The sequence below is a fragment of the Chryseobacterium salviniae genome (genome assembly GCF_035819015.1).
GTDB lineage: Bacteria > Bacteroidota > Bacteroidia > Flavobacteriales > Weeksellaceae > Chryseobacterium > Chryseobacterium salviniae.
In genome coordinates this window covers 1-57,671 of record NZ_JAYLAA010000001.1, presented here as the reverse complement: position 1 = coordinate 57,671, position 57,671 = coordinate 1, and the positions used below count along the sequence as shown (strand labels likewise).

The 57,671-nt window shown below is 36.9% G+C and carries 52 protein-coding genes (1 of these 52 running past the window's edge); 28 read left to right on the top strand and 24 right to left on the bottom strand.

The features are described 5' to 3' along the window. The 4 genes from SOP96_RS00260 to porW form a co-directional block, all read left to right on the top strand. Window positions 1-557 carry the 3' portion of a Rossmann-like and DUF2520 domain-containing protein gene (locus tag SOP96_RS00260; protein WP_326319244.1) on the top strand. Its footprint begins 193 nt before the window's first position, so only the last 557 of its 750 coding nucleotides appear in the window; its start codon lies beyond the left edge, outside the window; its stop codon occupies window positions 555-557. Beyond that, entirely contained in the window at window positions 547-1,065 is a 519-nt protein-coding gene (locus tag SOP96_RS00255) for a KdsC family phosphatase (protein ID WP_326319243.1), read from the top strand. Before SOP96_RS00260 ends, SOP96_RS00255 begins: the two co-directional genes overlap by 11 nt. Before the next feature lie 9 nt (window positions 1,066-1,074). Next, window positions 1,075-1,629, top strand: coding sequence for a Maf family protein (locus SOP96_RS00250; protein WP_326319242.1), 555 nt, complete (start codon window positions 1,075-1,077; stop codon window positions 1,627-1,629). 87 nt (window positions 1,630-1,716) lie between these two features. Continuing rightward, window positions 1,717-4,320, top strand: a complete 2,604-nt coding sequence (gene porW, locus SOP96_RS00245; RefSeq protein ID WP_326319241.1) for a type IX secretion system periplasmic lipoprotein PorW/SprE — start codon at window positions 1,717-1,719, stop codon at window positions 4,318-4,320. Window positions 4,321-4,334: 14 nt separating this feature from the next. On the opposite strand, the gene tsaB is transcribed toward porW, so the two are convergent. The 9 genes from tsaB to rpiB all read right to left on the bottom strand — a co-directional run bounded on the left by tsaB (window position 4,335) and on the right by rpiB (window position 12,095). Further along, window positions 4,335-5,018, bottom strand: coding sequence for a tRNA (adenosine(37)-N6)-threonylcarbamoyltransferase complex dimerization subunit type 1 TsaB (tsaB, locus tag SOP96_RS00240; RefSeq protein WP_326319240.1), 684 nt, complete (start codon window positions 5,016-5,018; stop codon window positions 4,335-4,337). Between the two features lie 34 nt (window positions 5,019-5,052). Next, the gene (locus SOP96_RS00235; RefSeq protein WP_326319239.1) at window positions 5,053-5,373 is read right to left on the bottom strand and encodes a nuclear transport factor 2 family protein; all 321 of its coding nucleotides are present in this window, start codon (window positions 5,371-5,373) and stop codon (window positions 5,053-5,055) included. A gap of 120 nt (window positions 5,374-5,493) precedes the next feature. Beyond that, window positions 5,494-6,246 carry an SDR family NAD(P)-dependent oxidoreductase gene (locus SOP96_RS00230; protein ID WP_326319238.1) on the bottom strand — a complete coding sequence of 251 codons (753 nt, stop codon included), beginning with the start codon at window positions 6,244-6,246 and terminating at the stop codon, window positions 5,494-5,496. Between the two features lie 84 nt (window positions 6,247-6,330). Beyond that, the gene (locus SOP96_RS00225; protein WP_326319237.1) at window positions 6,331-6,702 is read right to left on the bottom strand and encodes a YraN family protein; all 372 of its coding nucleotides are present in this window, start codon (window positions 6,700-6,702) and stop codon (window positions 6,331-6,333) included. Between the two features lie 78 nt (window positions 6,703-6,780). Continuing rightward, complete coding sequence (locus tag SOP96_RS00220; RefSeq protein ID WP_326319236.1) at window positions 6,781-7,716, bottom strand: S66 peptidase family protein; 936 nt, start codon at window positions 7,714-7,716, stop codon at window positions 6,781-6,783. After that, entirely contained in the window at window positions 7,713-8,399 is a 687-nt protein-coding gene (locus SOP96_RS00215) for a LysE family translocator (protein ID WP_326319235.1), read from the bottom strand. The genes SOP96_RS00220 and SOP96_RS00215 overlap by 4 nt, the downstream gene beginning before the upstream one ends. Window positions 8,400-8,609: 210 nt before the next feature. Continuing rightward, a complete protein-coding gene (locus tag SOP96_RS00210) occupies window positions 8,610-9,134 on the bottom strand; it encodes a hypothetical protein (protein ID WP_326319234.1) in 525 nt (174 codons plus the stop codon). Beyond that, entirely contained in the window at window positions 9,134-11,287 is a 2,154-nt protein-coding gene (gene rnr, locus SOP96_RS00205) for a ribonuclease R (protein ID WP_326319233.1), read from the bottom strand. The genes SOP96_RS00210 and rnr overlap by 1 nt, the downstream gene beginning before the upstream one ends. A gap of 373 nt (window positions 11,288-11,660) precedes the next feature. After that, the gene (rpiB, locus tag SOP96_RS00200; RefSeq protein WP_326319232.1) at window positions 11,661-12,095 is read right to left on the bottom strand and encodes a ribose 5-phosphate isomerase B; all 435 of its coding nucleotides are present in this window, start codon (window positions 12,093-12,095) and stop codon (window positions 11,661-11,663) included. 637 nt (window positions 12,096-12,732) lie between these two features. Between rpiB and SOP96_RS00195 the strand changes: the two genes are divergently transcribed. After that, window positions 12,733-13,923, top strand: coding sequence for a phosphoglycerate kinase (locus tag SOP96_RS00195; RefSeq protein ID WP_326319231.1), 1,191 nt, complete (start codon window positions 12,733-12,735; stop codon window positions 13,921-13,923). 214 nt (window positions 13,924-14,137) lie between these two features. Here the strand turns inward: SOP96_RS00195 and SOP96_RS00190 are convergent, their stop codons facing one another. The 6 genes from SOP96_RS00190 to SOP96_RS00165 form a co-directional block, all read right to left on the bottom strand. Next, window positions 14,138-14,959 carry a class I SAM-dependent methyltransferase gene (locus tag SOP96_RS00190; RefSeq protein ID WP_326319230.1) on the bottom strand — a complete coding sequence of 274 codons (822 nt, stop codon included), beginning with the start codon at window positions 14,957-14,959 and terminating at the stop codon, window positions 14,138-14,140. Window positions 14,960-15,069: 110 nt separating this feature from the next. Beyond that, window positions 15,070-16,932 carry a tRNA uridine-5-carboxymethylaminomethyl(34) synthesis enzyme MnmG gene (gene mnmG, locus SOP96_RS00185; protein ID WP_326319229.1) on the bottom strand — a complete coding sequence of 621 codons (1,863 nt, stop codon included), beginning with the start codon at window positions 16,930-16,932 and terminating at the stop codon, window positions 15,070-15,072. A 222-nt stretch (window positions 16,933-17,154) separates the two neighbouring features. Continuing rightward, window positions 17,155-17,565, bottom strand: a complete 411-nt coding sequence (gene ybeY / locus SOP96_RS00180; RefSeq protein WP_326319228.1) for an rRNA maturation RNase YbeY — start codon at window positions 17,563-17,565, stop codon at window positions 17,155-17,157. A 4-nt stretch (window positions 17,566-17,569) separates the two neighbouring features. Further along, window positions 17,570-19,729: a patatin-like phospholipase family protein gene (locus tag SOP96_RS00175; RefSeq protein ID WP_326319227.1), complete on the bottom strand. Its 2,160-nt coding sequence runs from the start codon at window positions 19,727-19,729 to the stop codon at window positions 17,570-17,572. A 4-nt stretch (window positions 19,730-19,733) separates the two neighbouring features. After that, window positions 19,734-22,181 carry a bifunctional UDP-N-acetylmuramoyl-tripeptide:D-alanyl-D-alanine ligase/alanine racemase gene (locus SOP96_RS00170; protein ID WP_326319226.1) on the bottom strand — a complete coding sequence of 816 codons (2,448 nt, stop codon included), beginning with the start codon at window positions 22,179-22,181 and terminating at the stop codon, window positions 19,734-19,736. A gap of 85 nt (window positions 22,182-22,266) precedes the next feature. Further along, a complete protein-coding gene (locus SOP96_RS00165) occupies window positions 22,267-22,866 on the bottom strand; it encodes a thymidine kinase (protein WP_326319225.1) in 600 nt (199 codons plus the stop codon). Between the two features lie 62 nt (window positions 22,867-22,928). On the opposite strand from SOP96_RS00165, the gene SOP96_RS00160 reads away from it, so the two are divergent. From SOP96_RS00160 to fabG, 4 genes are all read left to right on the top strand, one after another. Continuing rightward, complete coding sequence (locus tag SOP96_RS00160; RefSeq protein WP_326319224.1) at window positions 22,929-24,434, top strand: hypothetical protein; 1,506 nt, start codon at window positions 22,929-22,931, stop codon at window positions 24,432-24,434. Between the two features lie 7 nt (window positions 24,435-24,441). Next, window positions 24,442-25,116, top strand: coding sequence for a 16S rRNA (cytidine(1402)-2'-O)-methyltransferase (gene rsmI, locus SOP96_RS00155; RefSeq protein ID WP_326319223.1), 675 nt, complete (start codon window positions 24,442-24,444; stop codon window positions 25,114-25,116). Further along, window positions 25,117-26,592 (top strand): WG repeat-containing protein, encoded by a 1,476-nt coding sequence (locus tag SOP96_RS00150; RefSeq protein ID WP_326319222.1) that lies wholly within the window; start codon window positions 25,117-25,119, stop codon window positions 26,590-26,592. 168 nt (window positions 26,593-26,760) lie between these two features. Then, window positions 26,761-27,504, top strand: coding sequence for a 3-oxoacyl-[acyl-carrier-protein] reductase (gene fabG, locus SOP96_RS00145; RefSeq protein WP_326319221.1), 744 nt, complete (start codon window positions 26,761-26,763; stop codon window positions 27,502-27,504). 79 nt (window positions 27,505-27,583) lie between these two features. Here the strand turns inward: fabG and SOP96_RS00140 are convergent, their stop codons facing one another. Continuing rightward, on the bottom strand, window positions 27,584-28,624 hold the full coding sequence (locus SOP96_RS00140; RefSeq protein WP_326319220.1) for a GMP reductase: 1,041 nt from the start codon (window positions 28,622-28,624) through the stop codon (window positions 27,584-27,586). A 105-nt stretch (window positions 28,625-28,729) separates the two neighbouring features. Here SOP96_RS00140 and SOP96_RS00135 point away from each other — a divergent pair, with 105 nt between their 5' ends. The 3 genes from SOP96_RS00135 to SOP96_RS00125 all read left to right on the top strand — a co-directional run bounded on the left by SOP96_RS00135 (window position 28,730) and on the right by SOP96_RS00125 (window position 31,365). After that, a complete protein-coding gene (locus tag SOP96_RS00135; RefSeq protein WP_326319219.1) occupies window positions 28,730-29,479 on the top strand; it encodes a prolipoprotein diacylglyceryl transferase in 750 nt (249 codons plus the stop codon). Between the two features lie 9 nt (window positions 29,480-29,488). Then, window positions 29,489-29,728 (top strand): hypothetical protein, encoded by a 240-nt coding sequence (locus SOP96_RS00130; RefSeq protein ID WP_326319218.1) that lies wholly within the window; start codon window positions 29,489-29,491, stop codon window positions 29,726-29,728. Window positions 29,729-29,961: 233 nt separating this feature from the next. Continuing rightward, the gene (locus SOP96_RS00125; protein WP_326319217.1) at window positions 29,962-31,365 is read left to right on the top strand and encodes a radical SAM protein; all 1,404 of its coding nucleotides are present in this window, start codon (window positions 29,962-29,964) and stop codon (window positions 31,363-31,365) included. Between the two features lie 333 nt (window positions 31,366-31,698). Here SOP96_RS00125 and surE read toward each other — a convergent pair whose 3' ends face one another. Beyond that, complete coding sequence (gene surE / locus SOP96_RS00120) at window positions 31,699-32,469, bottom strand: 5'/3'-nucleotidase SurE (RefSeq protein WP_326319216.1); 771 nt, start codon at window positions 32,467-32,469, stop codon at window positions 31,699-31,701. A gap of 148 nt (window positions 32,470-32,617) precedes the next feature. On the opposite strand from surE, the gene SOP96_RS00115 reads away from it, so the two are divergent. Then, the gene (locus tag SOP96_RS00115; RefSeq protein WP_326319215.1) at window positions 32,618-34,747 is read left to right on the top strand and encodes a carboxy terminal-processing peptidase; all 2,130 of its coding nucleotides are present in this window, start codon (window positions 32,618-32,620) and stop codon (window positions 34,745-34,747) included. Window positions 34,748-34,858: 111 nt separating this feature from the next. On the opposite strand, the gene SOP96_RS00110 is transcribed toward SOP96_RS00115, so the two are convergent. From SOP96_RS00110 to hutI, 4 genes are all read right to left on the bottom strand, one after another. Then, the gene (locus tag SOP96_RS00110) at window positions 34,859-36,151 is read right to left on the bottom strand and encodes an NAD-dependent succinate-semialdehyde dehydrogenase (protein ID WP_326319214.1); all 1,293 of its coding nucleotides are present in this window, start codon (window positions 36,149-36,151) and stop codon (window positions 34,859-34,861) included. A 119-nt stretch (window positions 36,152-36,270) separates the two neighbouring features. Continuing rightward, window positions 36,271-37,185: a formimidoylglutamase gene (hutG, locus tag SOP96_RS00105; RefSeq protein WP_326319213.1), complete on the bottom strand. Its 915-nt coding sequence runs from the start codon at window positions 37,183-37,185 to the stop codon at window positions 36,271-36,273. An 18-nt stretch (window positions 37,186-37,203) separates the two neighbouring features. After that, on the bottom strand, window positions 37,204-37,596 hold the full coding sequence (locus tag SOP96_RS00100; protein ID WP_326319212.1) for a hypothetical protein: 393 nt from the start codon (window positions 37,594-37,596) through the stop codon (window positions 37,204-37,206). A 19-nt stretch (window positions 37,597-37,615) separates the two neighbouring features. Next, a complete protein-coding gene (hutI, locus tag SOP96_RS00095; protein WP_326319211.1) occupies window positions 37,616-38,839 on the bottom strand; it encodes an imidazolonepropionase in 1,224 nt (407 codons plus the stop codon). Between the two features lie 295 nt (window positions 38,840-39,134). Here hutI and ruvB point away from each other — a divergent pair, with 295 nt between their 5' ends. The 11 genes from ruvB (at window position 39,135) to SOP96_RS00040 (ending at window position 49,213) form a co-directional block, all read left to right on the top strand. After that, on the top strand, window positions 39,135-40,157 hold the full coding sequence (ruvB, locus tag SOP96_RS00090) for a Holliday junction branch migration DNA helicase RuvB (protein ID WP_326319210.1): 1,023 nt from the start codon (window positions 39,135-39,137) through the stop codon (window positions 40,155-40,157). 112 nt (window positions 40,158-40,269) lie between these two features. Beyond that, window positions 40,270-41,136, top strand: a complete 867-nt coding sequence (locus SOP96_RS00085; RefSeq protein ID WP_326319209.1) for an MBL fold metallo-hydrolase — start codon at window positions 40,270-40,272, stop codon at window positions 41,134-41,136. 8 nt (window positions 41,137-41,144) lie between these two features. After that, the gene (coaE, locus tag SOP96_RS00080) at window positions 41,145-41,780 is read left to right on the top strand and encodes a dephospho-CoA kinase (protein ID WP_326319208.1); all 636 of its coding nucleotides are present in this window, start codon (window positions 41,145-41,147) and stop codon (window positions 41,778-41,780) included. Between the two features lie 377 nt (window positions 41,781-42,157). Further along, window positions 42,158-44,398 (top strand): TonB-dependent receptor, encoded by a 2,241-nt coding sequence (locus tag SOP96_RS00075; RefSeq protein WP_326319207.1) that lies wholly within the window; start codon window positions 42,158-42,160, stop codon window positions 44,396-44,398. Window positions 44,399-44,484: 86 nt separating this feature from the next. Beyond that, window positions 44,485-45,135, top strand: coding sequence for a hypothetical protein (locus SOP96_RS00070; RefSeq protein ID WP_326319206.1), 651 nt, complete (start codon window positions 44,485-44,487; stop codon window positions 45,133-45,135). Window positions 45,136-45,261: 126 nt separating this feature from the next. Beyond that, window positions 45,262-46,581 (top strand): 2TM domain-containing protein, encoded by a 1,320-nt coding sequence (locus SOP96_RS00065; protein WP_326319205.1) that lies wholly within the window; start codon window positions 45,262-45,264, stop codon window positions 46,579-46,581. 8 nt (window positions 46,582-46,589) lie between these two features. After that, window positions 46,590-46,904: a 2TM domain-containing protein gene (locus SOP96_RS00060; RefSeq protein WP_326319204.1), complete on the top strand. Its 315-nt coding sequence runs from the start codon at window positions 46,590-46,592 to the stop codon at window positions 46,902-46,904. 11 nt (window positions 46,905-46,915) lie between these two features. Then, window positions 46,916-47,485 carry a methyltransferase family protein gene (locus SOP96_RS00055; RefSeq protein WP_326319203.1) on the top strand — a complete coding sequence of 190 codons (570 nt, stop codon included), beginning with the start codon at window positions 46,916-46,918 and terminating at the stop codon, window positions 47,483-47,485. A gap of 210 nt (window positions 47,486-47,695) precedes the next feature. After that, window positions 47,696-47,989 (top strand): 2TM domain-containing protein, encoded by a 294-nt coding sequence (locus SOP96_RS00050; RefSeq protein ID WP_326319202.1) that lies wholly within the window; start codon window positions 47,696-47,698, stop codon window positions 47,987-47,989. Between the two features lie 149 nt (window positions 47,990-48,138). Continuing rightward, window positions 48,139-48,414 (top strand): 2TM domain-containing protein, encoded by a 276-nt coding sequence (locus SOP96_RS00045; protein ID WP_326319201.1) that lies wholly within the window; start codon window positions 48,139-48,141, stop codon window positions 48,412-48,414. Between the two features lie 55 nt (window positions 48,415-48,469). Beyond that, entirely contained in the window at window positions 48,470-49,213 is a 744-nt protein-coding gene (locus tag SOP96_RS00040; protein WP_326319200.1) for a LytR/AlgR family response regulator transcription factor, read from the top strand. 73 nt (window positions 49,214-49,286) lie between these two features. Here the strand turns inward: SOP96_RS00040 and SOP96_RS00035 are convergent, their stop codons facing one another. Then, on the bottom strand, window positions 49,287-50,183 hold the full coding sequence (locus SOP96_RS00035; protein ID WP_326319199.1) for a hypothetical protein: 897 nt from the start codon (window positions 50,181-50,183) through the stop codon (window positions 49,287-49,289). A gap of 113 nt (window positions 50,184-50,296) precedes the next feature. Between SOP96_RS00035 and SOP96_RS00030 the strand changes: the two genes are divergently transcribed. Further along, a complete protein-coding gene (locus tag SOP96_RS00030) occupies window positions 50,297-51,046 on the top strand; it encodes a glycine-rich domain-containing protein (protein WP_326319198.1) in 750 nt (249 codons plus the stop codon). Window positions 51,047-51,485: 439 nt separating this feature from the next. On the opposite strand, the gene mnmA is transcribed toward SOP96_RS00030, so the two are convergent. Continuing rightward, the gene (mnmA, locus tag SOP96_RS00025; RefSeq protein WP_326319197.1) at window positions 51,486-52,673 is read right to left on the bottom strand and encodes a tRNA 2-thiouridine(34) synthase MnmA; all 1,188 of its coding nucleotides are present in this window, start codon (window positions 52,671-52,673) and stop codon (window positions 51,486-51,488) included. 114 nt (window positions 52,674-52,787) lie between these two features. Here mnmA and SOP96_RS00020 point away from each other — a divergent pair, with 114 nt between their 5' ends. After that, entirely contained in the window at window positions 52,788-53,315 is a 528-nt protein-coding gene (locus tag SOP96_RS00020; RefSeq protein ID WP_326319196.1) for a hypothetical protein, read from the top strand. A gap of 236 nt (window positions 53,316-53,551) precedes the next feature. Here SOP96_RS00020 and SOP96_RS00015 read toward each other — a convergent pair whose 3' ends face one another. Beyond that, the gene (locus SOP96_RS00015) at window positions 53,552-56,086 is read right to left on the bottom strand and encodes an ATP-dependent Clp protease ATP-binding subunit (protein ID WP_326319195.1); all 2,535 of its coding nucleotides are present in this window, start codon (window positions 56,084-56,086) and stop codon (window positions 53,552-53,554) included. Between the two features lie 152 nt (window positions 56,087-56,238). On the opposite strand from SOP96_RS00015, the gene SOP96_RS00010 reads away from it, so the two are divergent. After that, window positions 56,239-56,466 carry a uroporphyrinogen decarboxylase gene (locus SOP96_RS00010; RefSeq protein WP_326319194.1) on the top strand — a complete coding sequence of 76 codons (228 nt, stop codon included), beginning with the start codon at window positions 56,239-56,241 and terminating at the stop codon, window positions 56,464-56,466. Next, window positions 56,463-57,560 (top strand): glycosyltransferase family 4 protein, encoded by a 1,098-nt coding sequence (locus SOP96_RS00005; RefSeq protein ID WP_326319193.1) that lies wholly within the window; start codon window positions 56,463-56,465, stop codon window positions 57,558-57,560. Before SOP96_RS00010 ends, SOP96_RS00005 begins: the two co-directional genes overlap by 4 nt. Window positions 57,561-57,671: the final 111 nt, after the last annotated feature.

Below are 57,671 nucleotides of genomic sequence, written 5' to 3'. Positions count from 1 at the left end.
ATAATGCTGTGGAAGATGTCTCAAAGAATATTATTATAAACGACTGTCTGGTAGCCCATACTTCCGGATCGCTTCCTAAAGAAATTCTGGTGGGAAATTACCGGAAAGCAAGCCTTTATCCTTTGCAGACTTTTTCAAAATCCAAAAATCTGGATTATTCTAAAATCCCTTTTTTTATAGAAGCTGAAAATAATGAAGATTACAAAATCATCTTCGATATCGCTTCAAAAATTTCGGATAATGTAATGGAAAGTACCCATGAAAAAAGAAAATATATTCATCTTACTGCTGTTTTTGCCTGTAATTTTGTAAATCATCTTTTTGCCAGGGCGAAAGAAATTTCAGACTCACAGAAAATTCCGTTTGATTATTTTTTACCGTTAATTGACGAAACCGTGCAGAAAATTCATGAAATAGATCCGATATCTGCACAAACCGGACCTGCCGTAAGAAATGATAAAAGAATACTGCACTTGCATGAACAATTATTAAAAGATGAAAATCTTGAGATTTATAAAACAATGAATCATTCTATCCAGAAAATGTATGAGTTATAAAGAGAAACTAAAAAATATTAAAGCATTTGTATTTGATGTAGACGGCGTTTTTACAGACGGAAGCGTTTATCTTCTTCCCGGAGGGAATATGTGCCGGGTAATGAATGTCCTTGATGGTTACGCAGTGGTTAAAGCACTAAAAAACAAGTATGTAATTGGTGTAATTACAGGAGGAAACGATGAAATGGTAAAACACAGGATCAACTACCTAGGTATTCAAGATTATTACGCAAAGTCCCACGATAAAATGGCAGATTTTGAAGATTTTAAAAAGAAGCATCATCTTAAAAACGAAGAAATCCTGACAATGGGAGATGATATCCCGGATCTTCATATCATGAAAAATTCTGCTATTGCTGCATGTCCGGAAAATGCCGTTCCGGAAATCAAAGGAATTGCAGCCTATATTTCCCCGGTAAAAGGAGGGAACGGCGCCGTACGCGACGTAATTGAACAGGTTATGAAAGTACAGGGAAAATGGCATGATGACAATACACAATCTATTTAACATCCCTCAATGAAACTATTACTGGCATCGCAATCTCCAAGACGAAAAGAATTATTATCCAATCTCGGTTTCACCTTTGAAGTTGTGAAAATCGAATGTGAAGAAGTTGTTCCTGAACATATTCAGATAGGGGAATCTGCAGCTTATCTTTCTGAGCTTAAAGCTAATGCATTCCGTTCTCTTGAACAAGGAGAAGTCCTTTTAACAGCTGATACCGTCGTTGCTATTGATGGCTGGTTCTTGGGAAAACCTACGGACGAAGAAGATGCTGCGGCAATGCTGAAACTCCTTTCAGGCAAAACACATCAGGTGTATACCGGAATTACTATTAAAACGCCTAATAAAACCATCACGGAAACTGACGTTGCAGAAGTGGAATTTGATGAGCTTACTGATCAGGAGATAGAATATTATATTCAACAGTATCAACCCTTTGATAAGGCCGGAAGCTATGGAATCCAGGAATGGCTCGGAATGGCAAAGATAAAAAGACTAAACGGCAGTTATTACACCATTATGGGGCTTCCTACTCATTTGGTTTACAAAATTTTGAAAGAAATATAACAAGTTTCACCATAAAATTTTATTATTTTTACAAAATTATCAAACCGCCTTATAATAAAAAGCGGATTAGCGAGTTATATTGAAATAATGAAAAAAAATATTTTATTCCTTTTAGCACTTTGTATTGTTGCTTCCTGCGCTACAAAAGCCAAGAAGCCGGAGCAGCGCTCAAGGTTTATGAAAGGATTTTCAACATACTACAATACATTATTTAACGCCAAAGATGCCTTAAATAATGAGTTTGAAACCAGAGATAAGGCCCATAAAGACAATTTCTATGCGCCTTATATCCCTATTCTTACCTATGAAGACCAGCCTTTGGGAAGCGATCTTGGACAGTCTGCCGCTTTTGCCGAAAATTCCATGAAAATGGCCGAAGTAAACCGTGCTTCTGAAAATAGCAGCCAAAGAGGAGGCCCTCCGGGAATGCCGCCAGGAATGCCGGGAAATAATTCCTTATCGGGAGGAGTAGGAAGTGCATCCGGAGATCCCAATATGCCCGAACAAAAAGGTGCGACCACCCTTGAAATTGCAGAGGCCAAAGCTTTAAAAGCAATCAACAAATATTCTGTCATTAAGCATGGTGAAGAACAGAATAAACAGATTTTCGATGCCTATATGATTCTTGCACAGGCAAGAATTTACAGAGGAAAATCTTTGGAAGCTCTTGATGCCTTAAATTATGTCTTCACTCATATGAAGGACGACAAAAGAATTCCTTTGGCAAGAATTTACCAAGGCCTCGCTTATAACCAGATTAAAAATTATCATAAAGCAAATGAGACTTTCGCCAAGCTAAAAAGTGAAAAAATTGGCAAGGAATACGAAAAACTATTAAGCATTTATTATTCCGAATCCCTTCTGGATGACGGTAAAAAAGAAGAAGCAGTAAAAGAACTTGATAATGCTTTTGAACTGAACGGCAACCGTAAGCTTAAAAGCAGAATCGCTTACCTGAGAGGGCAGGTGCTGGAAAGTCTTAACCAGAACGAAAAAGCCAGAGAAAGTTTTATGGCAGCTTACAAGTACGCCAATGATTTTGAATTTGAAGTAAAATCCCAGATTGAGATCGCCAAGACTTTTAACGGAAATGGAGATTACAGCGGAGCCAGAAAATATTTGGAAGACATCAGTAAAAAAGGGACTTACGGATCAAGAAAAAATGAATTTTATTACGCATTGGGTTTAATGGCCAATAAAGCCGGAAAAAAAGAAGAAGCCCAGGAATATTTCAGAAAATCCTTGAGAGAAAAGGTTTCCGACGGACAAATTCGCGGCCTTGCTTATTATGAAATAGGAAAGGGGTATCTTGATAAAAACGATTACATTGGTGCAGGCGCATATTACGATTCTGCTTTAGCCGTAATGACGTATGAACCTTCCAAAATTCTTCTTGCAGACCAATCGGTTTACATTAAAAAGATTTCTAAAAACTATTACCTGATCAAGAAAAACGACAGTATCCTGAATCTGGCTAAAATGTCTCCGGAACAGAAAACAGACTTTTTTACAAAATACATTGCCAAAATCAAGGCAAAAGAAGAACGAGAGGAGCTGGAAAGAAGACGTGCCGAAAGAAGCAAGGGCTTCGATACTGGAGATTATAATTCAACATCGCTTTTTGCCAATAGCTCAAATTCTTTCGAGGATTTCGGGGTTGCTTCAAAAGGATTCTATTTCAGCAATAACGGAACCGTTTCCAAGGGAACACAGACTTTTAAACAGACTTGGGGAGAACGGGCTCTGGTTGACAACTGGCGGTCTTCCAAAAAGATAACGACTATCGAAGATCTGAAAAATGATGCACTGGGAACGACTGCAGCGCCTAATCCGAGACGTTTTGAGCCCTCATTTTATATAGAGCAGGTTCCTACCGATATAGCAAAGCTGGACCAGCTTAAAAAAGACAGGGATACAGCTTCATTAGGGTTGGGCGTGATGTATCAGAATTACTTTACCAATACCCCTTTGGCAACAAAAACATTGTATGATCTTGTTGATGTAAAACCTGAGGAAAAAGTAATGCTGCAGGCTTTATACGAGATTTTTGCAATGAATTATGAGAAAAATCCACAGGCAGCTGAAAAAGCAAAACAAATATTATTAAGAGATTATCCTTATACATCTTACGCTGAGTTTGCGAGAAATCCGAAGAACAATACATTTGTAAAATCTTCGGCAAACGTTGAAGGGCAGTATAAACAGGCCTATGCATTGTATGAATCTGAAAAATTTTCCGAGAGTAAAGATCTTATTGATAAGACAATCCAGGAATATCCGAAGGATGCACTGGTTCCAAAACTCTATTTGCTGAATGCCTTTAATTCCGGAAAATCGAGTGGGAAAGAAGTGATGATCCTTCAGCTTGAGCAGATAGCTTTAAATTACGGCAAAACTCCGGAAGGCGAAAAAGCCAAAGAAATGCTTAATTATCTGAAAAGTGACCTCAGCTTCCAGGCTACGGATAATAAGGGAAATATGATCCCTCAGAATCCCGGAAATATGGCTAATGGTGTTCCGCAGCAGCCCAATCAGCAGAATAACGGAACAGGCGTTCCTTCGCAGCCGGGAAACAATTTCATGAATAATCCCCAGCAGAGCCAGCCGATGAACAACAGCAACAAAGCGAAAAGACAGAATAACAATCAGCAGCTGCAGCCTACTAATGCTGTTCCTGCAAGACCTCAATAAAAATAAAGCGAAGATTATTCTTCGCTTTTGTTTTTTTTCTTTACCCCATGAAAGTCCTTTAGATAAAAAGGTTCAAAATATGCTACATCCTCAAAATCTTTTTGATCTATTTTCTCCAGCGTTTTTCTAATGAGATATTGCGCAGAAGGGTAGACATCTTCATTAAAATCGGCATTGGGAAGTTGCAAAATTTCTTTTGCTTTTTTCGCTCCGTCTCCTATGAATAATATATTTTTATCTTTCAATTCCTGAAAAGAAGTTTCATCTAAGATTTTAGCTTCGGTCTCAGAAAGTTCCTGCCCTGTTTTGCCATCATAAATGGCTGTATAAACCTCCATTCTTCTCGCATCGACCAATGGGATAACAAATTCATAGTTTTTGCCTAAAAAAGGCTCTATCATGCTTTCCATGGAATTGACAGCAATTAAAGGAACTTTTAGTCCATAACAAAATCCTTTTGCCGAGGATGCCCCGATTCTCAATCCTGTGTAGGAGCCAGGACCTCTTCCCAGCGATACCGCTTCAATATCTTTAAGCGAAATTTCTGCGCCTTCCAAAGCCCATTCTACAAAGGTGTGCAGGCTTTCAGACTGCTTGTAATTTTCAGAGACTTCTTCCGTGAGGCACAATAGCTTTTCATTATCAGAAATGGCTACCGAGCAGTTTTTTGAGGAAGTTTCGAGATATAGGATTTTCATTTTTTAAATTTAAATACGCTTTAGTGATGCAAATTTATGGCTTTATTTCCACACTTTGCCGGCTCCACAGCTTCCAGGCAGATTTCTCTTTTTTCCAGATTTCCAGCAAGCCGAGCATCATCTCAAAATTCTGGTTTTTGTATAATCCGGAAACCTTTATTTTTCTTCTTACAGAGTAGATATTTTTATATTTTTTAGCTTCGTAAATTTCTATCTGATCAATGTTTTTATAAATTACTTTTTTAGAATTAAAATCTTTTTTAAAATCTTCAAAATTCTGAACCCAGCCGTTTGAATGGCCAAAAGAAACATTCTTTGCAAAAAGATTTAAAATATTGGAATCATTATTCTGCATCAAAACTGCTTTTTCCTGTTTTGAATATTTTTGAGAAAATCCCAAAACAAAACAACACAAAAATAGAATTGTAAAGTGCCTCATTTTCAAATTCTCAAATTAAATTATTTTCAAATTGAATCATCCTTTTCTGTAAATCGTTCTCGGCTCCGCCTGGGCAGTAGGGTAGATGGTCATATCCGAAATGCAGACGTGTTTGGGAGCATTGATGCAGTATGCAATAGAATCTGCGATATCTTCCGCTTTCAGAGGTTCATATCCTGCATAAACGGTTGCTGCTCTTTCCTGGTCTCCTTTGAATCGTACCACTGAAAAATCCGTTTCCACAGCACCAGGCTGAATATTTGTAATTTTAATTCCGAATTCGGTAAGCTCAATTCTCATTCCTTCTGAAATCACATCCACTGCTTTTTTGGTGGCACAATATACGACGCCATTCGCATACGTTTGTCTTGCCGCTACAGAACTGATATTCAAAATATGCCCTGAATTTCTTTCTTTCATTCCCGGAATAATCATTTTTGAAACATATAAAAGCCCTTTCACATTTCCGTCAATCATAGAATCCCAATCATCTGTTTTCCCTGCAGAAAGCGGATCAAGACCGTGAGCATTTCCGGCATTGTTGATCAGGACATCAATATTTTTCCATTCTTCCGGAAGTGAATTGACGGCAGTTTCCACTTCTTCCAGATTTCTTAAATCAAACTTTAAACTAAAAATTTCGGTGAATTGTGAAAGTTCGGTTTTCAGAGATTCCAGCACTTCGGATCTTCTTCCACAGATAATGATTCTGTTTCCCTGTCTGGCTAAAAGCTCAGCTGTAGATTTTCCTATTCCGGATGTGGCTCCGGTGATTAGAATTGTTTTCATAATTTTACTTTAATATAGCAATGCAATAATTTACCAATATAACAATCATTGGTACATTGTTACATTAATTCATTATCACATTAATTAGTTGGCATCGAATGCTTCAAATGCATTTTGTATATGTTCAATAACCAAATTTTGTTTTTCATCGGGAAGAACAGAAATAATGTCAAATCGTACTTCATTCAAAACATTAAATTCCTTTAAATAATAATCTGCAGCAGATACCAGGAGCTTTATTTTTTTCTTATTCACGGCTTCCTGAGGGAGATTAAAAACATCGGTAGACCGTGCCTTAACTTCGCAAATGATGATCAAATTATCTTTTTCTGCAATAATATCGATTTCTGCTTTCTGATACCGGAAGTTTCTCGCAAGGATTTTATATCCGTTTTTTAATAAAAAGTTCGCAGCGAGTTCTTCTGCTTTTTTTCCAAAATCATTGTGTTCTGCCATTGCTGGGTAGGAGAGTAGGAGGGTTTGAGAGTAGGAGAGTTCTAGGGGCTTTATAATTAAATTTTACACATTATGAATTTAATTTTCAAATTTAATTGTAACCTTATCTTTAATTTCTAATTTTACATTTCCGCCGATAATCAAAGGCCTGTTATCTTTAATATGTCCGTTCGGAAATCCGAAAACAGTCGGAAAATCATATTTTGAAATTCTTTCAGAAATCAATTGATACGCAAATTCATCAAAACTTTCATTATACGAGGAATTTTCTTTTTCATTTCCCATATTGGTCATTCCGCCGATTATTAATCCTTTAATTTTTTTGAATACACCAGCCAGTTCCAGACTCATCATCATTCTATCTAAAACATAAAAATTTTCACCAATATCTTCAATAAAAAGGATTCTGTTTTTAAACTTAAATGAATAATCGGTTCCTAAAAGTGCATAAACCAGTGCTAAATTCCCTCCAATCAATTGTCCCTCACAAGAACCTGCTTTATTAAAATGATGCGATTCTAAGCTGTAATCAGGAACTGTTCCTTCCAAAATATCAAAAATCAATTCATAGCTTTCTTCTGTAACTCCGAAGCTTGATGTTTTTATGGTCTGCCCGTTAACAGAAGCAAAGCCCATTTTCAGGAGGTAACTCTGAATGACGGTATTATCAGAATACCCGATGTACCATTTCGGATTTTCGGAAAAGTTTTTAAGATGAATACTTTCCAACAGATGCTGACAACCGTAACCGCCTCTGGAAGCCCAGATAGCAGCAATCTCATTGTCGTTCAAAGCCCAGTTGATATCTTGAATTCTTTGTTCTTCGGTCCCTGCATAATTATAACCTTTGGAAAAACTGCTGTAAAGATGTTTTCCTAATACAGGTTCGTAACCTTTGTTCCGGATCATTTCAATTCCTTTTTCCAGCTGTGAAGCTTCTACCGCGCCTGCGGGTGATATGATGGCTATTTGGTCGCCTTTCTTTAGGGATTTAGGGAGTGCTATTTTTTTCATTTTTCTTTGTGGTATTTTACTTCGGTTTTTTCGGCTTCTTCGAGTCTTTTATCAAACTGATTGAATTTTTTAAAGCTTTGCAGGAAAATAAAGAAACTGAAGATGATGAGAATTCCGCCGACAATTCTCCTGATTCTATTGGCTAATTTCTGTGTAAGCCTGTCATGAAACTGTTTGGCGAGGAAAATTTTCGCCAGATCTATGCATAAATAAGTGGCAATAACGATCCCGATATACAATATAAAATTACCGGTGTCGGGATACTGATTTCTTACTGAAATTACTGTTACCAGCCAGAAAAGAATAACACCAACATTCAGAAGATTAAAGAAAAAGCCATTGATAAAAGTTTTAAAATAATTCTGACTGATGAATTTCTCTTCTCCCGGAATATGCATTTTGGTTCTCGTAACCATCATCACGACTCCATACACAAAGATGAGAATGGCCGTGATCCTGTAAAAACCCGGATGTTTGTCAATTAACGTTACAATATCGGCACTTGCATAGTAGGCCGCCAATATACAGAGAAGATCTGCAGAGATTACCCCGATATCCAAAGCTAATGCGTGTTTTGGCCCTCTCGAAAAACTGGTTTCTATGAGAAGGAAAAAAATAGGTCCTATAAAAACCAGGCTCAGCATGAATCCTAATACAATGGCAGATAATATAAGTTCAAACATCAAGTAATTTTTTAAATGAAAACCTGAATTTCCATTCCATTTATACAAATGTAAACTTTATGATTTAATTATTCAATAACTCAGGATTTAAGAAAAGTATTATTTAAAATAATTTCATGTAAAATCATGTTTTTTTTTAACTATAAAAATAAAAATCCGTTTCACTTTAATGTAAAACGGAATTTATTATTAAAATCTTTAATATTAATATCAATGGTAATTTCCTTTTTCTAAACATTCTTCACTGTATACAAAGTCGTAATCTTTTCTTATTTTTAGTCCAAAGATTCCTCTTTCAAAAGTATATATAATCTGATTTTTAAACAGCATTCTTTTATAATCAATAAAAAAGCTACGGGTCATATAAGAGTATTCGTATGCATTTCCAGTCAGATAAATGTATGTAGTTTTTCCAGTTTCATTACTTCCCCTGCCTCCGACTTTTGCAATTTTATTTTTAAAACAGTACGTTTCCTTTACAGCATTATATCCAGTTATATAATTTATTAAAAAGAAAAGATTAATGATCATGGGAAAAGTAACTGCAAAAAAGTATTTCTTATCAGAATCTTTCAGTCTGATAATTTCCTTTCTAATTAAAAATTCAGCAATGAAAACAAGTATTACAATGGTTATAAAAAACCAATAAAAATTGAATACCGTATTGCAAACAACAACAATAAATAATACAAAATTTACAATGGTAAAAACAATGTATTTATCAATTTTAGTCATTATTCAACAACCTTAAAATCCAGCTGCTTCTGGATAAGGTTTGCCTTCACCACTTTAATCTGTATTTGATCTCCCAGTTGATATCTTTTTCCATGTCTCATTCCGTACACAGCGTGTGTTTTCGCATCATAGGAATAAGAATCGTCCACAAGATCTCTTAACTTAATCAGACCTTCCGCACCATTTTCCGGAATTTCTACCCAGAAACCAAATTCCGCAACTCCGGAAATTACTCCTGTGAACGTTTCTCCCAAATGTTTTTCCATGAATTTCACCTGCATGAATTTTATGGAATCTCTTTCCGCATCAGCAGCCAGGCGCTCCATGGAACTGCAGTGTTTTGCTTTTTCTTCGAGCTCGGCTTTGTTCGGGGATTTTCCTCCATCCAGATAATGCTGCAGCAAACGGTGTGCGATAAGATCCGGATAACGACGGATAGGAGAGGTAAAATGAGTGTAAAAATCGAAACCAAGACCATAATGCCCGATTGGCTCCGTAGAATAGACCGCTTTGCTCATGCTTCTCATGGCAAGCGTTTCAATCATATTTTCTTCGCCTTTACCTTTTACGTCGTGTAATAATTTATTCAACGATTCGGCTACTTTTTTACTGTTAGCCAGATCCATTTTATATCCGAATGTTGAAACAAAATCTCTCAATGATTCCAGTTTTGCAGGATCCGGATCATCGTGAACCCTGTATATAAAAGTATTTTGAGTGACATCTCCTTTTTTGTTCAGGGAAATAAATTCCGAAACTTTTTTATTGGCAAGCAGCATGAATTCTTCAATGAGGTGATTGGAATCTTTACTGATTTTAAAATATACGCCAACAGGTTCATTGTTTTCATCAAGATTAAATCGTACTTCGCTTCTGTCGAAGGTAATTGCGCCTTTCCTGATTCGTTCTGCACGCATAATTTTTGCCAGCCTGTCTAATACATTGATTTCTTCCTGCAGATCACCCTGTTTTGTTTCAATTCTTTCCTGAGCTTCCTCATAGGTGAATCTTCTATCGGAATGGATAACCGTTCTTCCGAACCATTGCTTTTTGATATTAGCATCATCATCCAATTCAAAAACCGCTGAAAATGTGTATTTATCCTCATTCGGACGGAGTGAGCAAACATCATTACTCAACACTTCCGGAAGCATCGGTACAACACGGTCTACCAGGTAAACGGATGTTGCTCTCTGATACGCTTCATCATCCAGAATGGTTCCGGGAACCACATAATGTGAAACATCTGCAATATGGACCCCGATTTCCCAGTTTCCGTTTTCCAGTTTCCTGATGGAAAGCGCATCATCAAAATCTTTGGCATCTTTTGGGTCGATGGTAAAGGTGGTGATCCCTCTCATATCCCAGCGTTTTGCCACCTCCTCGTCATTAATACTTCTGTCTATTTTATCGGCATCGCGTTCCACTTCTTCCGGAAATTGATACGGGAGTCCGTATTCCGCAAGAATAGAGTGGATTTCTGTTTCATGTTCTCCGGGGGCTCCCAATACCTGGATAATTTCTCCTTGTGGATTTTTATCGCCCGGCTTCCATTCGGTCATTTTTACCACTACTTTATCCCCGTCATTGGCACCGCCGAAGTTTCCCTTAGGGATAAAAATATCGGTATTGATGGTCTTTTTATCGCAAACCACAAATCCAAAATCCTTGTGTGAGACTACCTGTAAAGTTCCTACAAATTCAGTTCTTGTTCTCTCCAGAACTTCCAGTACAGAGCCTTCCAGCTTTTTTCCTTTATACGTATAAGTAACAATTAAAACTTTATCGCCTTGCAGGGCATCCTTCACATTTTTGGAGTGAATAAAGATATCATCTTCGAGACCTTCCACATTTACATAGGCATTTCCGGACTGGTTGAAATCTATGATTCCCGTAAGTGTACCTTTAATATTAAGGTTAACGATATATTTACCTTTTTCTGTTTCTTTAATTCTTTCGGCAGCCTGCAGTTTATGCAAAGCCTGAATTACAAGCTCACGTTGTCTTGGATTTTTATAGTCTATTCCTTCTGCAATCTGCTTATAGTTATAGATTTTCGTTGAATTTTCATTCATAAAGCGCAGAATCAGTCTTCCTATTTCCTGAAGCTTATGATCATTTTTCTGACTTATATATTTTCTTTTTTTTGGCATTTTTTAAATTTTAAAATTTTTAATTTGTTAATGAGTAGAGTAGCTACAGTCCATAAATCATCACAGTATGGCTACTAATCTGAAACCGCTCAGCATATATTCTCATTTCAATTATGATATCAATAATAAATATGCAACTCATTTTATCACAGCAACATCAATTTTCCTTCCAACTTTTCAGTGACGGAACTTTTAGTTTTGCATAAATTTAATACAAAAATGGAGAAGTGTGGGGAAAAACCTTTTATTAAATATGGTTTACTTTCATAAGAGGTTTTGTGGAAATGACAGTTTGGTAAATTATGCCAAACACTGCAAATATACAAAATAAAAAATAAATAAGGCTTGTAATTTGATTTACAAGCCTATATAGTTAGCAGTATGCTATTTTGTCTACTCTGTTCTGATGTCTTCCGCCTTCGAAATCTGTAGTGAGAAACTTATCTACGATTTCAATGGTCAATTCTTTAGAGATAAATCTTGCAGGAATGGAAATCATGTTCGCATCATTATGTTGTCTTGCAAGGGAAGCAATCTCCGGCATCCAGCAAAGCGCACATCGAATTTTCTGATGCTTGTTGGCTGTGATCTGAACTCCGTTTCCGCTTCCGCAAAGGAGGATTCCCAGCTCATTTTCCCCGTTTTCAACAGAAGCTGCTGCAGGATGAACAAAGTCAGGATAATCCACACTGTCTGTGGAGAACGTTCCAAAATCCTGAACCTCAAACTTTTCCGATAAATAGTTTTTCACAATCTCTTTATATTCGAAGCCTGCGTGGTCTGCGGCAATGGCGATTCTTCTTTTCATAACTGTTTATTTAGCTTTTTAGATTTTATTTCATAGCAAAGGTAAGAATAATAACAATCTTTGTTAGTCTTTCGGGAGTAAATTGTGAAAAGCAATGTGAATAACTGTGGATAACTCCAGCAAAATAAATGTTTCGTAACATTAGAAAAATTCGTAATGAAAAGTATGGCCAAAAAAAATGTTAAAATTTTCAAAAATTTTTTGTGCAGGAATTCTTGAGTTTTTCCATAAATCGTTTATCCATAAAGCAAATTGGGGAAAAGTTATTAATAATTGTTAATAAGGTAGCGAAAAATCAGATTTCCAATCTTTTACAATGTAAATAAAATGTGAATTGAATATAAAATTATCTGTTATGAATTTTTTTGTGAAAACTTATCCCCTAAATTCACAACACTCAACAACAATAGCGTATTTTTTTTTTTAAAGAGAAAAAAATTGTTGATAGTTGAATGTTGGGTTTGCGAAAAACTTTTCTGAAAACTTTTCACAGGTTGCGGCAAATCAAAAATTTTAAAATCTTACATTTGTGAAAAGAAAAACTCAACGATATTGGTGATCCGTCTGGCCGCAGGTTTATCTCATGCTGCAGGAGCAGTCGGTTACCTAAAACCGAAGAAATAATATACATGAACATATGAAAACAATCAATGATTTCAATTTTAACGGTAAGAAAGCACTGGTAAGGGTAGATTTCAACGTTCCGCAGGATGACCAGCTGAAAGTTACAGATAACACCCGTATTGCAGCCGTAAAGCCTACAGTGGATAAGATCTTGCAGGATGGTGGAGCGGTAATTCTGATGGCACACCTCGGAAGGCCGAAAGGAGAGGTGAAAGATGAATTTTCACTGAAGCATATTGTGGACGAAGTATCCAACGTGTTGGGACACCAGGTAAAATTTGTTGACGAATGTGTAGGGGAGAAGGCTGAACAGGCCGCCAAAGATCTTAACCCTGGTGAAATACTGTTACTGGAAAATCTGCGTTTTCATAGTGAAGAAGAAAAAGGAGATGAAGCTTTTGCTGAAAAGCTTTCAAAATTAGGTGATGCTTATGTAAATGATGCTTTCGGAACGGCACACAGAGCACATGCTTCAACGGCGGTAATTGCTCAATTTTTTACTTCAACTAAATTTTTCGGTTTGTTGATGGCTAATGAGCTTCAGGCCATTGATAAAGTATTAAAATCGGGGGAACGTCCTGTAACTGCGATACTTGGAGGATCTAAAGTTTCTACTAAAATTACGATTATTGAAAATATTTTACCTGCAGTAGATAACCTTATTATTGGAGGTGGGATGGCTTTTACCTTTATTAAAGCATTGGGAGGTAAGATCGGAACTTCTCTTGTTGAAGAGGATAAATTACCACTTGCTCTTGAAATTCTCGGAAAAGCTAAAGAACATAATGTAAAAGTGTATCTACCTTCTGATACGATTATAGCAGAAAGTTTCAGCAATGATGCCGATAGAAAAGAGGCAGATATTTATGCAATTCCGGAAGGATGGATGGGTCTTGATGCAGGGCCAAAATCAAGAGATCAGTTTAATGATGTTTTGCTTGATTCCAGAACGATTCTTTGGAACGGGCCGATCGGAGTTTTTGAAATGTCTAACTTTGCGGCGGGAACAGTTGCTCTTGGAGACAGCATTGCTGAAGCAACAAAATTAGGAGCTTTCTCATTAGTTGGGGGAGGCGACAGTGTGGCTTTTGTGAAGCAGTTCGGATATGGCGATAAGGTAAGTTATGTTTCCACCGGAGGTGGTGCAATGCTTGAGAGTCTGGAAGGTCTGGAGCTTCCGGGTGTTGCTGCGATTAATAAATAAGAAACTTTTTTCATAAATCAAAACCCGGCAAAATCTGCCGGGTTTTATTTTGGATATTCTTAATCAAAGTTGGAAAAAATTTTTCTAAGCGATTCTCAACGGCTTTTAATGAAAATTAAAAAAAACTAAATCGTATCTAATTTTTTCTTTACTAACAAATTTTCAACAAAATGCATAAAAAATGACCTTCAGAAATAGGTCAAATTTCCATTTTCTATTTTTTTTCGATAATGTATATCAAACTTGAAAATTCGTTAGAAAAAAGGGCTTTTACGTTTGAAATCGTGCCGAGGATTATTGCTTTTAGCCAAAATAGTGAAGATTTTTGATATTTTTCGCTTAGCATAGAGATATAATATGAATCAAGAACCAGAGGTTTTATTTTCCTTAATTTCCAATTCGGTTTCTTTGCTATCAGATTTTCCATTCCTTTTTTTGAAAAATGATAAATGTGTCTCGGTACGTCATATGCCGCCCAATATTCTTTATAATGTTTTGCATCATAAGAAGTAGGATTGGGAACAGCAATAATTAAAAGTCCTTTTTCTTTTAATTTCCTGTTAAATATTTCCAGCATTTCATCCTGATTTTCGATATGCTCGAAAACATGCCAAAGGGTAATAGCATCAAGGCTGTTATCTTCAATGGAATTAATATCATCAAGAATTACAGCTTTCGATAATTTTTTGGCTGCTGCTTTTCTTGCATCGGAATCCGGTTCAAATCCGAAAGTTTGAAAATCATTTTCTATATATTTTACAAATTCACCTGCACCGCAGCCGTAATCCAATACTTTTGAATTCTTTGAAATTCTGTCGAGCAAAATTGTTTTCTTGTATTGTAAATTGAATGATTGTAAAAATTTGTATAGTTTTTCTTTCAGGCTTCCGGAGTCCTGGTGGTGCGAAATATAATCTTCACTTTCATAATATTTTGAAATATTGGTTGGAATAGGAAAGGTCTTATAAACTCCTTTGGTATCCGTTTCTTTAATTTCAAATATTTCCTGGGAAAGAAAATGATCTTTAATTTTCATTGTAATGCGATTCTTTATAAATAAATTAAGATATTCTAAAATTTAAAGACTTTAAAATACCTTAATTTCAGCTCAAATTTCATTTATGTTTCACGTGAAACATTTATCAATTAACGTCCTAAATAGACCAGTAAAACGTTTATATCAGCAGGTGATACCCCACTTATTCTTCCTGCCTGAGCAATGGTTTTAGGTTTTACATTTGACATTTTTTGCTTGGCTTCCGCTGAAAGACTTGATATTTTTGCATAATCAAAATCATCAGGAATTTTGATGTTTTCCAGTCTGTTTAATTTGGCAACATTTTCTTTTTCCTTCTCAATATACCCTTTATACTTGATATTGATTTCTGCCTGTTCTCTTACTTCATCATTATATTTCGATGCATTTTCTCTGATGGCTTCAATATTTTCAAGTTTTTCCAGTGTCATATTAGGTCTGGTAAGAATCTGTGCCGCTCTATAAGCCTGATCTACCGGACTGCTTTCAATAGTCTTTAGGATAGGATTGATCATTCCCGGTTTTAAAGAAGTTTCGCGGAGGAAGTTCTCAAGTTCTTCACTTTGAGCAACTTTTTCTTCAACTCTTTTTAAGCGATCTTCTTTGGCAAGTCCTAACTTAAATGCTTTTTTTGTTAGTCTGATATCTGCATTATCCTGTCTTAACAACAATCTGTATTCGGCTCTGGAAGTAAACATTCTGTATGGTTCTTCCGTACCTTTTGTAATCAAATCATCAATTAAAACACCTATATAAGCTTCATCTCTGTTAAGTATGAATTCTTCTTTTTCGTGTACTTTATTGTGGGCATTGATCCCTGCAATCAGACCTTGTCCTGCCGCTTCTTCATAGCCTGTAGTTCCATTGATCTGGCCTGCAAAATAAAGATTATCGATTAGTTTTGTCTCTAACGTATGCTTTAATTGGGTAGGAGGGAAGTAATCATACTCAATAGCATAGCCTGGGCGGAATACTTTTACATTTTCAAAGCCCGGAATATGTTTCATGGCTTTAATCTGTACATCTTCAGGAAGGGAAGAGCTGAATCCGTTAACGTAAATTTCTACTGTTTTCCAACCTTCCGGTTCTACGAACAGCTGGTGTCTGTTTCTTTCTGCAAAACGGTTGATTTTATCTTCAATACTCGGGCAGTACCTTGGCCCTAAGCTTTGAATGGTACCGTTGAACATGGGGCTTCTGTCGAAACCTTCACGTAAAATGTCGTGTACCGTTTCATTGGTATAAACGATGTGACAGCTTAATTGTCTGGTTAATTTTGGCGTATCTAAGTAGCTGAATTTTTGAGGATTTTCATCTCCTTTTTGTTCTTCCATTTTAGAATAATCAAGACTTCTTCCATCTACACGCGGTGGAGTACCTGTTTTCATTCTTCCGGCTTCGAAACCTAAAGAAACAAGCTGCTCGGTAATTCCGAAAGCTCTTGGTTCGCCCATTCTTCCGCCGCCTAATTGCTTATCTCCAACGTGAATCAATCCATTAAGAAAAGTACCATTTGTAAGAACTACGGAGTGGGCTTTGATCTCAATTCCCAATGAAGTCACAACACCTGTCACCTTATCATTCTCTACGATAAGCTGTTTTACCATATCCTGAAAGAAATCCAGATTGGGTGTATTTTCGAGTGCTAAACGCCATTCTTCTGCAAAAAGCATCCTGTCGTTTTGCGTTCTCGGGGACCACATTGCAGGGCCTTTTGAAAGGTTAAGCATTTTAAACTGTATCGCAGATTTATCTGCCACAATTCCGGAATACCCTCCCATTGCATCAATTTCACGAACGATCTGTCCTTTCGCAATACCTCCCATTGCCGGGTTGCAGCTCATTTGCCCGATCGTTTGCATATTCATTGTAATAAGCAGTGTTTTTGATCCGAGATTGGCTGCTGCAGCGGCTGCCTCACATCCTGCATGACCTGCACCAACTACAATTACATCATATATTTCTGAAATCATCTTTTTCGCTTGTTTTAAGCTTCAAATTTTAATTTTTTATAAAATGTTTCACGTGAAACATTGGGTTGTATTATGGCCTGAAATAGCCTGTAATACGCCTTTTTTAGCCCCGATCGCAGCATTTGTCTGAGCTCATTTTCTTTTGAAAAAAGAAAATAGCGAGTGCGGAGAGCGGGATTAAGCTCCTGAAAAAAATAAGATTAAAATATCTCTTTTTTTATTTCATTTGCTATATTTTGCTAAATAAAAATCTTCTTTGCTTCGCATCAATTGTTCTTCTTCTTCGGATTTGTCTTTGTATCCTGAAAGGTGAAGGACACCATGTGCCAAAACTCTTCTCAGTTCTTCTTCATAATCCTTCGAAAGGGTAGAAGCGTTCTCTGAAATGCGCTGCAAAGATACGAAAATCTCTCCGCTTATTGTCCTTCCTTTCACATAGTCGAAAGTAATGATGTCTGTATAGTAATCATGCTGTAAATAATCCTGGTTTACTTTAAGCAGATATTCATCGTCGCAGAAGATATAATTGATTTCGCCAAGCTTTTTATTTTCTGAAAGAATAATTTCTTCCAGCCAATTTTTGTAATCTGTATTAACTGTTTCGGGTAAGTTTTCGTAAAAGAATTGTATCATTGTATTAAAACCAGTGTCCTAAAATAACACTGAATATGCCTTTTTGATTGTTTTTGAGTGAGTGGCTGAAGTTTATTTTGATCTGTCCGAACGGAGATTTGTATCCTGCTGTGAGTCCTACAGAACTGTAATTTAATTTTACCGCATCTTCAAAACTGATGTCGTCCGAAAGATTGGCAAAAGAAAAGTTTCCGCTGATGAAGTAGTTTTTGTTGAATTTGAACTGAAGATCATTGCAGATCAATACCACATTATTGCTGTTGAGCTGCCCGAAAAAGAATCCCGGAAAGCTTCTGAAATTAACAATATTTTGTTCAAAAATTCCACCCAGTCGGTACTGGTAGAATTGTGGCAGATTTTCCCCTAAAGTAATTCCACCATAAAGATTAAGACGATAAGCAAATTGCTTTGAAAGCGGAATATTGATCCTTATGTCTGCTTTTACCTGGACCAGTCTTTTTTCAACTTCGGATTTCATGAGATCGATTACTTTACCTTCGGCATTGATGTAAATTCCGCGGGTAGGGAAGTCCTTATCATTCTGCGTGTCGCTTTTTAAAAATACATAAGGATTCAGAAAACGGTTGTAGCGTTTGTTGGCTCCGTTGGCTTCCGCTTCAAAATAATCGTGGCTGATTCCTGCTCCCACTGCAAATTTATCTCTCCAGATAGATTGGATGTATGCTTCATTACGAAGCCACATCCATTGGTCTGCTTCGTAATTGTTGATGTCCTTCAGATCAAAGCTCATTCCGGAAGAATAAATTCCGAATCCGGGAATGTAACCATTGTCGATAAAATAATTCAGGTAATATCTCGGCTTATCTCCTACAATAACATCGAGGGAAAGGTTTGAATTTCTGAATAAAAGGCGTTTTGCAGAATAGTTGAGAAGCAGCCCGGTTTTGAAAATCTCATCATAGTGAAGCCCGAATTTCAGGAAGTGACGCGAATTGTCTTCGGTAACATATAATTTCAGATAGTTCGCTTCATTTTCAGAAATGATATCATAATTAATAAATTTGTAATTGTTGGTAGCAACCAGCTTATCTATTTTTTTATTAATGCTTCCGTAGGTCTGAAGGGATGGAAGCCGCAGTCCCATCTTCCCGAGAACGTAGTTTTTGCCGTAAATTCTGCCTCCTTCTATTGCCACGCTGTCTATTTTATATACGTTGGAATATATTGGATTTATGCGCTGTCTGAGACGATCAAACGGACGTTTGGGCAATTCATCCAGGATTTTGGAATATTTGAGTCCTTCCGCATAACCGCTGTCGAGAATTTTTTTCTTCTCATCGTAGCTTGTAGCTGTCATTCCGGTAAGATTGGGCTTGATGTTGATGTCTGTATATTTGTACTGTCTTCTGGTATCTTTTTTAATTCCGAAATCAATGACCTGGTTCAAAATAGAAATAATATTTCCGAGATCTTCTCTTTTAGACAGATCCTGGTTAAGATCTACACCGATCACAATATCAATGCCTTTATCTTTTAACGGTTTTGAAGGATAATTTACCGTCATCGCTCCGTCTATATAGATGCTGTCCCCAATTTTCACCGGATCCATTAAAGAAGGAAAGGCTGAGCTTGCCATAATGGACTGCACCAGATCTCCCTTCTCAAAAATTTCCATGTTACCGCTTTCCAGATTGGTGGCTACGCACATAAAAGGAATCGGCAGTTTTGAAAAATCGTTGATATTCGAAACATTTTTAAATAATTCTTTTAAAAGGTACACATTTTTCTGTCCGGTACTGATGGAGGAAGGCAGGGTAATTTTCCCGTTTTTCAAAGGAATGGTTAATAGATATTTGTCTACGGATTTATTGAAAAATGTGGTTTCCTGCCTTGTTGCTTTAGGATCGAGGATTAAGGAATAGAAATCCGTATCCATAACGATCTTTTCTATTTCTTTGCCCGAATATCCTGAGGCGTAGAGACCGCCGACAACTGCTCCCATACTGGTTCCGGCGATGTAGTCTACTTTAACACCTAATGAATCCAGCACTTTAAGGACGCCAACATGAGAAAATCCTTTAGCTCCTCCTCCGGCAAGAGATAAACCAATCCTGGGATTCTTAGGAATTACCAGATCTTTCTTCACCTGAGACTGAATCAAAAGTAACTGAAATGCCAATAAAAGGATGAGGAGTTTTCTCATGGTTTTAATCTTTTACATAAATCCTTTTCACACGGGGCGAAATGGAGGTTAATATTTCATAGGTTATTGTTTTGCAGTACTCTGCGAATTCTTTCAAAGTGGGTTTTGCATTGAAGACGGTTACCGTATCGCCTTCTTTCGCATTCGGTATATGATCTACGTTAATCATCATCATATCCATACATATATTTCCTACGATAGGAGCGAGTGTTTTATGGATTCCCACATTCCCGACCTGATTTCCAATGAGTCTCGGTATTCCGTCAGCGTAACCAACAGGTATTGTGGCTATTTTCGTAGGATAATCTGCTTTAAATCTTCTGCTGTAGCCTACCGATTCTCCCTTTTCTACTATTGATATTTGCGAAATTACAGTTTTAAAACTAACTACAGAGCGCAGCTGTTTATTTATTTCACTGTTTTGTGATTCTCCTAGCATTCCGATGCCAATTCGCACCATATCATATTGATGAGCTGTGTAATTGGTAATTCCCGATGAATTCAGGATATGGCGAATAGGAGTGTAACCGAGACTTTCAATCAATCGGCCTGAATTTTTTTCAAAAATTTCCAGTTGATTCAGGGTAAATTCCTTTTCGGCAGGAACATCAGAAGATGAAAGATGACTGAATATGCTTTGTACTTTAAGGTTTTTCTGAGCTAAAGTTTTGCCTAATTCATCCAGTTCAACATCTTTAAAGCCAAGACGATGCATTCCGGTTTCCAGTTTAATATGTATTGGGTATTTTTTATCGTACCCTGATTTTCGTACGGATTCATAGAACTGCTCCAATACCCTGAAGCTATAAATTTCCGGTTCCAGATTGTAGGCGATTACCGTTTCATAGCTGTGCTGTTCAGGATTCATTACCACAATCGGAACGGTAATTCCTTTTTTTCGCAGCTCAACACCTTCATCAACAAAAGCTACACCTAAATAATCAATATGATGATGCTGCAGGAATTCGGAAATTTCATAGCTTCCGAGTCCGTAGGCGTTGGCTTTTACCATAGCCATCATCTTAGTAGTAGCTTTTAGTAAAGATTTATGATAATTGATGTTATGAAGAATAGCATTGAGATTAATTTCAAGAACGGTATCGTGTTTTCTCAGTTCGAGAATATCTTTAAGCTTTTCAATCTCAAATTTCCTCGCACCTTTTAGCAAAATGATGTGATTTTCAATTTCCGTAAGGTGTTTACTATCAATTAATTCTTGGGTATTAATGTAAGTTGAAGTTTCAGATTTAAATAATTCACTATATTTTGAAATTTCATGGCCTATCAGGAAGACGGAATCAAATTTCTGTTCATTCACCAATTCGGAAACTTCTTCGTACAACTCTTTTGAGTTTGAGCTGACTCCAACGATATCCGTTAAAACCAACGACTTTTTAGGTTTATTATATTCATTTAAAAATTGCAGGGCTGTTTTCAGAGAATCCAGATCCAGATTAAATGAATCGTTAATGATGATGTTATTTTTAATTCCTTCAATAGCTTCAAGCCGCATTTCTACCGCCTTCAGCGCATTGATTTTTTCAATAAGTTTATTGTTGCTGATTTGCAGCTCTTTCAAAACCGTTAAAAGCGCCAGCGCATTGGTTAATGTTGCTTCATCCCGCTGATAAATGGGAAATCTTATCTGCTCGTTAAAATAGTGTACAACAACTTCTTCATTTCTCAAAGTATTGTTGGTAAAGTGTACATTATTGCTTTCCTTAAAACCGTAAGTAATTAATTTTTTTGTTGAGTAAAGCTCTTTTATTTTATTGTCAACCAATGCATTATCGCCGTTATAGATAATCACTTCTGAATTTCTGAATAATTTTATTTTTTCATCAATCAGTTGTTCTTCCGATGTAAAATTGGCCAGGTGTGCAGTTCCCATATGAGTCAGCAATCCTATTTGAGGATGAAATATGCTTTCCTGCCTGTCCATTTCATCAGGTTTCGAGATTCCTACTTCAAAAATTCCCAGTTCGTGAGAATTGTTGATTTGAAGCAGAGACAAAGGAAGACCGATCTGCGAATTAAAACTTTTGGGACTTTTTACGGTTCTGAATTCATTCCATAAACACTGATACAGCCATTCTTTTAGAATTGTTTTACCATTGCTCCCCGTAATTCCTATTGATTTAAGATGAGCATTTTCAAAATGGTAGTTTGCGAGTTTTTGAAGAAATTCAACAGAATTTTCTACGATAATCCATGTAATATTTTTGTACTGTGGGTAATGGTGTTCTGAAATAATCACTTCTATACCCCTGTCAATAGCTGCTTCAATAAATTTTTCCCCTGAATTTTTGTGTGTATTAATCGCAATAAATGCTGTATTTTTGGTAGAATAGATTATCCTGCTGTCGAAAGCAATATTTTTTATCAAAGATTTTTTGTCTCCAATAACATGTGCATTGGTGATTTCTGCAATCTGATGTACTGTATAATTCATTGGTGCCTGTTCTGCTGATTGTAAGCAGGAAACAAATAAGCAAGGGCCATATCAAATATTGCTTACGCTTCCGGCTTCTTTTGTCCTAATTTACTGTTTTTTTCTTCTTCAAAAGCACTTCATCAATAAAAACACGCCGGCTTACCGCTTCATAGCTTTCTGTTTCACCGAGTTCTACAAGATTATTCCCGTTGGATATTCTCATAGAATAGTTGGCAAGATTTCCGGTCCTTTTACAAATGGCGTGTACTTTTGTTACATATTCGGCAGTCGCCATAAGATTGGGCATTGGCCCGAATGGCCTTCCTAAAAAGTCCATGTCAAGCCCTGCAATTACCACTCTGATTCCGCTGTTTGCCAGTTGATTAGCTACATCTACAATGCCTTCATCGAAAAACTGTGCTTCATCAATTCCCACGACATCACAATTGGAAGCCAACAAAATAATTTCATTAGGATTTTCTACCGGTGTACTTCGTATTTTGTTTTGATTATGAGAAATCACGTCTTCTTCAGAATACCTCGTATCCAGTTTCGGTTTGAAAATCTCCACATTCTGCCCCGCCATTTCTGCTCTTCTCAGCCTCCGTATCAACTCTTCGGTTTTTCCGGAAAACATTGAGCCACAAATAACTTCCATCCAACCACTTTGTTTGGAATGATTAATTGTATTTTCTAAAAACATTTGTTAAATTAGCCGTATATTTTTAACATCAAAAGTAAGCAATTTTTTAACAAGATTCTTATATGCAAAACATCCAAGATTTAAAGGAAAAGATTTTTTTTGAATCCAAGAATATGATCGCTATTCTGGATAAAATAAGCAATGTAGACGAATTACTTTCCCGGCAGGATCTTGTGAATGAGCTTGCCAACAGGATCTCGTTCCTAAGGTTGCTTGAAAAAAATTTAGATGATTTCAGAAATGAAAATTTTTCTCCGGTAGAAAGAAATGACGAAAACTCTTCATCTGCACCATTTTTAGAAACCAATCATGAAGTAATTGAAGAAGAAGCTATTTTTAATAATCAGCTCAATGAAATTGGTGAAAGCAAAGAATATTCTAATGATCAGGTTACTGAAGAGGAAGCAATTTTCAATAATCAGCTCAACGAAATCGTTGAAGAAAAACTTCATGAAACGCTGGTAGCCTTCGTTGAAGAAAATATGGAGGCGGAAATTGCTGAAAACAAAGAATCTGCTGATATCCTGAAAAATAAAGATATTTTTAATGAACAGATGGAGGAAATTGATGAACATGAAGCTTCTGATAATAACGACGGAACATTGAAGTTTATCAATGAAGAAAGAATTTTGGCCAGTGCTGAACCTGAAAATGATGATGATATTGATGAAAATATGTTTAGCAGGGAACATACGGAAGAAGAGGCTGTTTTTAATAATCAGCTTAATGAAATTGATCAATTTGAAAACGAAATATCTGATGATCAGGGAAATATGAATGATTTTGATGAGGAAGAAAGTATCAGGTATAATTTTGATAAAGATGTTAAAAATGAAGAAATACCTGAAGTTACAGAAACCATTCCGAGTATTTTTGATACGGGACCTATTGATGAAGACCTGCTGATTGAAGAAAGTGAAGATCATTTTACCGTTTCCCAGGCAATGATAGAGCATGGGGAAATGGCTACTGATACTTCAAATGTAGAAAGTATTGTTACAGAGATAAAACACGAAGCAGAAATTGAAGAAAAGCAGGAGACGATTCTGGCAGAAATTAATGACAGAAGAAAAATTGTTGAGATCGACAGGCCTGTTCCTGAAAAAGAAAAAGATAAACCGGCCTCCGACGAAAGCTTTGAAAATTTAGAAGCATACCAACAGGAGAAAAAAATAAAATTAGCCCATATTAAAGGTTTGAAAGCAGTTCAGACGCTTTTTGATGATGATCATCTTGAAAGAGCACTTCCTTCGGAACAAGCAGCACCTGTAGAGAAAAAAGAAGATACAGGAAGCATCTTGAAAACCAATATGCCAACCGATTTTATGGAAGCGGATAAGAAAAAACCGGAATTTAAGCTGGATCTGAATGACAGAATTGCATTTTCGAAAATGCTTTTCGGAGGAAGCCAGTCTGAATTGAATGAAGTAGTAAATAATCTAAACAGTTTCAGAACTTTAGAAGAGGCAAAAGAATACCTGAGCGATCTTTATTATTCTAAAAAATGGAGCAAGGTGGATGAATATGCACAAAGGCTCTGGATCCTGGTAGAAAACAAATTTTTATAACGTAATTTTGAGCGGAATTCTATATTTTGTTCCCACACCTATCGGGAACCTTGAAGATATGACTTACAGAGCAGTAAGTGTTTTAAAAGAGGCAGATTATATTTTATGCGAAGACACCAGAACTTCCGGAATTCTTCTGAAGCATTTCGAGATTTCAAAACCTCTGAAATCTTACCATCTCCATAATGAACATCAGGCAACGGATAAAGTGATTGCGGATCTTAAAAGCGGGCAGAATATTGCCATTATCACCGACGCTGGAACACCGGGAATTTCAGATCCCGGTTACTTATTAGCAAAAGCAGGCGCGGATCATCAAATCGATATGATCTGTCTTCCCGGAGCAACTGCTTTTGTGCCGGCTTTGGTGGTTTCCGGGCTTCCCAATAACGAGTTTCTTTTTGCAGGTTTCCTGCCCCAGAAAAAAGGCAGACAAACAAAACTGAAACAGCTTGCTGAGGAAAAAAAGACGATTGTTCTTTATGAAAGCCCGCACAAAATCAATACAACACTCGAGCAGATTAAAGAATTTTTCGGAGAAAATACGAAAGTAAGCCTGAGCCGCGAAATATCAAAAAAATTCGAAGAGACCAAACGCGGAACAATTATTGAACTTATTGAATTTTCTAAAAGCAAAACCTTAAAAGGTGAGATTGTTCTCATCCTAAATAATTCCATTTAATTGAAAAAATTAATTTTCGTGCTGTTTTCGTCGGTTTGCCTCGGACAGACGGATCAGTATAAGCAGATACTCTTAACTAAAAAGCTGGGCAAAGAAGTACGTTCCTATACAAAAGGCTACGGAATGATAAACGATGCCAAAACCGGAACATCGGGGATTATAGATTCTTTAGGCAATATAACCTTTAGCTATCCTTTTAAAAGTGAAATTTCAAGAATTTGGAAAGACAGATTCATACTCAAAGTAAAATCGGGAAATGCTTTAGGAAAAACAGCTCTTATTGATGAAAAGGGGAAAGAACTTATTCCTCTGGATAACTTTAAATTCAGGACATGGGAAAACAAAGACCGTCTCATTTACACCAGACAGGGAAAAGAATGTGTTTATGACTTTAACGGAAAACAGATTATCCCTTTTTCAGAAAAAATAGAATTCGGCAGCGAAAACAGGTTCTTTGTTAAAAAGAACGGAGCATGGCTCATCTATGATTTTAACGGGAAACAGGTTTCTGACAGGGCATTTGAAACTGATCTTCGGTTTTACAAAGGACGTACCTATATTTCCACAGGGGAAAAATCCGGAGAAATTATAGACAATAATGGGAAAACGGTAACGATCATTTCAAGTCATAATGTAGACAATATCAATGCATTTCCTTTTCTTGTAACGCTTAATACAAAAACAAACCGCTATGGAATTATTGATGATAAAGAAAAAATCATTACAGATGAAATATATGATCAGGCTTTTGTGGGAAGAGAATATATTTATCTTACAAAAGATGACAAAGTAAGCTTATTTTCAAAGAAAGAAGGAAAGGTGTATGATCTTGATTATCACTATGTAAACCCGCTTTTTAATGGTTTGTTTAAAACATCTCAGGATCAGAACAATCCTAAAGCTGCAGTGGTACGCATAGATGGCGAAGTTGTTTTTCCCAGAGAATATGACAGAGTGGAGGGCCTTACCATTGCCGGAGAAAAATATATTTATCTGCGAAAGAATGATGAAGAAACAATTGTGGATAAAAATTTAAAAAATATTCTGCAGGAAGACTACGAGATTGAAAAGATTTTCCCAAATACCATCATTTTAAGTAAAGATAAAACCTACTACAGATTTTCACCAAAAGACGGACAATATTTAGAGTTAAAAGGCTTTAAAGAGATTAAGTCTCAGGAAATGTATCCCATGCTGATTGGGAAAAATGTAGATAATTTCTACGGAGTTCTTAATGAAAACGGAAAAGAGGTGGTTCCTTTTATTTATGATGAAATTATTACTTTTTCCGGCGCCAATGAATTTATAGTGAAAAAAGATAATAAATTCGGCGTATCCAATCACAAAAATGAACCTTTAACAGAAGTTATTTTCGACAGGTATATTCTGGAAAAAAAAGGAATAAAGCTCATCAAAGGAAAAGATTTACAGTTTATTTACTTTACCGAACAAAATGAAAGAGATTTTATCGAATAATCATAATTATGATAAAAAAGATAACAAATTTGGCTAAAATGAGAATTTAAAATGCAATGAATAACAATTTGTAATATCTTTGCGCACTGTTTTATTGGTATAAAATTAAATAATGTATATTAGCCAACTTTCAAAAGGCTGGTAAGTTAAAGAAAATAATTGTCGTATATGAAACTATTAGAAGGAAAAGTAGCGCTAATAACGGGAGCTACAAGAGGAATCGGAAAAGGAATTGCAGAAATGTATGCCCAACAGGGAGCAAAAATTGCTTTTACTTACGCCGGATCTGTTGATAAAGCTAAGGAATTAGAAGCCACTTTAAGTTCTGTAACCCAAATTAAAGGATACCAGTCGGATGCATCTGATTTTGAGGCTGCCCAAACACTGGTAGATGAAGTACTGAAAGAATTTGGAAAAATTGATATCCTCATCAACAATGCCGGAATCACTAAAGACAACCTGCTGTTGAGAATGTCTAAAGAAGATTGGGATAAAGTAATTAAAGTTAATCTTGATTCTGTATTTAATCTCACGAAAGCAGTCATCAAGCCAATGATGAAGGCAAAAGAAGGATCTATCATCAATATGACTTCTGTAGTTGGGATAAGCGGAAATGCAGGACAAGCCAATTACGCTGCCTCAAAGGCAGGTGTTATCGGGTTTACAAAATCAGTAGCACTAGAATTAGGCTCCAGAAATATCCGTTGCAACGCTATCGCTCCGGGCTTTATTCAGACTGAAATGACAGATGCGCTTGATGACAAGGCAAAAGATAAATGGAACGAGGCAATCCCTATGAAAAAATTAGGACAGACCAAAGATATTGCGAATGCCTGCATATTTTTAGGAAGTGAGATGGCTTCCTACATTACCGGTCAGACTCTGAATGTTGATGGCGGTTTATTAACGTAACACAATATAAATAATAAAAAAATAAAATCAGTCCCAGAGAGACTGATTTTATTTTTTACAGGATAAATTTATTAAATAATCATTCTTTAAATATCTGGTTTTCCTGTTCCTGAACCCGTATAAAAGTAGTTCTTTTAGACAGTTCCTTTAACGTTGAAGCACCTACATATGTACAAGTAGACCGCACTCCGCCCAAAATATCCTTTACGGTCTCAGAAACCGCACCTTTGTAAGGAACTTTTACTGTTTTGCCTTCCGACGCTCGATATTCTGCAACCCCTCCGGAATGTCTATCCATTGCTGTTTTAGAGCTCATACCATAGAAAAGCCTATATTTTTTCCCATTTTCTTCAACGATTTCGCCCCCGCTTTCATCATGACCGGCAAACATGCCTCCCAACATCACGAAATCTGCTCCGCCGCCAAATGCCTTGGCGACATCTCCGGGAACTTTACATCCGCCGTCTGCAATAATGTGTCCCTTCAATCCGTGGGCAGCATCTGCACACTCAATAATTGCGGAAAGCTGGGGATATCCTACGCCGGTCTTTACCCGGGTTGTACAGACAGATCCGGGACCGATTCCCACTTTAATAATGTCGGCACCAACCAGCAACAGCTCTTCCACCATTTCTCCGGTCACCACATTACCGGCAATAATGATTTTCTCCGGAAAATTGGCCCTTGCTTTCTTCACAAATTCAACAAAATGCTCCGAGTAGCCATTAGCTACATCAATACACAGAAACTCAATTTTTGGATGCTTTTCAAGAATGTTCCGGATTTTTTCTTCATCTTGCTTACCGGTACCGGTGCTTAATGCAATATACTGATAGATGCTGTCTGGCTGCGAGTCCAGGAACAAAGTCCATTCTTCGGGCGTATAATGTTTATGAATTGCGGTAATGATTTTGTCCTTGGCAAGCTCTACGGCCATCTCAAACGTTCCTACCGTATCCATATTGGCGGCAATTACAGGAACACCGCTCCATTTTTTTTGTGTGTGCCTGAAGGTAAACTCTCTTTCCAGATCAACTTCCGAACGGGATTTCAAAGTAGAACGTTTCGGACGAAACATTACATCCTTAAAACCCAGTTTTATATCATATTCTATTCTCATAATTTGGAAAATTATATTTAAATAAAAATAAGGAAAAAGATTGATGAATAGATAATCTTAAAAATAAATCATTACAATTTAAATTAAAATGATACTTTTGAATACATGGATTTTCCGGTAACTTTCGACATTTTCGGTAAAACAATTCTTGCGCATCCGCTTTTTGAAGCCACAGGGATTTTTATAGGAATGCGCTATTATTTCTATTTAAAAAGGAAGTCTGCTGAAAAGTTGTCTTTTAATACTTCAGCGGCCGTTTTAATAGGAGCAACTGCAGGAGCTTTAATTGGGTCGAAATTAATAGGAAATCTTGAAAATCCTTATATTCTCATTTCCGAAGAATTCAGTTTTAAAAGATTCTGGACCAATAATACCATTGTCGGAGGTTTGGCGTTTGGGCTTATAGGAGTTGAATGGGCCAAGAAAATAGTAGGCCATAAAGAAAGCACGGGAGACCTGATTGTTTTCCCGTTAATGCTGGCAATAATTATCGGAAGAGTAGGCTGCTTTCTCACAGGAATTCACGAAGAAACCTATGGCCTTCCTACAGATTCAGTTTTTGGAATGCACCTCGGCGATCAGTATCTGAGACATCCCGTTGCTTTATACGAAATTGCATTTCTCATTATTCTATGGATTATTTTAAAAATGATTCAGAAAAAAAATAAATTTCCTTCAGGATTTATTTTCCAGCTGTTTATGATTAGTTACTTCACCTTCAGATTTATGCTGGATTTTATCAAGCCTAAAATAGATATCCTTGCAGGACTCGGAACAATACAGTTGGTTTGTGTTGCTGTGATTTTTTATTATTTCTTTAAGCTTGAATCAACAAAAATTGTAAATTCACTTTAAATATTACTCATGAAACTACTTACGTTATTAGAAGTTGGGAATCTGGGTCTTGCCGGTCTTGTCATATTTATAATCTTCGTTATTTTAATCGTGCTTTTTATGGTCTCAATATTTGTAGCAGCTTTTGTACAGATTATTTACGAATGGAATAATGAAAAAAAGTTTTCAAGAGGACAGTTTTGGAAGACGGTTTTGATATCAATGCTCGTTGGCGGGCTGATCAGTGGCTTCGTCTGTGGAGGAATGTAAAAAACAGTTAAGAATGGATTTGTTGATTTCTATAATAATTGCACTTTTTATATTCGGAGGAACTATTTTTGGAATTTCATTTATAGTTGGAGAAATTACCGAAGCTATTTTTTAGTGGAAGAATAAAAATTTTTCAAAGAAGCAATTTTGGCAAGCCGTCACTATTTTCATGCTTATCTGTTTGATAATAAGTGGAATGGTTTGCGGAGGAATTTTATAAATTAAGAATTATTATGCCAGTAAGAAACTATACCTATTACGATTATACCATCAGTCTTTGCCCGGAATGCCTGAAAAGAGTAGGCGCAAAGATCATTATTGAGGATGAAGCGGTTTTCATGACGAAAAGATGCCCCGATCACGGATTTTTCAAAACAAAAATTGCTTCTGATGTGCAGTATTATAAAAACATAAGAAATTACAATAAAGCTTCGGAAACCCCCGTACATTTTGGAACCGATGTAGAATACGGCTGTCCCTATGATTGTGGTTTATGTGTTGATCATGAACAACATAGCTGCCTTTCCATCGTGGAAGTAACGGATCGCTGCAATCTTACATGTCCTACCTGTTACGCCATGTCTTCGCCGCATTACGGAAGCCACAGAAGCCTTGAGGAAATCGAAGCCATGTTTGATATCATCGTTAAAAATGAAGGAGAGCCGGATGTCGTACAGATCAGCGGAGGAGAACCCACTATTCATCCTGAATTTTTCAAAATCATGGACATTGCGAAGTCGAAACCGATCAAACATTTAATGTTGAATACCAACGGTGTAAGAATTGCCAATGATTCGGGTTTTGCCGAAAAATTAGCAACCTATGCTCCGGAATTTGAAATTTATCTTCAATTCGATTCCTTTAAACCGGAAGTCCTGGAAGATTTCAGAGGAAAAGACCTTACCGATATTCGTATGAAAGCATTGGAAAAATTGAACGCTTTGAATCTTTCCACAACACTGGTTATCGTACTTCAGAAAGGGAAGAATATTGATGAGATCGGAAAAATTATTGAATTTGCGTTAAAACAAAAATGTGTCCGCGGAATTACCTTCCAACCGGTAGAAATTGCAGGACGAAACCGGGATGATTCGGCATATGAAAAAATTACCTTAACCGAAGTAAGGCAGGAGATTCTGAATCAGTTTCCGCTGCTGAATTCGGATGATCTTATTCCGGTTCCGTGTAATCCCGATGCTTTGGCAATGGGGTATATTCTGAAACTAGAAGGCGAAACGATTCCTTTAACAAGATATATCAATCCTGCTGATCTCCTGAACAATGAAACGAAAAATACAATCGTTTACGAGCAGGATACGGGATTGCAGATGCAGCTGCTGGATATTTTCAGCACCGGAATTTCCGTAGATAAAGTGAAACCTAAAGTCAACCAGTTATTATGCTGTCTTCCCGATGTTTCTGCTCCTAATCTGGATTACGACAACCTGTTCAGAATTATCATCATGAATTTTATGGATGCTCATGATTTTGATGTCCGGGCCGTAAAGAAATCCTGTGTGCATATTGTCAACAAAGACCTGAAATTAATTCCTTTTGAAACCATGAACCTTTTTTATCGTGATGATAAAAGTAAATATTTGGAGGAATTAAGAAGGGAGGATAGAGTGCTATTTTAAAGTTCTTTTGTCTTGAAACAAAAGAACCAAAAGTTCAAGACTCGGAAACTTTCGCTAAAAATTAATTCTGTTCTCTAAAAATTCTAAAACTTGCGCAAATTCAAATCTGTTCTTCGATTCAAATGTTGTCTCGCGCTCAAACAGAAGAATTTTTTTAACGTTCATAGAATTAATTTTCTTAACGCTCCATTTTCCTATGTCATTATTAATCGGCAATAATTTATGAACAGTTTGCAATATATTGCAATAATTATATTAATCTCTGCGTAATCTGCAAAATCAGCGAGAGAAATAAACAAGGCGTAAAAAAATTTACGCCTCAATATTTTAGATTTAATCAAACTTCATCACCTCGCTCAGCGTATTCATATACTCATACGCCGTAAGATCGAATTTCACCGGAACAATAGAAATGTATCCATTCGCAAGAGCCGTTTCATCAGCATCTTCAGATTCATCCATATTATTGAAATATCCTGTTAGCCAGTAATATTTTTTTCCGTGCGGATTTATCCTTTCATCAAAGCTTTCTTCCCATTTGGCATGAGCCTGTTTGCAGACTTTTACGCCTTTAATTTCTTCTTTTAAAAGTTTCGGGATGTTCACATTCAAAACAACACCTTTCGGCATTGGGTTTTCCAGTGTTTTTTTAACAATATTCTGAATATATTCTTTTGCCTGACTAAAATCTGCTTCCCAGCTGAAATCCAGTAACGAAAATCCGATGGCAGGGAGATTCTCTACGCCCGCTTCTACCGCTGCAGACATTGTCCCGGAATAGATTACATTAATGGAAGAATTGGCGCCATGATTGATCCCGGAAACGACAATATCCGGTCTTCTCGACAATATTTTATCCAGCGCCATCTTTACACAGTCAACAGGCGTTCCGCTGCATGAAAAATCTCTTTGCGGGCCTTCGAGATGTACTTCTTCATAACTTAGGGTAGAATTGATGGTAATAGCATGGCCTTTGCCGCTTTGTGGAGAATTGGGTGCTACCACAACAACTTCTCCGATTTCGTTCATAAAACTTACAAGATTTCTGATACCAGGTGCTGTAATCCCATCGTCATTAGTAACCAGAATAAGTGGTTTTTCCATATTAAAATTTAATTTTAACAAAAATACTTAAAACTATCTGATATTTGTAAAGAAGGTATTAAATTTGATAATTTGTAACAGTTAATTAAAAATTACTACTTATTAAAATACTTTTTTTATAAAAATTAATAAAATACATTACAGATTTATGTGGAAAAATTTTAAGCTAAATAAATTTTTACTCCTCATTCCATTAACAAGTCTAATGTTTTGTTTCAACTCGCCTAAAAATGATGATGAAAAGATGCAGACGATAATGGTGAGCGTAAAAAATACACTTTCTTACTTGCACTACAGCCCGAAACCGATTAATGATGCGTATTCCAAAGACGTTTACAAACATTATTTCGAATTGGTAGATCCGGGCAAAAGATATTTCCTGCAATCGGATATGGATGAATTCGCCAAGCACGAAACTAAACTTGATGATTACATCAATCTGGGAGATCTTACTTTTTACAAACTTACGGTAGACCGATTATACCAGCGTGCAGACGAGATTGATAAAATGACGCAGGATATTTTCAGCAAACCGATCGACCTTAAAGAAGATGAATCGCTGATCCTGGAGCCGAAACTTAAAAAATCACCTGTAAACAAACAGGAGATGTATAACGAGTGGAAAAAATTCATTAAGTACAATATCCTCCAGGAAATTGAATCCATGAACAGCAAGGAAGAAGCTCAGAAAGAGAAGAAAGACTCCGTTCAAAAATACAAGCTGAAAGATACCATCAAATATGAGCCTATTGCACCGGATCAAAAGATCAAAAAAGCAACGGATGAGGTGAAAGATCTTGTAAAAGAAACGTTTACGAGATTTAAAAAAAGAAAGAAAATGGATTGGTTTACCGTGTATATGAATGCTTATACGGAGGTTTTTGATCCGCATACCAACTATTATTCACCGAAAGATAAAGAAGATTTCGATACCAATTTTACGGGAAAAGTAATCGGGATCGGGGCAATCATCCAGGAGAAAAAGGGAAATCTGTATCTCGGAGCCCTAACAATTGGTGCTCCCGCCTGGAAATCCAAACAGCTTTCCGAAGGAGATAAAATTTTAAAAGTTAAATCTAAACCGAAGGAAGATGCGGTAAACGTTGTCGGAATGCTTTCTGACGAAGCAGTACGATTAATCAGAGGAGAAAAAGGAACTCCGGTTACACTAACAGTTCAGAAAAAAGACGGTTCTATTAAAGATGTTACCATGATCCGTGAAGAAGTAGCCATTGAAGATACCTTCGCCAGAAGCATTGTCATCAATTCTCCGGATGGTAAAAAATATGGGTTTATTAATCTCCCAAGTTTTAATGCTGATTTTGAAAATCCAAATGGAAGAAATGCTTCCGACGACATTAAAAATGAGATCATTAAACTGAAACAGCAGAATATCGAAGGGATTGTTCTGGATCTTAGAAATAACGGAGGAGGCTCTCTTACGGAAGTAGGTGATATCATGGGGCTTTTCATGGATGCAGGACCTTATGTTCAGGTAAAAGACGGAAACGGAAAAATTCAAACCTTAAAAAATAAACAGGAAGCACCGATCTGGACAGGTCCACTGGTAATTATGCAAAATGAACTCTCTGCATCTGCATCTGAGATTCTTGCCGGGGTTATGCAGGATTACGGAAGAGCAATGATAATCGGTTCTCCGCAGTCATTCGGGAAGGGTACGGTTCAGACCTTTGTAGATCTAAATAGATTCCTGAATACGGAAGATGATTTCGGATCTTTAAAGCTTACCATCCAGAAGTTTTACAGAATTACCGGGGAATCTACCCAGAGAAAAGGAATTGTTTCCGATATAGAAATGAAAGATTTCTTTACTTATGCTGAAGTGGGTGAAAGATATGACGACTTTGCTTTAGCCTGGGACAAGATTCCTTCTACCAGCTTCCAGAAGCTTAATTATTTCAATATTCAGGCTTTAGAAAAGGCAAGTGCTGGCAGAATGGCGAAAAATGCCAAATACCAGCTGCTTCTGGAATCCGCACAATGGAGAGAACAACTTGATAAAGAAGAATCTATCACTTTGAACATTGATAAGTTTAATGTACTTACGAAGCAAAGAAAAGCTCAGATTGAGAAATTCAAATCTTTAAATAAGTTTGAAAACGGACTTCAGTTCTCAATGTATCCAAGTGAGATAGAAAGAGAGAAAAAAGACGAAGCTTTCAAAAAGAAATCTGAAATCTGGATCAAAAATCTGAAAAAAGACCTTTATCTTCAGGAAGCGATGAACATTATTGCAGATATGAATGTAAAAGCGTAAATCTAAATCCATTCTAAAAACCGTTGCCTTCGAGAACCTCAGGCAACGGTTTTTTTAAAGCAAAATTCCCGGAAATTTCCGGGAATTTTATTTATCTGATATTTATTAAATTTAATTTCCAACAACCGTTTTTGCAGTTACAAATTCTTTTAAAGCTAATAATGAAAGTTCCGTTCCGTATCCGGAAGCTTTTGTTCCGCCGAATGGAAAACGCGGGTCAGAGCTTGTCATCCTATTGATATTTACCGTTCCGGATTCTAAGTTTTCAATAAAAAACAATTGCCGGTCTTTATTCTTTGTCCATACCGAATTGGAGAGTCCGAAAGGAATATCATTGGCAATTTTTAGTGCTTCTTCATCATTTTTAGCAGTCATTACCATTCCCAACGGGCCAAAAAGTTCTTCATGAAGAATAGGATTCCCTTCTTTTACTCTGATCAGACCTGGCTTGAACTCATGATCAGAAATTCTTTCCAGAGGGAGAATAATTTCCGCGCCGTTTTCCAACGCTTTACGGAACTGTTTTTCCAGGTCATCCGCTAAGTCAGGCCTTGCCATCCCTGCAATTTTCGTTTCCTTATCCATAGGATCTGCAGGAACGTATTTTTTGTATTCTTCAATGAATTTCGGGAGAAAAGCATCCTCTATTTTTACATCAATGATAAATCTCTTTGCGGCTACGCATGTTTGTCCGCAATTCTGAAGCCTTGCAAGCGCACCCACTTTAGCTGCTTCATCCAGATCCGCATCATCCAAAACAATAAATGCATCGCTGCCACCCAATTCAAGTAAAGACTTTTTAATATTTTGCCCTGCAATGGAAGCCACTTCTGCGCCTGCTTTTTCACTTCCGGTAAGGCTTACTCCCGAAATAATTTGATGTTCAAGAACCTCCTTTACATCTTTATGTCCAATTTCAAGATTCTGAAAAACACCTTCGGGAAAACCCGCTTCAAGTAGTACTTTTTCAATAGCATTTCCACTACCGAAACAGATGGATGCGTGCTTTAAAACAACAGTGTTTCCCGCTAAAATAGCCGGAATTGCAAATCTCAGCACCTGCCAGAAAGGAAAATTCCAGGGCATTATACCGAGAATTACACCTTTAGGGATATAATGAATTTCGGAATAAGAGTATTCAGATTGTATTTTTTCAGGCTGTAAAATGTTTTCGGCATCTGCATAATAATTCATCATTAAAGCACATTTTTCTACTTCTGCAATGGACTGGGAAATCGGCTTATTCATTTCCGAAGTAATAGCAGACCCAAATTCTTCAGAGCGCATTTTTAAAATTTCAGCTGCTTTGGCTATGAGTTTCTGCCGGTGTTCGAACGGCGTTTTCTTCCATTCTGAAAATGCCTTATCTGCTTTGATAAGCTTATTTTCAATTAATTGTTCCATAAAATAGTCTTTGTTTTAAATTCAAATGAATTTATTATTGCTTTAATAGCATGATGATGGGAACAAAATATGTTCCTTGTATTTCAGTAAAGTAATGATTCTCTCTATCGGACACATTATTAAATCATAAACCATTCGTTGATAAGGGTCGCTGCGAGCCTTGCCGTTCTGTCCTGAATATCATACACCGGATTTACTTCGGCTACATCCAGAGCCAAGAGCTTTTCGCTTTTCAGAATATGTTTGTACAAATGCATAAATGCAGCATCTGCGAAGATCCCGTTATAAGCAGACGCAGAAACTCCTGGAGCTATCGAAGCATTGAAGACATCCATGCAAATTGTGAGATATAAATAATCAACACGCTCCACAAGATCATTGATTCTCTGATAAACCGAAGGCAGGTTTTCAAAGAAAATTTCATCTGCCAATATATATTTCATACCATATTGGTGGGCTGTATCAAACAATTTGAGTGTATTGGAGTTTCTTTGAATGCCGATATGTAAAGAATTAACAGGGCCTTCCTGAGCAATCTGCCAAAACCCGGTACCCGAGCTTGCCCCTATTCCGTTTTCAGGCTCTCGGTTGTCGAAGTGGGCATCAATATTGATGATTCCGATTTTCTGCTCCGGAAATGCTGTTTTCAGGCCCAGGTAATGTGCGTAGGTAACCTCATGTCCGCCTCCGAGAACAACGGATCTGCCGTTTTTCAGCAATACTTTAGAAACGTTTTTTGCAAGATTGTTCTGGGCATCTTCCAGATTCTCATCGTCACAGGTAATGTTTCCGAAATCAAGTAAGGAAAAATCCGGACGGATAACCGGAAAGTTTGCCATATTTTTCCTGATGAGATCCGGGGCATCTTTTGCGCCCTGTCTTCCTTTATTCCTGCGAACTCCTTCGTCTACAGCAAAACCGTGTACAACGAAATCTTTTGTTGAAATAAGATCGTAATTGGTTTCCTCTTTAACTCTCTGAAATATTCTATGGAAAAGCAACTCTTCTCCGTCTAATCTTCCCTGCCAAATCATTATCGTATTTTTTACAGATTATTCTCTGAATTTTCCTTTCAATGTTGGTATAAATGTTCTCAAAAACAAGACCAAAAAAGGGATTAGCGCAAAACTCAGTTTAATAACTAAACTATCATTGTTAGAAAATGTTATAAACAGAAGCAAAACAACAATGGCAATTAAATAAAATATAGAGTAGATATAACCGCTTCTATTTTCATATTTAAATTCTCCTCCGTTTGCTGAAAACATATCATCAAGCATACAATTTGCTGATTTGTGATCAACATTTCTGACATCGGAAGTTAAGTTTTTAACAATAATTTCCCTTTTACTTCCTGATTTCACCGCATTAAAAGTGTAATCAATATGCTTTTCAGGAACTCCTAAAGAAACATATTTTTCTTTTATGCTATTAAAATTTTTCATGTATCGTTTTTAAATATGCTTAAATCCTTACTCCATCTATATAGACATTCTCAGCTTTCAGACTTCCCTGATTGTACAGAATATTCTGGAAATTATTGGTTTTAAAGGTCACAAAGTCTGCTTTTAAACCACTTTCCAATTTTCCCCTGTCTTCCAGTGCAAGCGCAAAAGCAGAACGGAACGTAATTCCGGCTAACACTTCGGCGGTCGTCAGTTTTTGAAAAGCTGCTAAAATTGATGCCTGCGTAATGAGATTCCCCATCGGGGCCGAACCGGGATTCCAGTCACTGGCAATTGCCAAGATGGCTCCTGCATCCAAAAGCTTTCTGGCCGGAGTAAACTTTTCGCCCAAACCTAAACTTGCACCCGGCAAAGCTGTTGCCACGGTATCAGATTTTGCTAAAAACTCAATATCTTCATCAATAGTGGCTTCCAGATGATCTGCAGATTTTGCCCCAACTTCAACCGCTATCCTTGAGCTTCCCGGCGTGAACTGATCTGCATGAACGGTAATTTCAAAGCCTAACTCTTTCGTTTTAAGTAAAAAATCTTTGCTTTCCTCCGGCCGGAATGCTGATTTTTCAATAAAAATATCCACTCTTTTTGCCAGGTTTTCTTTTTTGACTTTCGGTAATATTTCCGTTAAAATATATTGTAAATACTCTTGATTACTTCCTTCAAAGTCCCTGGGTTTTAAATGAGCCGAGAGGCAGGTAGGAACAAGAGTCGCCTTTGTTTCCTGTTGTGCTTTTCCGATGATCCGCAACATTTTGAGTTCATTCTCTGCATCAAGCCCGTAACCGCTTTTTATTTCAATGGTGGTAATACCGAGAGCCAATAAAAAATCAATTCTTTGGAGTAATGTGGTTAATAATTCTTCTTCAGAAGCATTTCTTGTATGCTGAACGGAACTCCAGATTCCGCCACCGCTTTCCGCAATTTCGAGATAGGTTCTTCCTGCATTCCGCATGGCAAAATCATTCGCCCGATTGCCGCCAAAGCAAATGTGTGTATGGGAATCTGTAAAAGCCGGAAGCGCTATTTGCACTCCTTCAATTTCTTCAATTTCTATATTTTGATTTTCAGATTTTAAAGCTTCAAAATTTCCTATTTGCTGAATCTTATTTTGACTGATTAAAATTCCGCCATCTTCAATAATTTCGATTTGTTCATCGGATATTTTTCCTCTTAATGGAAGATTGGCAAGGGTAATAACCTGCCTGAAAGGACCTATTAATTTCATTTTTTGTTTGACTAAAATTTAGATAATATTGGTTTATATAAGATCTTAATAGGTTACTTATTCAACAAGATAACATACCGTACTTTATTTGTCATTATGCAGAAATCAAATCCATTATAAGCTGACCAATCTCATCTTTACAGTTTTCTCTCTCAAAAATACTTAAAATAAATTAATATGATGACTCGTAAAACGGCACACATCTACCAAAACCTAGGCCTTGCCCTTAATCTTATCCTCAATCTTTATTGTTACCCTCAATTTTCTTATCTTCACAGTAAATGAAATTGAATTAATGCCTGATTTTTTACATCCGGATAAAGATAATTATTCCCGTGAAGAGCTTGCACAGGAAGAACAGATTCGCCCGCAGAGCTTCAAAGATTTTGCGGGGCAGAGAAAAACACTTGAAAATCTCGAAATTTTTGTAACTGCTGCCAAAAAACGTGGCGGAGCATTAGATCATGTTTTACTTCATGGTCCACCCGGACTTGGGAAAACAACTTTGGCAAACATTATCGCCAATGAACTTGGGGTTAACTGCAAAATTACTTCAGGTCCCGTACTGGATAAACCTGGTAGCCTTGCCGGATTGCTTACGAATCTTGAAGAGAATGATGTTCTTTTTATTGATGAGATTCACCGTTTGTCTCCTGTGGTGGAAGAATATTTATATTCTGCGATGGAAGATTATAAAATTGATATCATGCTGGAAACCGGCCCGAACGCAAGAAGCGTTCAGATTGGGTTAAATCCATTTACATTAGTGGGCGCTACCACAAGAAGCGGGATGCTTACCAAGCCAATGTTGGCAAGATTCGGGATCCAGAGCAGACTGGAATATTATACCATAGAGCTTTTATCAATGATCATCCAGAGAAGCTCAAGGGTTCTGGGAGTAAAAATTTATGAAGACGCTGCTATTGAAATTGCACGCAGGAGTCGGGGAACGCCGAGAATTGCCAATGCTCTTTTGAGAAGAGTTCGTGATTTTGCAGAAATCAAAGGAAACGGGGAAATTGAAATCAATATTACCAAGTATGCTCTAAACTCTTTAAATGTAGATGAATTCGGGCTGGATGAAATGGATAATAAAATCATGCGCGTTATGATTGAAAACTTTAAAGGAAAGCCCGTAGGTATTTCAGCATTGGCAACATCCATAGGAGAAAATCCGGAAACGCTGGAAGAAGTATATGAGCCATTTTTAATTCAGGAAGGATTTATCATCAGAACGCCACGAGGTCGTGAAGTGACAGATAAAGCGTATAAGCATTTAGATATTTCAAGGCCAAAAAATCCGGGAGAGCTTTTCTGAATAAGGAATTCTGACGGATATAAAACGGCAAGAAAATATTATTTAAATTATTTTTAAAGTTGCTCTGAAAATCTTATTTTTCAGAAAGCAAACAAACATTATAAGTCTTAATATGAAACTATATCCAATACAGTGTGGAAAATTTAAACTGGATGGCGGCGCCATGTTCGGAGTCGTCCCGAAGAGTCTGTGGGAAAAAACCAACCCTGCAGACGAAAGAAACCTGATTGAGCTGGGAACACGCTCCCTGCTTGTTGAAGATGGCAAAAAGCTGATCTTAATCGACTGCGGACTGGGAAATAAACAGGACGAAAAATTCTTTAGCCATTATTCGCTTTGGGGAGATGATACTTTAGATAAAAATTTAAAAAAATATGGTTTTGTAAGAGAAGATATTACCGATGTATTTCTTACCCACCTTCATTTCGATCACTGCGGTGGCGCCATTGAATGGAATGACGACAAAACAGGGTACCGCCCTGCTTTCAAAAACGCACAGTTCTGGACGAATGAAAACCACTGGCAATGGGCAACAGTGCCTAATGCAAGAGAAAAGGCAAGCTTTTTAAAAGAAAACATCATTCCGATTCAGGAAAGCGGGCAGCTCAATTTTTTACCTCTCCCAACCACCGGAAATTATGGTTTTGCACCGGATCTGAAAATGGATGTTATTTTTGTTGACGGGCATACGGAAAAACAAATGCTTCCTGTAATTCAGTACCAGGAGAAAACCATTGTCTTTGCAGCAGATCTTATCCCAACCGCAGGGCATATCAACCAGGTGTATGTAATGGGATATGATACACGGCCTCTTCTAACGATGGAAGAAAAGGGGAAATTCCTAAAACAATGTGTTGATAATGAATATTTATTGTTTTTTGAGCATGATGCGCATAACGAATTAGCAAGCCTTAAGATGACGGAAAAGGGAGTTAGACTTGATGAGACATTTAGTTTTAATGATATTTTCGGATATTAATATAAACTATGGAAGAATTACATTCAGAAACCCAGAAAGCTGAGCCGGAACCATTATCATCACCCAAGATTATCGGCCTTACAGGCGGAATAGGATCCGGGAAAACCACCGTAGCTAAATTTATTGAGGAATTTGGATTCCCTGTCTATTATTCAGATGAAAGAGCCAAAGATATCGTTAATGAAAATGAAGATCTTAAAGTTAGGATTAAGGGACTTTTGGGTGAAGAGGCATACGATGAAAACGGGACTTATAACAGAAAATTTGTAGCGGGTAAGGTATTCAACAATAAGAATCTCCTGGAACAGTTAAATCACATTATTCATCCTGCGGTACGTCATGACTTTGAAAATTGGGTTAAGAAGCAGACAAAGTATCTGGTTTTTAAAGAAACTGCTTTGTTATTTGAACTGAAGCTTAATAAAGACTGTTATAAATCTATTCTGGTAACCGCAGAAGATAATATCAGGATGAAAAGAGTAATGGACAGGGACGGTAAAACTTACAGAGAAGTACAGGCCATTATGGAAAAACAAATGCCCGAAAAAGATAAAATAAAACTGGCAGACTGCATTATTTACAACAATACCAATCTCGAAGATTTAAAAGAAATTACTGAAAAGATCGTTTTCGACATTGAATAAATATAAAACCCACTGAGTATTCGGTGGGTTTTTGCTAATAGAAGGTATAACCTGCATTTTATTCCTATAGCTTGATATATTTTCTCTTATCCTATTTACCATACAACTCATAAAAAACAGCTCCCATTACTGAGAGCCTGTTAATTGATTAGTAATCATTAAAAAATAAAATTACTAGTTAGTTGTTAAATTCCCCTCCGGAGGATGGCAAAAATTTCTTGAATTTTTGACGGGTGGTCTAAAAAATAATTACCAAAAGCTCACGAATCTGTATTCAAGAACAAAAACAACGGTTCAGAATTCAAATTCTACCATTCAGCAAAAAAAAATTATTTTCGGGGGAAATTCATCTTATTTTTGAACCGAAAATAAAAGCTATGAAAACAAAACTATTACTGCTCTTCACTCTTTTATCTTTTACGCTCAATATCGCGCAGACAAAAATCTCAGGAAGGGTAACCTACAAAAATAAAGGGATAGCTGAAGTGAATATAACGTTAAAAGATACTTATGACGGAGCAACAACCGATTCCAACGGAAATTTCTCCTTTGAAACTTCAGAAAAAGGAAATAAAACGATACTATTCTCACATCCCAAATACATTGAAGTTGAAAAAGCAATTACCATTGATCATCAGGAAATTTCAGTTAATGCTGAACTTAAAGAACAGATCAATGAGATTGATGCGGTAGTGGTTTCTGCGGGTTCCATTGAAGCCAGTGACAGAAAAAGAGCAACCGCATTATTAACACCCATTGATATTTATACCACGGCCGGAGCAGACGGACAGATTTCTTCAGCATTAACTTTTCTTCCGGGCGTTCAGAAAGTCGGTGAAACAGAAGGCCTTTTCATTCGTGGCGGAACAGGAACGGAATCCAGAATTTTCATGGACGGAAGCCTGATCAACAATTACTTCTCGAATTCGGTTCCGGGAATTGCAGGAAGAGACCGTTTCAATACTTCACTTTTTAAAGGAAATGTGTTCTCAAGCGGTGGATATTCTGCATTGTATGGACAGGCGCTCTCCGGGGCACTGATGCTGGAAAGTGTTGATCTCCCGGATCAGAGCTCATATGATTTCGGAGTTTCACCCATTTTTTTAAATGCCGGTTTTCAAAGACTTACTGATAATAAAAATTCATCTTTCGGGGCAAGCTTAGGATATTCCAATTTGCAGCTGATGCAGGACGTATTTAATTTTAATACCGATTTTTCAGAAGCTCCCCAAAGTTTCAACGGAGATTTTAATTTCAGAATCAAAACAAAATCCGGAGGTTTCATTAAATATTACGGAATGTACGATTCCAACAGGATAGGAGTGAAAACCCAAAGCCTGGAGCCGGAAGAATACGATTGGTCTTTGGTACAATTAAAGGGAAAAAATACCTATCACAATTTGTCATTCAAACAAAAATTCGGAAAATATTTGCTGAATGCAGGAACTTCCTATTCATTCAACCGGTCGGATCTTGATTTTTCCACCGAAAAAAATAACGTGGAAAGCGGAAATACAAAACTTTTAACGGACGGAAATTACATTAATTTTAAAACCGTTTTAGAAAGGAAAGTTAATAGGATCAGCGCATTGCGCGGAGGCTTTGAACTCAATGCAACCAGCGAAAAACTCAGCTTTGATGAATTTGTTCAGAAGCATTATAAAGATCTGATTTCTTCTGCATTCTTAGAAACAGACCTGGGATTCAGCAATCAGCTGTCGGCCAAAATAGGCGTGAGGGCAGAATATTCCTCTTATCTTGAAAAGAGCAATATTGCGCCACGTCTTGCTTTAGCATATCGTTTTGCAAAAAACTGGACAACATCGTTTGCCTACGGCCTTTTTTATCAAAATCCGGAAAGCAGGTACATCAATTCGCCGGCTACTCTCGATTTTCAGAAAGCTGAACATTTTATCTTTCAGGTGCAACGAACATCCGAAGGAAGAAGCCTTAGATTCGAGGCCTTTTATAAAAAGTACGATGATCTGATCAAAGTAAAAAACCTAAGCTATATTGACGGACAGAACCAATATGTGCAAACTGCAGATAACAACAATGGCTATGGTTTTGCAAAAGGTCTTGAACTATTCTGGAGAGATAAAAAAACATTTGAAAACATTGATTACTGGATCAGCTATTCTTACTTAGATTCGAAAAGGGATTTTATGAATTATCCGGTAAGTTTAAAACCCAACTTTGCTTCCGAGCATACGCTTTCAGCAGTAGCCAAAAGATTTTTTCCGAAATGGAAAACCGGTTTCAATCTATCGTACACTTATGCAAAAGGACGCCCGTATTACGACATTGCATCACAGGATACGAACGGCGAACAGCAATATTTTGTAAGACAAGAAGGTCGTTTAAAAGATTACAATGCATTGAATTTCAGCGTGAATTATCTTCCGAATCTGGGAAAAAAAGATGCAAAAGCATTTACTGTACTTGTACTGAGTGTTTCAAATGTGTTGGGGTCTAAAAATGTTTTCGGCTATAATTTTTCAATGGACGGAAGCAGAAACTCTGCAGTAGTTCCGCCGGTAAATACCTTCGTTTTTGTAGGAGCATTCATCAGTTTCGGAGTCGATAAGACCCAGGATGCCATCAATAATAATTTGTAATTTCTTGTTCAAATCAAATAAATTAAACTTTAAAACAATAAATTAAACTTTAAAACAATAATATTAACTTTAAAAAAAATTGAAAAATGAAAAAATATCTTTTAACCTTCGCTTTAAGTATGATGAGCTTCACGGCTTTTGCTCAGACAGATTATGAAAAAGTAATGTCTGATAAAATCGCAAAGATTGAAACAACCATGTCAGTCGAGCAGTTTCAGGCTTTGGCCAATGATTTTGATAGGATTGCAAAAAAGGAAACCAAACAATGGCTGCCTTCTTATTACGCAGCATTAGCTTATCTGCAGAAAGGAAGAATGCTGATGCAGTCCGGGAAAATGTCTGAACTATCTGTAAATGCCAACGCTGCCGACAAATATCTTGACCAGGCAGAAGCCATTGCCGGAAAAGACAATTCTGAAATTCATCTCCTGAGAAAAATGGCCTATTCCCTGAGAATGATGGAAAATCCCGCAGAACGATACATGACAGACGGGATGAAAGCCATGGAAGAATTGAAAAAAGCAGAAACCCTTGATCCTAATAACCCGAGAGTGGCGCTTATCAAGGCGGAAGACACCTATTTTACCCCGGAACAATACGGCGGAAGCAAAGAGAAAGGACTTCAGCAATTTAAAGCAGCGCTGGAAAAATTCAATGCCTTTAAACCGAAAACCGCTTTAGACCCGAACTGGGGGAAAGCCGAAGCAGAATATTTTCTAAGCGGAGCTGCAAAATAATTTCCATAACCCTTCTCTTTGGAGAAGGTTTTTAATTGCTGTTCAGTACCAAAAAATGACCGCTCGGCAAAAAATAATTTTTTAATACATTTAGGATAGCCTAATTTTGAGGCAGGAAAATTGATCATGAAACGCAGGAACTTTATCACTTTATGCTGGATATCACTGGCAACATCCATGTTTTTCTTTTTTGTTTTTACAGATGAGAAAACCCTGGACAATTTTATGCTTACCATTGCCATATCTTCCATGTACTCTTTTGTTTTGGGAGCAGGAAATGGCCTGATTAATGATTTTCTCAACAAGAAATTTCCATGGTCGGAAGCCACTACCAAAAGAGCCTTCATAAGCATTGTTTCCATCTTATTGGCCAATATTATCCTGGTGTATTTCTGCAATTACATGAATTTTGTCGTCTTGCAGAAAAGCGCTACTACAGAAGAATATTTTACCGGTAAATACAACTATATCAACTGGTTTACCATTAATATTGCTTTGCTGATCTCAGCATTTCTCCACGCCAAAGGCTTTATGGAAGAACTGAAAAAAACTTCTAAAAAAGAGGTGGTAGAGCAGAAACTTATCGCAAAATCTGCCAACGCTCAGTTTGAAAGCCTGAAAAACCAGCTCGATCCGCATTTTTTATTTAATTCGTTGAATGTTTTAAGTTCGTTGATTGACGAAAATCCCAGACAGGCGCAGAAGTTTACGGCTTCAATGTCAAAGATTTACAGGTATGTATTGGAACAGAAAGATAAAGAATTGGTAACCGTGGAAGAGGAGCTGGAATTTGCAAAAACTTATAGCGAATTGCTAAAAACAAGATTTGAAGACAGCGTAGATTTCGTTTTTGATATTAAAAAAGAAGATTATAAAAGATTTGTTGTCCCCTTGTCGCTTCAGCTGCTGCTGGAAAACTGTATCAAGCACAATTTTGCAACATCATCAAAACCACTTATCATTAAAATTTACTCTGAGAACGATACGCTTTGTATTGAAAACAACCTTCAGGTAAGAGAACAGATCAAGGAGAGCTCCGGAATCGGATTAGCGAATATCGTACAAAGGTATTCTCTTCTCACCAAAAGAAATGTCTTTATCGAAAAATCTGAAGATTATTTTAAAGTAAAGCTTCCGGTGTTGTCTGCAAAAACAAACATTGTCAGCGATACAATGAATGATGAAGACAAATCGTACGAAAGGGCCCATAAAAGAGTGAAAGAGCTTAAAAGTTTCTACGGAAATCTGATTTCCTACTGCATTATCATACCTTTTTTAATCATTCTCAACCTGATTACTTCACCACGTAATCTTTGGTTTTACTGGCCGATGCTGGGTTGGGGGATAGGCCTGTTGGCTCACGGAGCAGGTGTTTTCGCAATCGGGAAAGGCTGGGAAGAAAGGAAGATCCGGGAAATTTTAGAAAAACAAAATAATCGTAAATAGCAAATAGCATGAATCCTATCAGCAAAGATGATATCAGATATAAAGAAGCAGAAAAGCGAGTTAAGAAAATAAAAAACTTTTACGTTTTTGTGTTTGTTTACTTCGCCGTAAATATATTTATCCTGATCATGAATTACCGGCAATTAAAACCGGGAGGAACCATCTGGCATCTGAAATATTTTTCTCTTCCTTTATTCTGGGGAATCGGGCTTATCGGCTATGCCATTAATGTTTTTGTACCAGGTGCGATTCTGGGAAGAAACTGGGAGGAAAAGAAAATAAAAAAACTGATGGAGGAAGAAAAAGCAGCTCATAACAAATAACAAATGTTACAATGGAAACACTACAGATTTTGTTTGCCGCTTCCATGGGAGCGTGGTTTTTAAGTGAAATTCTCTACAAGAATATTCTGAAATCCGGGGACAACGACAAAAAAGGGAAAGACCAGTCAACCCTGAACATTTTATGGCTGGCTATTCCGTTATCCATTGCATCGTCTGTTGGCGTTTCATACCTCACAAAACTTCCGATTTCTGGCGAAATCTGGATCTATTATGCCGGAGTTGTTCTTGTCTGGACAGGAATTATTTTGAGGTTTATCATCATCAGATCATTAGGAAAATATTTTACCGTTGATGTAACGATACGGGAAGATCATAAAATTAAAAAAGAAGGCTTCTACAAATATGTAAGGCATCCTTCTTACGCTTTTTCGCTGCTGACATCGCTTGGTCTCGGATTGTATCTTAACAACTGGTTTTCACTGATTTTAGCATTTGCTATTCCGTTTATTGCTTTCAGTTACAGAATAACCGTTGAAGAGAGAACTTTAATCGAGCAGTTTGGGGAGGAATATCTGGAATACCGGAGAAAAACAAAAAAACTGATTCCGTTTATTTATTAATCTCACATCGGATTAAGATCAGGGTCATCTGCAAAATCCGCGATAGAAAGAACAATCAAGAAAAACAAAATCCCGATTCTCCATTGAGTCGGGATTTTTACAATTCAGGATACCTATTCTACGGTTCGGTTATATAAAATTGATTTGTGGCTTGTTTCCGTCCTACATTTGTCTCAACAAAAACAAACAATTAATCTTAAAATAAAAATTATGGAAACTTTCACCAACAAAGAAGACCTTGCGTACCAAAAAGCAACAAGAAGAGTAAAAGAATTAAAAGGATTTTACGGAAACCTTACTTCCTATTGCCTGGTTATTTCATTTTTAGCAGTATTAAACCTTATCACATCTCCTCATTATTTATGGTTTTTATGGCCGATGTTAGGCTGGGGAATCGGAATTCTGGCGCATGCAGCCAATACCTTCGGAATAAGCAAAGACTGGGAAGAAAAAAAGATCAGAAAACTGATGGAAGAAGAAAGAAGAAATACAAAAACACTTTAAATTTTATTATTATTAAAACTTCACTGAAATTAAAACAGTAGCTTAAAATACTTAATTAAAATCAATTTATTGATTCTCAACTAAATTAATTTAATTAGCTGAATTTCTTAATGTTAAATTTATTCAAACAAACTTTAAAAATTAATACAATGAACTACAATCAGGCACAACAGAGAGTACACGATTTAAAAAAATTCTACAAAAGCCTTTTATGGTTTGGAATCGTAGCTGTATTCATTTTCGCGGACGATATTCTGGAAAAAGGAATTTTCAACCTTTCGCTTTGGGACGGATCCGTAATTCTGGCAATATGGGGAATAATTTTAACTGTGAAAGCCGTAAAGCTTTTCATTTTCGATTCGGAATGGGAAAGAGGCATCATCGAAAAAGAAATGAAAAAGACAAAAGAACCGATTCAGTTTTAGCAACTGGTAACTTTTGATTATTTTTAGCTTGTAAAACGAAATTTGGAACTCAACAATGATAAGAACAGTCATTATCGAAGACGAAAAACCCGCTTCAAGGAAACTGGAAAGAATGCTTAGCGAATTCACAGAAATTGAGCTGCTTGCCAAAATAGAATCTGTTGAAGAAGGCATTTCCTGGTTTGCGGAAAATGAACATCCGCAGCTTATTTTTTCGGATATTGTTCTGGGAGACGGCCTGTCATTTGATATTTTTGAAAAAGTTCCGACAAAAGCCTTTATCATTTATACTACGGCATTCGATCAGTACACTCTGAAAGCATTTAAGCTCAACAGCATTGATTATCTTTTAAAACCTATTTTGGAAGAAGACCTCGGAGCGGCCATTGAAAAATTCAAATCGTTTATTCCTTCGGATAATTCGGATAATTCACAGGAAATAAAGCAGTTAATTAAGAAAGATAAAACCACGCTTTCCAGAATTTTAGTCAAAATAGGGTATAATCTTAAAATTGTACAGACCCACGAAGTAAGCTGTTTTTACAGTGAAAATAAAATCGTTTACCTGCAGACTCAGGAGCGGGCTTTTCCTTCGGATTTTACACTGGATGAGCTGGAAGATATTCTGGATGACAAGAAATTTTTCAGGGTAAACCGGCAGTTTATCATCAATTCAGATTATATTAAAAATATCCACACATCACCCAACTATAAAGTGGAGCTTGATTTTCAGCCTAAAGAAGAAATCACTGTAAGCCGTGACCGGGTGAAGGATTTTAAAGACTGGCTGGTATGTTGATTTGAGAAGAAATATAATAGATAAAAGATAAAAGACTTTTCCATTCCTTAAATTCAAAACCCAAAACCACCAACTACTTGTAATCAATCCGGTTAGCTTCCGTATCTTCAAGTTGTTTTACAATAGATGGCGGGATTTCTTCACTGTCGATGGGAAAGCTGATGGAATCTGTGATGAATGTTTTCCGGTCCGCTTTCTGAAAAATTTCAAAAAGAGCGATCGGCTCCTGGTTAAAACTGATGCACGTACTTATAAAATGCAATTCATGGAGCTTGTATTCTGGATTTTTAAGCTTTTCCTTGACATCTTTTATCCTTGAGATAAAATGACGCTGGCGAATAAACGTATTGCTGTTCATGATGATAAAAACATAATCAGAATACGCAGTTACCTTTCCGAAATATTTATGGCGGTCGCCGCCGCTTCTTTCGATGAAATATTCTCCCGATGTTTCAGATTTATAAATCTCTGTTGCAGATCTCCAGATTCGGTTTTCTTTGGCCAAAAGAGGGCTTTCATGAAGATTCCTGTTGTAAGAATACCAGCAGCCGACCAATTTATCAAGCAGTTCTGTGTTCTGCTTCACATTATTCATATCAATCCGCAAATCATTAAAGTTGAATGATTCTGTATTAGAATTAATAAAATCAATATAATTAGAATAACCTAAAACTCTGACGATCTGACTTAATTTCGCAAGGTTAGGCTTGCTGATAATGGCATTTTTATCCTGATAATATTTTTTTAATTTGTTGATGATCACATGTTCATACAGATAATTAGAACCCAGGATAGCCGGTTCTTTCTTGATTCCTTTTCCCTGATTTTCATTGCTGATGAGGTCATTCAGTTCAGCAACTATATAAGACCATTCTGTTTTGGAAACATCTTCCCAATGATTTTTTTTCAGGAAATGCATTGCTAAGAAATTCATCAGCTTTTCTAAATGTAATAGATCTTCTTTTTTCATTCGGTTAAATTATAAGACTAATATAAGATTATTTTAAAACTTAAAAAGATTTTCCTGAGACTTTTATATTTATTCTTTGAACGATATTTGAGTAGAAAATAAATAACAAAACAATGGAAACAAAACTCATCTTACAAAATGACCCGCTTTGGAAAAGACTTCAAAACTTTTCTTTAGATCATCCGAATGCTGCTTTTCCCTTTTCTAAAAAATTGGCGAAAGAAGAAAACTGGACAGAGCGCTTTACGGCAAAAGCCATTGAAGAATACAAAAAATTTGTCTATCTCTGCTGTACACTGCCCAATGGAGCTTCACCCAGCGAAATTGTAGATAAAGTGTGGCATATGCATTTAATCTATACCCGGAATTATTGGGAAAAGTTCTGTCCGGAAATTTTACAGCGTACTTTACATCATCATCCGTCAAATGGCGGGCAAAAGGAAAATGAAAAACACAAAACATGGTTTAATGAAACCTTAAAAAGCTACCGCGAAATCTTTCAGCAGGAACCACCACAAGAGATCTGGAAACCGGATTTAAAGCCGTCTAACAGGAAAAATAAATCATATTTCGGTAAAATTGTTCTTCTGGTTCTTTGCGCTTTCTTCATTTATTCCTGTTCTGAAAATAACAACAGCGGATTAGGAATATTTTTTACGGTGATTTTCTCCTTCGTAATTTTGGTTTTGCTTATAAAAGTATTCAGTAATAATAAAGGATCAGATAAAAACAATACAGACTCCGGAGGTGACGGAACATTTTTCTATACCTGCGGAAGCGACGGTTCTAGCGGAGACGGAGGAAGTTCATCATGCAGCAGCAGTTGTGGAGGAGGATGCGGAGGATGTGGCGGCGGAGATTGATATAAAATTCAAGGCAATGAAAAGAATATTTTTTTACATTATTCCGTTTGCAATCAGTTTTTTATGGCTGTTTATCATGAACCATACTTCAAATCCATTTTCTTTGAAAGGTCCGGATTTTCTAAAGTTTTATCTGATTCTTACCTTTATATTTTACAGTTTGATATTAACTTTAAAATATTTCAAATATAAAATTTCCGAAACAGAGCTTTATGTTTTAGTCTCAATTATTTTAGTAGGAATTATTAAGCTTTTTATTGGAATTTATTTGGTGAAACCTGTAGGACTTTTAATAATAATTCTACTATTTGAATTATATTTCTGACTATTAAAAGATTTTATTTCAAGTGTAAATTAAAGTAAGCATTATCTTTTTATCTAAAAATAAACCCAAAACAAAAATGCTCGGGTTTTATGAATATTAAAATTACTTTTTTTCTTATGAAATTACGCCGCTTCCCAACAATTCCTCTCCTTTGTACCACGCTGCAAACTGTCCTTCCGCAATGGCAGACTGCAGTTCTTCAAATTCAATATAAAAAGCATCATCAAACTGATACAGCATTGCTTTCTGCAAAGGCTGCCTGTAACGGAATCGGGCCATTACTTCCATCGATTCTCCGCTTTTCAGCTGCAAATCTTTACGCACCCAGTGCAACTCAGAATTATCAATTTTCAAAGCCTTTTTAAGCAATCCCGGAAACTGATGTCCTTCTCCCACAAAAAGAATATTGTTTTCCATATCTCTGGAGATGATAAAACAGCTTTCCTTATGTCCGCCGATTCCCAGGCCTTTACTCTGTCCGATGGTGAAAAACTGGGCACCCTGATGCTTTCCGATTACCTTTCCGTCAGCTTTTTTATAATTGATTTTCCGGCTTAAAAATTCAAGTTCTTCCTGTTTGGAAGAAAATTTCGGCGTTTCTTGGGTAAAAAGAGGTGAATCTTTGAAAATTTCCACAATTTCTCCCTCTTTCGGAACCAATTGCTGTTGAAGGAACTGAGGAAGACTTACTTTTCCGATAAAACATAAGCCCTGAGAATCTTTTTTATCAGCCGTTACCAGTCCGATTTCTTTCGCAATTTCTCTTACCTGAGGTTTTGTAAGTTCTCCGATCGGGAATAAAGCTTTAGATAATTGATCCTGACTTAATTGGCATAAAAAGTATGATTGGTCTTTATTGTTGTCTTTTCCGGCTAAAAGATGGAAAATTTCTTTTCCGTTTTCGTCGAAGGTAGAATCTACTCGGGCGTAATGTCCGGTTGCTACCTTATCTGCGCCCAGTGATAGTGCCGTTTTCAGGAACACATCGAATTTTACCTCCCGGTTACACAGTACATCAGGATTTGGGGTTCTTCCTTTCTGATATTCATCGAACATATAATCAACAATTCTTTCCTTGTACAGTTCGCTCATATCAATTACCTGGAAAGGAATTCCCAGTTTTTGGGCAACCATCAGCGCATCATTACTGTCTTCAATCCACGGACATTCGTCTTCCAGGGTTACGGAAGCATCGTTCCAGTTTCTCATAAATAAAGCTACGACTTCGTGCCCTTGCTGTTGCAGCAGATATGCCGCTACACTTGAATCTACACCTCCTGATAGGCCTACTACTATTTTCATTTTTTCAATTTTACGAAACTCTTAACGGGAGCTCTTAGTTTGACGGTGCAAAAATACAATTAAAAAGATTCGCAAAAAAGTGATAATTTTAAGCATTGACAAAAACAATATTACATGAAAAAGTTTATTATTCCTTTATTTTTGCTTGTTTCAGGATCTCTATTCTCACAGATAGCTGTAGGGACGTCGCCGGAAAATAATAACCGATGGACTTTCGGAGGCGGAATCGGGTTGGGCTTCGGAAGCAACAATTACTTTAACCTTTCAGCTGCTCCGAGAGTAGGATACAGGCTTACTGATGATCTGGAAGGCGGTGTTTTAGGAAGCATATCATGGCAGAAATCCAATGCGTACAGTTCAACCATGTTCGGAGTTGGCCCTTTCCTGAATTATTACATTGGAAGAACTTTTTTTATCAGTGCTAATTATCAGCATTATTTCATTAATTATAAAGATAAATTCTACGATTTTAAAACCAATGAAAATGAAGATGCTTTGTATCTTGGCGGTGGCTATATGCAGCAAATCGGTAATAATTCTTTTTTGCAGCTAGGCTTGATGTATAATGTGCTATGGAAAGAAAATTCAAGTATTTTCTCCAGTGGGCTGGTTCCGAATATCGGATTTGTAGTGGGGCTTTAATCTGTATTCTGAAAAGTGCTGTTTAAGATCATTGCATTCAGATCAGCGGCATCTGCTAAATCTGCGTGAGAAAATATTTGTTCTCCCGCGGATAGCACAGATTCCGCAGATTTTTTTTAAGAATTAATTAAATTTTGTGAAATCTGTGCTATTAGTGGGAGTTTATGGCTTATAAAAAAATAAAAAAAGCATCAGAAAAAAATTTCCGATGCTTTCATTATAATTAAATTATTTATTTAAGATTGAGAAGACTTTTCTGCCGATTTTTTGGGTTTTGAAGCTTTGCCGTCTAAGCCATCTTTTGCTTCATTGACGTCAAGCACTACAGTTTCTCCTTCGTTCAATTGCTTATTTACCAGCATTTCAGCTAATAAATCTTCAATATACTTCTGGATCGCGCGTTTCAATGGTCTTGCCCCAAAATCTTTATCCCATCCTTTTTCGGAAATAAAATCTTTAGCCTCTTCTGTTAATTCTACTTTATAGCCTAATTTTTCAAGACGGCTGTATAATTTACCAAGCTCAAGATCAATGATCTTCTTGATATCGGTCTGTTCAAGAGAGTTGAAGATAATAATGTCATCAATTCTGTTGAGGAATTCAGGAGCAAATGCTTTTTTAAGTGCATTTTCGATCGTGCTTCTTGCTCTTGTATCGGAGCTTGATTTTTTAGCAGAAGTACCGAAACCTACCCCATCTCCGAAATCTTTAAGATCTCTTGTACCAATATTGGAAGTCAGGATAATGATTGTATTTCTAAAGTCAATTTTTCTTCCTAAACTGTCTGTAACGTGGCCTTCATCTAAAATCTGCAGCAAGATATTGAATACATCCGGATGTGCTTTTTCAATCTCATCCAGAAGCACCACAGCATAAGGTTTTCTTCTAACAGCTTCCGTTAATTGTCCGCCTTCCTCGTATCCAACGTATCCCGGAGGCGCACCCACTAATCTTGAAACGGCGAATTTTTCCATATATTCACTCATATCAATTCTGATTAATGCTTCATCGGAATCGAAGAGTTCTCTTGCCATTACTTTAGCCAGCTCAGTTTTACCAACACCTGTTGTTCCTAAGAAAATAAACGTACCGATCGGTCGGTTCGGATCTTTAAGTCCGGCTCTGTTTCTTTGAATAGCTTTAACAACTTTCTTAACAGCGTCTTCCTGGCCGATTACTTTTCCGTTCAGGTTTCCATCCATTCCGGCAAGCTTGTCAAGTTCATTTTTACCAACTTTTGTTACGGGAACGCCACTCATCATAGAAACCACTTCTGCTACATTTTCTTCTGTTACGGTTTCTTTTTTCTCTTTTACATCTTTGTCCCACTTGTCCTGAGCGGCATTAAGCTCCATCTGAAGTCTTTCCTCTTCATCTTTCAGCTTTCTTGCTTCCAAGTAGTCCTGGGCTTTTACTGCTTTCTGCTTCATTTCCTTGATTTCTTCGATTTTCTTTTCAAAATCAATGATTTCTGTAGGAACTTTCATATTTTTAATATAAACACGAGAGCCGGCTTCATCCATCGCATCAATTGCTTTATCCGGTAAGAAACGGTCTGTAATATATCTTGAGGTAAGATTAACACATGCCGCAATGGCTTCAGGAGTATAGACTACATTATGATGCTCTTCGTATTTATCTTTAATCTGATTAAGGATCTGAATGGTTTCATCAATAGAAGTTGGTTCTACCATTACTTTTTGGAACCTTCTTTCCAAAGCTCCGTCTTTCTCAATATACTGGCGGTATTCATCCAGCGTTGTAGCCCCTATGCATTGAATCTCGCCTCTTGCCAATGCCGGTTTAAACATATTCGATGCATCTAAACTTCCTGTTGAACTTCCTGCACCTACAATGGTGTGAAGCTCATCAATGAATAAGATGACATCTCTGTTCTTTTCCAGCTCGGTCATAATCGCCTTCATTCTTTCTTCGAACTGACCACGGTATTTTGTTCCTGCAACTAAACTTGCAAGATCAAGGGTAATCACACGTTTTCCGTAAAGAACTCTGGAAACTTTTTTCTGTTGAATTCTTAAAGCCAGACCTTCCGCAATGGCAGATTTACCAACACCCGGCTCCCCGATAAGAAGCGGGTTGTTTTTCTTTCTTCTTGATAAAATCTGGGAAACCCTTTCGATCTCTTTTTCACGGCCAATAACAGGATCGAGCTTCCCGTCTCTTGCGAGAGAAGTAAGGTCTCTTCCGAAATTGTCCAGAGTTGGCGTTTTGCTTTTTGCCGAGCCTAAATTTCCTGTAGGCTTTCTCATCTGTTCAAATTCCTCGCGATCATCATCATCATCATATGCGCTCATTTGCGGTGACTGCCCGGAATTCTTCAACATAGTCTGGTATTCCTTTGAAACTCCTTCATAATCAATGTCATAAGCTCCTAAAATAGTTGAAGTAGGATCCTCATATTTGTAAAGAATGCCCAAAAGCAAATGAACGGTATTAATTTCATTGCTTTTATATTGCCTGCATTCCAGTTCTGCACGTTTAACGGCATGATCTGCCATTTTAGTGAAAGAAATATTGGTAACTTCCTCAGATATAGGATTAAGACTTGCTGTATTTAAAGTTTCAATTTTTCTTCTGATTTGTGTTAAATCCGCATTAAGGTTTTGAAGGATTTCTTTTGCAGAGTTTTCCGTTTTTATAATACCTAAAAGTAGATGTTCTGTATTAAGAAATTCACTTTTCAGCCTTTTCGCTTCGCTTTTGCTTTGTTTGAACACCTGGCTCAAACCTTGTGAAAACTTATAATCCATAATATATCTCATTAGAATAAAAGCAGCATTGCCATTTATTCAATATCTAAATTACAAATATTTTACCAAAAACCAATAAATGACTTTATGGCAGAAAAAATTTTATTATCTTCCTGAAAATGATTAAGTTTGTGCCCTTCTAAAATTCTTTCATGAACCCTGAAATTGCGGCCTATATCGGCTATTCTGCATCTTTGTTTATTGTACTGAGCTTCATCCTGAAAGATGTAAGAAAAATCAGGATTGTCAATATGATAGGATGTATCTGTTTTGTGGTGTATGGTATTTTCAATGGGATGCTCTGGCCGGTAATTATTCCTAACGGGATAATTTGTTTTATACAGATTTATTATCTTTTGTTCGATAAAAACAAAAAATGAGCAGGAAAAAAATCATAGTTTCAGCTTTTAGCAATCTGTATACGGACCAACGCATTGAAAAGGTTTGCAGAACTCTTCATGAAAACGGCTATTCGATTGAACTCATTGGCAATACGTGGGGTGGAAATGAAAAGTTGTCACGGCCTTATCCGGTTTCGAAAATACAATTGATTTCAAAGAGTTTAAAGACCGCTTATTTTGAATTCAACTGGAAATTATACCGGGAGCTAAAGAAAAAAGCGGATAAGGAAACTATTTTTTATGCCAATGATCTGGATGCCCTGCTTCCGAATTATTTAATTGCTAAAAAAATGCAGATTCCGCTGATTTTTGACAGTCATGAAATTTTTTCCGAAATGCCGGCAATTCGGGGCAAAATGTCACAAAAACTGTGGCGCTATCTGGAGAAAAAAGTGCTTCCGGATCTTGAATTGATGATTACGGCAAGTTCAGGTTATGCAGATTGGTTTAAAAAACGATACGGAATTCAGGCGGCTGTTGTACAGAATGCACCTCGAAAATTTGATTTTGATTATGAAATTCCGGACAATAATCCTAACATTATTTTATATCAGGGTGTAATTAATCCATTCCGGGGAATTGATAAAGCCATTTTGGCAATGCATTATCTTGAAAATGTAATTTTTAAGATTGCAGGTGATGGTCCAAGGAAGAAAGAATATGAACAATTGGTTATAAAGGAAAATCTTCAGGATAAGGTTGTGTTCCTGGGAAAACTTTTACCGGAAGATCTTCGGAAAGTTACCCTCACTGCAGATTGCGGAATGAGCATTGAAGAAAATGGCGGCGAAAGCTATTATTATTCGCTTCCAAACAAGGTTTTGGATTGTATGCAGGCGAGGGTTCCTTTGATATTATCGGATCTTCCTGAAATGCAGAAGATAAAGGATCAATATGATATTGGTGAAATTATAAAGGATCACAACCCTGAAAATATTGCTCGCACAATTCAGATTGTATTAAATAAAGGAAGGAGAAATTATTTACCGGAGCTTGAAAAAGCTTCCGCTATTCTGTGCTGGGAAAATGAAGAGATAAGATTGCTGGAGGTTATGAAAAGGGCATCTTTATAATTTTCTTTTGCTATTTACAAGAATAATGTATGCCACCCTAGCCACGATTGCCGCGACATCCTTTTTGGATCCGGSTCGGCGGCGAAGCCGCCSAGCCGGAGGCAAAAAGAT

Excerpts from the sequence above, each read along its gene's own strand:
- SOP96_RS00255 (WP_326319243.1), top strand. The coding sequence starts at position 547 with ATGAGTTATAAAGAGAAACTAAAAAATATTAAAGCATTTGTATTTGAT.
- SOP96_RS00250 (WP_326319242.1), top strand. The coding sequence starts at position 1,075 with ATGAAACTATTACTGGCATCGCAATCTCCAAGACGAAAAGAATTATTA.
- porW (WP_326319241.1), top strand. The coding sequence starts at position 1,717 with ATGAAAAAAAATATTTTATTCCTTTTAGCACTTTGTATTGTTGCTTCC.
- tsaB (WP_326319240.1), bottom strand. The coding sequence starts at position 5,018 with ATGAAAATCCTATATCTCGAAACTTCCTCAAAAAACTGCTCGGTAGCC.
- SOP96_RS00235 (WP_326319239.1), bottom strand. The coding sequence starts at position 5,373 with ATGCAGAATAATGATTCCAATATTTTAAATCTTTTTGCAAAGAATGTT.
- SOP96_RS00230 (WP_326319238.1), bottom strand. The coding sequence starts at position 6,246 with ATGAAAACAATTCTAATCACCGGAGCCACATCCGGAATAGGAAAATCT.
- SOP96_RS00225 (WP_326319237.1), bottom strand. The coding sequence starts at position 6,702 with ATGGCAGAACACAATGATTTTGGAAAAAAAGCAGAAGAACTCGCTGCG.
- SOP96_RS00220 (WP_326319236.1), bottom strand. The coding sequence starts at position 7,716 with ATGAAAAAAATAGCACTCCCTAAATCCCTAAAGAAAGGCGACCAAATA.
- SOP96_RS00215 (WP_326319235.1), bottom strand. The coding sequence starts at position 8,399 with ATGTTTGAACTTATATTATCTGCCATTGTATTAGGATTCATGCTGAGC.
- SOP96_RS00210 (WP_326319234.1), bottom strand. The coding sequence starts at position 9,134 with ATGACTAAAATTGATAAATACATTGTTTTTACCATTGTAAATTTTGTA.
- rnr (WP_326319233.1), bottom strand. The coding sequence starts at position 11,287 with ATGCCAAAAAAAAGAAAATATATAAGTCAGAAAAATGATCATAAGCTT.
- rpiB (WP_326319232.1), bottom strand. The coding sequence starts at position 12,095 with ATGAAAAGAAGAATCGCCATTGCCGCAGACCACGCAGGCTTCGAATAT.
- SOP96_RS00195 (WP_326319231.1), top strand. The coding sequence starts at position 12,733 with ATGAAAACAATCAATGATTTCAATTTTAACGGTAAGAAAGCACTGGTA.
- SOP96_RS00190 (WP_326319230.1), bottom strand. The coding sequence starts at position 14,959 with ATGAAAATTAAAGATCATTTTCTTTCCCAGGAAATATTTGAAATTAAA.
- mnmG (WP_326319229.1), bottom strand. The coding sequence starts at position 16,932 with ATGATTTCAGAAATATATGATGTAATTGTAGTTGGTGCAGGTCATGCA.
- ybeY (WP_326319228.1), bottom strand. The coding sequence starts at position 17,565 with ATGATACAATTCTTTTACGAAAACTTACCCGAAACAGTTAATACAGAT.
- SOP96_RS00175 (WP_326319227.1), bottom strand. The coding sequence starts at position 19,729 with ATGAGAAAACTCCTCATCCTTTTATTGGCATTTCAGTTACTTTTGATT.
- SOP96_RS00170 (WP_326319226.1), bottom strand. The coding sequence starts at position 22,181 with ATGAATTATACAGTACATCAGATTGCAGAAATCACCAATGCACATGTT.
- SOP96_RS00165 (WP_326319225.1), bottom strand. The coding sequence starts at position 22,866 with ATGTTTTTAGAAAATACAATTAATCATTCCAAACAAAGTGGTTGGATG.
- SOP96_RS00160 (WP_326319224.1), top strand. The coding sequence starts at position 22,929 with ATGCAAAACATCCAAGATTTAAAGGAAAAGATTTTTTTTGAATCCAAG.
- fabG (WP_326319221.1), top strand. The coding sequence starts at position 26,761 with ATGAAACTATTAGAAGGAAAAGTAGCGCTAATAACGGGAGCTACAAGA.
- SOP96_RS00140 (WP_326319220.1), bottom strand. The coding sequence starts at position 28,624 with ATGAGAATAGAATATGATATAAAACTGGGTTTTAAGGATGTAATGTTT.
- SOP96_RS00135 (WP_326319219.1), top strand. The coding sequence starts at position 28,730 with ATGGATTTTCCGGTAACTTTCGACATTTTCGGTAAAACAATTCTTGCG.
- SOP96_RS00130 (WP_326319218.1), top strand. The coding sequence starts at position 29,489 with ATGAAACTACTTACGTTATTAGAAGTTGGGAATCTGGGTCTTGCCGGT.
- SOP96_RS00125 (WP_326319217.1), top strand. The coding sequence starts at position 29,962 with ATGCCAGTAAGAAACTATACCTATTACGATTATACCATCAGTCTTTGC.
- surE (WP_326319216.1), bottom strand. The coding sequence starts at position 32,469 with ATGGAAAAACCACTTATTCTGGTTACTAATGACGATGGGATTACAGCA.
- SOP96_RS00115 (WP_326319215.1), top strand. The coding sequence starts at position 32,618 with ATGTGGAAAAATTTTAAGCTAAATAAATTTTTACTCCTCATTCCATTA.
- SOP96_RS00110 (WP_326319214.1), bottom strand. The coding sequence starts at position 36,151 with ATGGAACAATTAATTGAAAATAAGCTTATCAAAGCAGATAAGGCATTT.
- hutG (WP_326319213.1), bottom strand. The coding sequence starts at position 37,185 with ATGATTTGGCAGGGAAGATTAGACGGAGAAGAGTTGCTTTTCCATAGA.
- SOP96_RS00100 (WP_326319212.1), bottom strand. The coding sequence starts at position 37,596 with ATGAAAAATTTTAATAGCATAAAAGAAAAATATGTTTCTTTAGGAGTT.
- hutI (WP_326319211.1), bottom strand. The coding sequence starts at position 38,839 with ATGAAATTAATAGGTCCTTTCAGGCAGGTTATTACCCTTGCCAATCTT.
- ruvB (WP_326319210.1), top strand. The coding sequence starts at position 39,135 with ATGCCTGATTTTTTACATCCGGATAAAGATAATTATTCCCGTGAAGAG.
- SOP96_RS00085 (WP_326319209.1), top strand. The coding sequence starts at position 40,270 with ATGAAACTATATCCAATACAGTGTGGAAAATTTAAACTGGATGGCGGC.
- coaE (WP_326319208.1), top strand. The coding sequence starts at position 41,145 with ATGGAAGAATTACATTCAGAAACCCAGAAAGCTGAGCCGGAACCATTA.
- SOP96_RS00075 (WP_326319207.1), top strand. The coding sequence starts at position 42,158 with ATGAAAACAAAACTATTACTGCTCTTCACTCTTTTATCTTTTACGCTC.
- SOP96_RS00070 (WP_326319206.1), top strand. The coding sequence starts at position 44,485 with ATGAAAAAATATCTTTTAACCTTCGCTTTAAGTATGATGAGCTTCACG.
- SOP96_RS00065 (WP_326319205.1), top strand. The coding sequence starts at position 45,262 with ATGAAACGCAGGAACTTTATCACTTTATGCTGGATATCACTGGCAACA.
- SOP96_RS00060 (WP_326319204.1), top strand. The coding sequence starts at position 46,590 with ATGAATCCTATCAGCAAAGATGATATCAGATATAAAGAAGCAGAAAAG.
- SOP96_RS00055 (WP_326319203.1), top strand. The coding sequence starts at position 46,916 with ATGGAAACACTACAGATTTTGTTTGCCGCTTCCATGGGAGCGTGGTTT.
- SOP96_RS00050 (WP_326319202.1), top strand. The coding sequence starts at position 47,696 with ATGGAAACTTTCACCAACAAAGAAGACCTTGCGTACCAAAAAGCAACA.
- SOP96_RS00045 (WP_326319201.1), top strand. The coding sequence starts at position 48,139 with ATGAACTACAATCAGGCACAACAGAGAGTACACGATTTAAAAAAATTC.
- SOP96_RS00040 (WP_326319200.1), top strand. The coding sequence starts at position 48,470 with ATGATAAGAACAGTCATTATCGAAGACGAAAAACCCGCTTCAAGGAAA.
- SOP96_RS00035 (WP_326319199.1), bottom strand. The coding sequence starts at position 50,183 with ATGAAAAAAGAAGATCTATTACATTTAGAAAAGCTGATGAATTTCTTA.
- SOP96_RS00030 (WP_326319198.1), top strand. The coding sequence starts at position 50,297 with ATGGAAACAAAACTCATCTTACAAAATGACCCGCTTTGGAAAAGACTT.
- mnmA (WP_326319197.1), bottom strand. The coding sequence starts at position 52,673 with ATGAAAATAGTAGTAGGCCTATCAGGAGGTGTAGATTCAAGTGTAGCG.
- SOP96_RS00020 (WP_326319196.1), top strand. The coding sequence starts at position 52,788 with ATGAAAAAGTTTATTATTCCTTTATTTTTGCTTGTTTCAGGATCTCTA.
- SOP96_RS00015 (WP_326319195.1), bottom strand. The coding sequence starts at position 56,086 with ATGGATTATAAGTTTTCACAAGGTTTGAGCCAGGTGTTCAAACAAAGC.
- SOP96_RS00010 (WP_326319194.1), top strand. The coding sequence starts at position 56,239 with ATGAACCCTGAAATTGCGGCCTATATCGGCTATTCTGCATCTTTGTTT.
- SOP96_RS00005 (WP_326319193.1), top strand. The coding sequence starts at position 56,463 with ATGAGCAGGAAAAAAATCATAGTTTCAGCTTTTAGCAATCTGTATACG.